The following is a 57,671-nucleotide window of genomic DNA, read 5'->3' as shown; positions in this document are numbered from 1 at the left end:
GGATCTCGGCGCTGTCGGAAACCCGCACGTCCCTGGCCGGGCTCATCTCCGCCACCCAGGCCCGCGAAGAGACCCTCGTTTAGGGCGACCTCCGTTAGGGCCACCTGCGCCGGGCGAAGGGCCGTCTTCGAAGACGGCCCAGCGGGCCCGGACGGCTGGGCGGAGAGCTCCGCGAACGGGAGCCAACCTCGACTTCCGTTGCCGTCGGGCCGTGCCCGGCGGGGTTCAGCGGGCGCGGCCGAGGTGGATGACGCTGACCCGTACGTGCCGGTCGTTGATCTCGTACTGCACCCGGTAGGGACCGACGTGGACACGCACCGCGTCCGTGCTGCCGAACGCCCCCTCGGGACGGGGGTTTCCGCCCAGCCGGTCCACGGCCGAGAACACCAGGCGCACGCCCTCGGGGTCATCGGCGGCCAGCCGTTCGGCTTGGGCGAGGGCCTCGGGCTCCCAGATGACCTCGTACCTCACGCGCCGTCCTCGCCGAACACCCGGCGCAGCGCGGCGGCATGGGGGATGCCCGCGTCCTCGCCGCGGGCGCGGCGGTCGCGGTAGGCGGCGAGTGCGCGCAGCTCCTGGAGCTCCAGGGCGTCGGCGGGGCTCACCAGGACCGCGATGGTGTGGCCGTGGTCGGTGATGGCGGCGGGCTCGCGGCGGGCGCTGACCTCGCGGGCGATCGCGCCCAGCCGGGCGCGGGCTTCCGCGAGCGAGTACGTCCTGGGCGTCATGCCCTTCAGCGTACGCACGGGCGGGCCACCGCGGCCGGCGGTCGGGCCGCAGGCCAGCGGGTGTGCGCGGTGGCGTACGGGTGCGTCATCCTGGGGCCGGGGACCACGGTGCGGGCCGCGGCCGTGCCGGATCCTCGTCCTGCCAGCGCTCGTTGAACGGGAGCGATGTTGAACCACGACCTGAGCATGTGCTCGCGGTGCCAGTCCCGCCGCTACGTCACCTCCACCCGCGACGAGCGGCTGTGCGGCCCGTGCGCGTCGTGCTGCACCGCGTGCGGACGCCCGCCGGCCGCCGCCGTCGAGGGCCTGCACGGCGGCATGTGCGCCCAGTGCCAGGGCCTTTGCGAGCTCTGCCTCAAGCCGGTCCCGCCCGATGGCCGGCCCTGCCCCTGCCTGGAATGGCGCCGCGGGCCGGGCGGCGACCCGGTCCACTTCGTCTGCCAGGGCTATCCCGCCGCCCTGCGCAACGCACTGCACGGACGCTTCCCCGTCGCCGTACGGGAGCAGATCCTGCAGCAGCTCGACGAGCGGCACTACGCCCACCGCTCCGCCTCCCAGCTCCTGACCCGCATCCGGCGCCGCTGGTACGAGCGCTGGGAGAAGATCTTCCACTCGCGCGCCGACCTCGACGACATCCGCTGGGGCCCCGACGACATCGCCGTCCAGCTCGTCGCCCCCGGACCCTGCCACATCGCCCAGTGCGAGGACGGCGCCCTGCTGTACGACCAGAGCGTGTGCACCACCTGCACCCGGCCCGAGTACCGCTTCGCACCCGCCGCCGTCCCACTCGCCGACCCCGACCGCGCGCGCAGCGCCGCGGCCGCCATCCGCAGCCAGCTCCTGCAGGGCACCAACCGCACCGGCGCCGCACGCGCGTCCCTCCGCCGCCGCGACCCGCTCGGCGGGCCTCGGCCCGACCAGGACCGCGCCTTGGACCGGGCCCGCGCCCACTACGACGACCCGGCCCGGCCGGACCGCCTGCAGGCGCCGCCTCCGCCCCCCGAGCCCGGTGCGGAGGAGAGCCCGATCCTGCGCCTGCGAGAGGATCGCCAGGGTGCCGATGCCCAGGACGCCGTGCGGCAGGCGGCGCTGGCCAGGGCCCGCGCCGAACGCGGCCGTGGCCGCGGCGGTCAGCGGGGCTGACAGGCACTGGCGCCGGCTGGCGCGGACTCGGTCTATCGCTTCGCGGCCTCGCGAGGGGTGGTTAGGTTCGTACGACCGACCGCACGGCCCACCGCGTTGCGCACCGCGAGGCCCGGCCGGGTGCGGGGCACCATGAGCCTGGAGAGCAGGCCGACGCGTCGCTGTCGCGGACCCACCTCGCGGCGGAGCCGCGTCTCGTAGGCGGCGAAGGCCCGCGCGTGATCACCAGGGTGGGCGGCGAGCTCTTCCGCGAGGGCGTACGCGCCCGCCATCGCCATGCTGGACCCGTCCCCCAGCAGGGCTGTCGCGGCCGCCGCGTCCCCGAGCAGCACGACCCGCCCGCGGGACCAGGAGGGCACCCGGATCGTGGTCAGGGGGTCGAAGAACGGAGCCGGGTGGTCGACGAACGCCGCCACCAGCTCCGATGCCCGCCACCGTACGTCGGCGTAGGCGTCGGCCACGAACTGCTTGTGGCGGGCGATGTCCTTGCGGTCGTGCGGCGCCGGCCGCGCGGCCCGGAAAGTGAAGATCGCGAGCGGGGTGGTCCGCGAGGGGTGGACGACCAGCATCCGGTTCGGCACGGTCAGCATCGTCATCTCGGTCGGGTCCTCGATGGCGTCGGGTTCCAGCGGCACGGTCGCGCCGTACAGGCCCGCGTCGCTCGCGAACTGCCGCTCGGGCCCGAACACCAGGCGCCGTACGGTGGAGTGGATCCCGTCGGCACCGACGACCAGGTCGAAGCGCCGTGGCGCGGACCGCCGGAAGGTGACGTCGACCCCGTCTCCGTCCTGGTCGAGAGCGGTGACCGTGTCGTCGTACACGAACTCGGCTTCGGTCCGCGCCGACCGGTGGAGCACCTCGGACAGGTCGGCTCGGGTCACCTCGACCGACGGCGCCCCGTCCGAGGCGAGCGGGAGCCGCAGGAGGGGCCGGCCGCCGGGGTCGAGCAGGGTCAGTGACCGGTTGCGGGTGGCGAGTTCGCGGAGCTCGGGGAGGATGCCCATGCGGTCGGCGACCGGGATGGCGGGCCCCTTCACGACGATCGCGCTGCCGCCGGAGCGCAGGTACCGGGCCTGTTCGACGACCGTCGGGCGGTAGCCGTTGCGGGAGGAGGTGCCGCGTGGCCGGGAAGAACCTGGTCGGCCCGGAGGTCGATGCGCTCGACCTGGGTGCGGTGTTCCGCGCCCTCGCCGACGAGCACCGCCGTTCGGTGATGGCGCAGTTGGCCGCCGACCGCGGAGACGGCGAGCGGGGCTGCAACTCCTTCGATCTCCCGATCTCGAAGCAGACCCAGACCCACCACTTCCGCGTCCTGCGCGAGGCGGGCCTCATCGACGAGGTCGACTACGGCAACCGCGAGGGCGTCCGTCTGCGCCGCGCGGACATCGAGAAGAGATTCCCCGGGCTGCTCGCCCTCCTGGAAACGGAACCTCCGGGCGCCACCGCTTCCCACGGCTGAATCCCCTGCTTCGGCCGCCCGGCGCCCGGGCCGCGCGCCGCGAGGCATGCGTGACGAACGCGTGTGCTGGGCGCGGGAGTTCGCCTGTACGCTCCGGGGCTGATCCGGACCGGTACGGCGCCGTGGCGGACGGCCGGCCCGCGTGGGAGCACCCGGGCCGGGCCCGATCCCGCGGTGCCCGGATCAGCCCTGCGGCGGCGTGGCGTCGGGCAGTTGCTCGACGAAGCCGTGCCACTGCTCGATGGTCCACACGGCCATGACGGACCGGTCGGTGGACATCCGCAGCCACACCTCCTCACCGCCCGGCATGAGCGCGATCTCCAGGTGCGGCTCGTCCCACGTACCCATCGCGTACATCCACTGGATGCCGTCGGACCAGGTACGCATCGCCGCCGTGCGCACGCTCAGCGCAGCGGCGAAGGCATCCAGAGCGGCCTTCGGGATCCGCACCTCCGCGGGCTTCCGTTCGAACTCCTCCACCGTGCCCTCCCTCCCCGGGCCGTACGACGTCAGCGGCCCTCATCGCCCATGCTCTTGAATGTGTCACACATCAACTGGTCGATGGCACCGGGCGATTGGACCAGGGAGTCGAAGAGATCAGCGAGCAGCCACAGTACGAAGCCGTGAACCGTCGCCTCCTTCGGCGGGATGCGCCCGAACCGGTCACGCCAGACCACGGTGTCCATGCCCATCGCGGCGGCCATGAGGACACCCGTGACCATCGGCACCTGCTCCGGATCGGCCAGCTCGAAGGACGGCAGCCGGCGGATCACGCCGGGGATCAGGTCGCTGAGCGGATCGAGCCGGTCCCCGCTGCCCAGCGGGTCGCTCATCAGGTACCCGGTCAGGACCCCGACCAGGAACACCGTGCCCCGGGAAACCTCCTCATGCCCCAAGGAATCCACCGCGGTCCGCACGCGCTCCCGCGCCTGCTGACGCTCCTCGTCCGGCGTCCGCTTCTCCAGGACCCGGTAGGCGTCCCACGCCGCACGGACCGCCTCGTCCACCACTACACCGTCGCTGTTCATGGGAGCGACGGTAGGCGAGACGGCACGCACTTTCAGAATCCTCAGACACCTCAGGCACCTCAGGCGGTCGGCGGTCAATGGGTCACGTTCGGCGTATCGGCGCCGTCGTCGTTGCCGAGGAGGCAGGGATCATGCGTCCCGGACCGGACCGGGCCGGCCGGGCCCAAGAGGTTTTCCTCCCTGGTGAGGCCTGCCCCCGGCAGCCGGTGATCCTTCCGTGACCCGGATCAGGGCAACCACCGGGCTGTCCACCTGGTCTGTTCTGTGTGATCAACCGTTCAGCCCGTACCGCCGTGGCCCTCCTGACCAGTTGCCTGTTGCTGTCCGCCTGCGGGGCGGACGGGGCGGACAGGGGTACGCGGGCGCGGCCCGCCCCCTCGCCGACACCGCTGTTCGCCGAACCTGCGGCCCGCCAGCCGCAGCTCGCGGTCGAGGCCACCCAGCACTCCCGCACCGCGGCCTTCCGTCAGACCATCACCTTCGGCTCGCGCCGGGGCGCGGCGACGCAGACCACGCAGGGCTTCCTCGACTTCGGCGGAGATCGTGCCCGGGCGGCCAGGGTGTGGAACGTGCCGCCGAGTCTTCCCGACAACGCGGGGGAGACGTTCCTGGGAAAGCTCCTTCACGGTCGCGCCCGGGTCTCGGTGCAAGAGGCGTACGTGGACCGGGCCACGGTCGCCGTGCAACCGGGTCGCGCGGACTACTGGCTGCGTTTCACGACCGCGGTCTCCGACAGCACCGGAGCGAACGCCATCTCGGAGCTACGAGGAATCGTCGCCCCGTTCGGCGGGACGCTCCTCGAAGCGGTGGCCGGCGCGCGTTCGGTCACCGCCCGCCCGGCCCCGGGCGGCGGCCGCGTCTACACCATGAGGCTGGGTCTGAAGGCCGTGGCCGACGTCGTGCCCGGTTTCCTGCACGCTGAACTGCGCGAGGTCCCGAAGGAGTACACGACGGACGCGCCGGTACCGATGACCCTGACCGTGGACGCGCGCGGACGCATCACCCGCGCGGACGCCGACCTCACGGTGCTGCTGGGCCGCAAGGGCAGTGCCCTCGCCTGGACGACCTCGCTGAAGGCCTCCCTGGTCCTGACGGGTCACGGCAGCTCGACGCCGCCCGCGCTGTCCGCGGGGGAGCGCGTCCTGGACGCCGCCACGGCGTACGCGCGCCTCGCCGACGTACGCCCCGGTTCCTGCGCGGACCTCGACAGCGGCACGCATCAGTGGGACTGGGTCGTCATCGTGCCCTGCGGCACCTCCCACGACGCGCGCATCTACGCGCAGTTGAAGCTGGGCGGCGACTATCCGGGCGACGGCGCGGTGCGCGAGGGGATCGACGACGCGTGCCGCGAGGCGAGGGCGAAGGCACCGGAGGCATGGGCGGGCAGTGCGGGGGCGATGTACGGGCACGTCTCTCCGCCCGCGTCGTCCTGGGAGGTGGAGAAGGGCGCGACCACCTGCTACGCGATCGAACCCTGACGGCTGTCCCGGTGCGGCTCACCACAGGTCAGAGCGCCACTGTCGATGACGGGCGAACGGATCGGGCAAGGTACGCCCGAGGTACACGGCGTCCAGGACCGCCACGCGGCGTTTCAGCTCCAGGCGAGCTCGGGGAGGCAGCTCGGTGGACAGGGTCTCCCAGGTACGCGGGCCACTCGTTCGGCGCGCAGGGCGCCCGGCCGTCTACGCGGCATCGGCCTTTCGGTATGCAGTCATGGAGGTCATCATGACAGCCGCCACACGCGGAAGACTTTCTGTACGGCCTGTGCCTGGACGGGGAGACCGGAAGGCTGTGGTCCTGGAGCGAGTGGGGGCCACACGGCACGGGGGGAAGCGGTGGCGCCGGTTCGGCCCACCTGACCGTGTAGCAGGCCCGTCTCGTCGCGCAGGCATCCGGCGCCGGTACGGTCAAAGCTCCGCGCCCGCGTCGTACGGCCACGACGGCGCTACGGGCCGGCTCCTGACGGTGGTGGCGGTGGTCATCGCCTCACGCATCTGTGCGCTCAGGCTTGGTCGTTGGTGGAACCTGGTCGTTGGTGGTGTCGACGACAGCCCACACCTGCTTGCCACCGGGAACGGGCTTCACGCCGTGGTCGACGGCGACGGCGTCCACCAGGTGCAGGCCGCGGCCGCGCTCGTCGTCGGGGTCCGGGGCTCGGGGTGCCGGCGGGTGCGCTTCGTCCCCGTCGGTGACGGTGACGTACACCCGGCCGTGCTCCACACGGGCTTCCACGGTGATGGCCCCCTGGGTGTGCAGGACGGCATTGGTGACCAGCTCGGAGACGACGAGCGCAACCTCGTCACGGCCCTGCGGCCGGATACCAGCGAGGGCGAGCCGCCGGTCGATCGCCCTGCGCACGGTGCTCGGCCAACTCCTTTCCCGTGGAGAGGCGTTGCCGGGAGTTCGTGCTCGCGCGGCGAGCGCCGCCCGGAATGCGCCCGGTAAGGGGCTCGCCGGTTCCTGGCCGAGCCGGGTGGGGACGGGGATGAGGGCAAAGGGGAACATGGGTGGTCCTTCGCGGAGGGATTGTGGGAGGGCTTGGTGTGCAGGCCAACAGGCGCTCCTGGCTTCGGAGTTGGCCTCGGCCTGCGACTCACGGCAGGTCGCACGACAGGTCACGGCGACCACTCCCCGAACGCGGCAGCGGCGGCACCGGTACAGCCGCTGCGGGTACGGCAGGGTCACGGCGAGAGGGCGCGGTACAGCCGATGCCGCCTACGCAGAGTCGCCGTCTGAACTCAGCATGGCAGCAGATTGGTTGCCGTGAAAGCCATCTCGCAGAATTCTGCGAGCGCTTCTTCCTTGAACTCCCCTAAGATGAGGGCGAATTCACGCGACGACGCAAACGTTCCCCGAATTGCGTGAAGTTTCGTTGCTCCACCAGAACGTTCGGGGTCAGACTGTCAGTCGAGAAGTAGGAGAGGGTGGGGATGACCGACCACGCTGCGCCGGAGGCGCCCGCCATTGAATCGGCGACACCGGCACTGTGTCGCCTGATGCTCGGCGTGGAGCTCCGCAAGCTCCGTGAGAGTGCCGCCCTGAAGGCCGCCGAAGTCGCCCGGCGCCTGACGTGGGCCCAGTCCAAGATCACGCGACTGGAGACCGCAGAGAACGGCGTCGCCGAGCCCTCGGACGTGTTGGCGCTGTGCACCGTCTACGGTGCCTCAAGCGATACGACCGAGGTCCTCATGAGCTACGCCTCGGTCACCAAGACCAGACGCGACTGGTGGCAGAAGCCCGACGTGCGGGACGTCATCACCCCGAGCTTCAAGGCGTACCTCGGCCTCGAAGCCGTCGCCGCCCGACTGGAGAGCTACCAGAACGAGTTCGTCCCCGGCCTGCTCCAGACGGAGGACTACGTCCGGACCATCCTGGAACGCGCGCACACCGGCCTGCCCCGCGAACAGATCGAGAAGCGGATCGCGGTGCGCATGACCCGCCAGGAGGCACTTCTGCGTCCTGGATCACCCCTGGAGTTCACGGCCGTCATCAGCGAGTCCGTGCTGCGCCGGCCGGTGGGCGGCTCCGCCGTCATGCGCGCCCAGCTGACCCACATCACGGAACTCGCGGGGGCGCGCCCGAACGTGAACGTACAGGTCGTCCCGTTCTCCGTCGGCAGGCATCCCGGGATGAATGGGCCCTTCACGTTCCTGACGTTCCCGGGCTCGCTGCGGCCCATCGTCTACCTGGAGAACCTCACGGGCGCGGGAGTGTCCCGTCGCGAACAGGACCTGCACCTGTACGAGTCGACGTTCCGGGAACTCCAGGCCGTCGCTCCGGGATACGAGAAGTCCCTGAGCATGATCGAACAAGCAAGCAAGGAGATCCGATGACCCGAGCCGGTGACCTGTCCGTGGACTGGTTCTCATCGAGCTACAGCAACGACCAGGGCGGTGAGTGCGTCCAGGGCGGGCACTGCGCGAACGGCGACATGGCCGTACGGGACTCCAAGGACCCCCACGGTCCCGCCTTCCGGTTCACACCGGCCGCCTGGACCACCTTCATCGACCACGTGAAGGCCGACCAGTAATGAACGGCCGGTAATGAACGGCCGGTAACGAGCGGCCGGTGGCCAACGGCCCGTGGCCAACGGCCGGTAGCGATGGACTGGTTGTCATCCACACGGCCATGAGCAGCCACCTGCCCCCGGCCGGGCCGGCACCTCCCGTACCGGCCCGGCCTTTGCCGGCGGCGACCACCACCCCATCTCGCCGCGCCTGGGCGAAGGCCTCCTGAAGGCTTCCTGAAGGTCTCTTGGGCGAGGGGCAGGGCATGTGCCGGGAACGGCCGAACCCGGCCGCGTGGTGGCTGCGGCCGGGTTCGGAGCGTGGGTCTTGCCGCGGGTCACCGCCGGCTGCCGGGCTTGGGCAGCGGCCGGGGGCTGGGGAGCGAGCGGGGGCGGGGCGGCTGGAAGGTCTTGCGGTTGAGGTGCGCGAACGAGGTGCCGCGCTGGGGGTTGTGGCGGGGAACGCGCATACCGGAACTCCTTGTCAGCGGTTCGTCGTGCAGTGCTGCAAGCGTAGTACTTCAAGCGCAGTGGTTCAAGGGGTGGGTGCGGGATCGCGCGCAGGATCCCCGGATGCCGGGCCGGGGGTGGTTGCTCGCCCGCCGCGACGGACGCGCCGCGCCGCGCCCGCGGAGCCGGAAGCATGCTGGTACCGGGTGCGGTCCTCGGCCCTGTCGGGCCCGCGCAAGCGGATAGCGGATGAGCGGGTAAGGGTGCCGGCCCCGCTACCCCGGGGGGGGAGGGGTAACGGGGCCGGACCGCCGGGAAGGTGGTCACCGGCTGTCCGCCATGCTCCCCCACTGAGGCAGCCGCCCGGCCGCGCCTCGCCGTAGGACTTGCCGGGATCCCGCCGGATGGACCTGCGGCGTACGGGTGTAAGGGTGGACGGGCCTGCGGCGTACGGGTGTGAGGCCGGGCGGACCTGCGGCGTACGGGCGCAACAGCGGGCCCGTTGCCCCTTCCGGTTCCTGACCGACCCGGGATCCGCGGGAGGGAGCCCTGGGAAGATGGCAACCGTCGAACCCGGACGTGAACAGCAGGAGGAAGTGCCGACGTGGCCCGCCTGAACGAAGTCGAGGAGGCCCTGTGCTCCCTGGGCCCGGTGACGGTGACCGTCTTCGTCGTCGGCGCCGGACACCGACCGCTGCCACCCGAGGCGTTCCACCTCGCGGGCCTCGTGCCCGACGAGGTCTTCCCGTTCGAGCCGGCTGAGCAGCCACCGCGCATCGCGCCCCGGGGCTTGCTCTCGTACGACCTCTCCTTCACCGACACCTCCCTGGACCTGCGCACCTACACACGTGAAGCGCTGCGCCGGGTCTGCGCCGACGGCCCGGCTGTCGCGTGGGCCGCGTTCGAGGGGACGTTCCACTACGACCGCCTCCTCACCGCTGACGTGGCCTCCTCCGTCTACGGGTACTGCGTCAGCGGCGCCGAACCCGTCGTCACCTTCGAGGCCGCCACGCTGCGCGGCGAATCCTGGAAGGCACTGATCGCGCAAGCCCGCTCGGCGCTCGACGCGCTGCTGGACGACGAGCAGGAAAACGAAGAAGAAGAAGTCGAGGTCGAGGTCGAAGAAGAAGACGAGGAGGAGCTGTGGCTGGCACGCCACGGGCTGCGCCCCGACGCGCGCGGTCTCGGGGAGGTGCGGGCGCTGCTGGCCGAGCGGACCCGCCGTGAACGCGACAGCCAGGGCGAGGGCAACACGCTCCTGATGAGGCTCTGCTGCGTGCAGCTGTGCCATGCCGGCGACCTCGGCGACATCGAACTGATCTGGAACGCGAAGAGTGCCAGCTTCGACGCCTCCCACTCCATCGACGTCCAGTTGCTGTGCGGTGCGGGCCTGCAAGCGACCAAGGAGTTCCTCGCGAGCCAGACCTCACCGCAGAGCAGCGCGGCCCTGGAGCGGATCCTGCACAGCGAGGCGACCGGCGATTTCGACGGCTTCTCACCGGCCCGACGCTTCGCCTACGACGCAGCGTGCTACCTGTGAGCGCGGCGCAGCGGTCGGGCGTGCCGCATACGAACGTGTCGGCGACCTCGCCGCTGCGTAAGGGCACTAACACCTGCCATGCCCATCTGCCCAACGACCAGCACGACGTCCGCATGGAGGCAGGGTGCCCACGCGCTTCTCCGCCCGCGTGGAGGTCAGGGCATCGTCGCAGGCGCCACCATGTGGCCCTGACGGGAATGCCATGCCCCCAGCGCGCCGAGGAATCTACTGGCGTGCGGCGGCGTGAGCGCGGGCGCCGACGGCGCGCAGTGCGGCCGCCAGGACAGTGGCGGTCTCCTCCGGCACGTTCGTGAGGATGCTTGTCGGCAGGTCGCTGATGGGGCACTTGCAGTGCCACAGGCTCGCCCCGGTGTGCCGGCGCAGGAACTTGATGACATCGAGGGGCCGGGGCCCGGCGTCGTCCAGGACAACGGTGTGGGGCACGTCGTCGCAGACCAGCAAATAGGTCCCGTGTTCTTCCCCAGCCATGCATCCAGCGTACGTACCAGAGGCGTCAGCCCAGAGTGCTGGGGTGAAGGGCGTGGGGAGCGCGGGGACCCCCAAGGGGTCCCGTCCCCGGCACTGACGTCACGTACCGGCAAGAACGTCCCGTCCCCGGCAAGACCTCAAGCCTCCGCCACATCGGGCATCGGAGCTGCAGCGCGCAGGGCGTTCACGGGGTGACGTCCCACGCCGTGGCGGCGTCCTTCAGCCAACTCTGGTCGAGGTCCTCGTTCTTCCAGTGGCCGGCGAGCCTCACCCGGCTGCCGGACCCGGTAAGCCGTTCCAGGACCATCAGGCTGACCGGGGACGCGTACAGCTCGCACCGTCCCGGCTCAGCGTCGACTGCGCCGGCCGAGCCGGTCCCGTACTGGCTGAACAGCCGCTTCAGGCGCTCCTCATGCCGCACCAGGAACGTCTCCAGCACCGCGGGGTAGCCGGGCCGCTCGCCGGGTGCGACGCACGCCCACACCACCGGCAGCACCCGCTCGCCCAACCCGCCCTGAACTCCGCCTCGTTCCTGCCGCGCCGCCACCGGCGCGGCCAGGTCCGCGTGTGCGGCCGTGGCGACTTCCCACGCAGCCCAGGCCGCCCCGGTACGCACCTCCAGCCGCGCCCGCGTCACCACGTCCTCGACGCCGTCCTGATCCACCACGATGCTCACTGGTTCCTTTCCTCTCGCCGCAGGCCTCGGCGCGCTCGCCCCGCGTGCCGCTGCTCTCCGGCGTTGCCGCCCCCGTGTTGATTGTGGCCGACCGGCTGACCTTGGGGAATACCGCGTTCCGGAGGCGCACGAGAGTGTCGTATCCGGTCAATTTGCCAGGAAGCGGACCTCAGGGCGTGGAGGATTCACCTGGTGGAGCAGTCGTCGATGACCGCGCACAGGCGCCGGACCGTGTCGAGGAAGGGGGCGGTGGAGGGGGCGCCGTGCATGTGGGGCGCGTCGTGGAACCACGTCGTCCACAGGCCGTCTTCGCGCACGAGCGGACCGGTCCGGTCGGCGCCGAGGAGGACGTCGGTGTGCGCGAGCGCGCCGATGGCGGTGGGCTGGTCGTAGCAGAGGTCGGGGCGGCGCAGGTAGCGTTCGAGGTAGGCGGTGAGCAGGTCGGCGTCCCGGCCGGTCGCGAAGCTGGCCAGTGCCACACAGTAGGCGGGGCCCGCGCAGCAGACCTCGCTCTGCAGCAGCAGTGCGCCCAGGTGCTCACGCAGGTGCTCTCGGCGTGAGACGGCGGCGAGCCAGGCGGCGGTGCGCCGTTCACGCCAGCTTCCTTCCAGCAGGACGGCGAGGTCGTCGTCGCTGATGCTGCGGGCGTCGTCGGCCAGGGCACGCAGAAACGGCTCGTACTCTTCGCGTGGCGCGCTCAGCAGCGCGCCGCCGAGTTTCATGTAGCGGCGGCCGGGAGCGGCGTAGCGCTGGAACAGTGCCTGCGTCGCGGCGTCGTGGCGGATCACCGCCCCATCTTCCCTTCCGTGCGCGACTGTTGTCTGACTGGGTGCCGCGGCGGGGGAGGTCACCGCACGGGGCGGCCGGTCGGCATCGTCGTGACCACCCGGCTCTCGCGGGTGTCGCCTTCTCCGGCCCGGGGTGGTGCCGGGCTCAGGGCCGCTCCCGCAGGCGGGTGGGTGCTGGGCGGTGTATCTGAGGGATGATCTCGTCGTGGACAGTGTTGTTGATCTTGATGAAGCGGCCGCGCTGTTGCTGGAGCGTGTCGCGCGCTGGAGGTCGGCTGGTCTTGAGGTGGGGGAGCCGACCTGGCGCGATGGGGAGGCGCCGTGGCCCCAGACGCTGGAGACCGACAGGGCACGGGTGAGGGATCCCGACTCCCTCGGGGTGGTGATCAGGGGAGCGGCTGAGGCTGAGCTGCAGGTGGTCTTGTGGCGCGGTGGCTGGGCTGATGTGGACTTCCTCATGGCCCGCCTTGAGGACGGAGGCGTTCTTCCGGCCCCGGACATCGTCTCGGCCTCGGACTTCGCAGCGCGGATGGATCAGTGGGTGGTGCGGGTCTTCGGGACCTCTGGGGCCGCTCAATAGGGCATGTGAACCTTGGAGTTGAGCTGGGCGGACTTCAGTACCGGACCGGCACTGCGTGGGGCCCGCGGAGGCGTGGGCCTGAGACGGCCGGGTTCGCGAAGCGCATGAGGGTCGTGATGGGCGAGGGAGGGCCATGGCAAGGTGGAGCACGAGGTGAACCGGTGGATCTCCTGGCGGCCGTGGGGACGGGGACGCCTGACGGGAGGACCGGTCGACGAAGTCCTCGCCCGAGTGCATCAGGCCGTCCCGGGGGTGGCCGTCGCACGCCTGGCGGTCATTCACGAGGCTGACGATGACAACGTCTACCTGCTGGGGGACGTCCTCGACCCGGACCAGGTCCAGTTGGACACGGGCCCCGGTGGGCAGTGGCCGTTCCTGGTGGAGGCCGATGGCCTCCGCCTTGAGACGACGGATGTCGCCGAGGCGACCCGGAGCATCATCGAGCGGCTGCGGTCCGGGGTGGGCGGCGGTCCAGAGCCGGCTGTCGTGGACCGGGACTGACCGCGTCCCGTGTCCCGCGTTCGGTGGACCCCGTGGCGGGCGTGCGGGGCGGCGTGAGGAGAACGGCCTCCTGATGCCCCGGCCCGCTCGTGACGCCGACCACCTCGATGCGTGCCGGGCCCGCCGTGGGCCTGGAGAGCGAGGTGCTGACCCGCGCGCCCGGATCGCGCGCCGCCCCGGCCGTCGGGCGTGCTGGTCAGAGGCCGCCCGGGTATGCCGAGAGCCAGTCGTGGTGGCGGATGCGCAGGTGGTCGCGTTCCGCTGGAGTGGTGAGGATGACGTCCGCGCCGCCGTCGTACGGGTGGTGGATGCGCGCCAAGTCCGTGTCCGTGACGAAGACGTCGGCGAGTTCGTCGCCCGCGACCGCGCGGAGGACGGGGTCGAGACTGCCCCGCTGCCAGAGGCGGCGGTCGGCGTAGAGGTGGGTGTACGTGTGGAAGTCCGGGTCGGGATCGTCCGCGTGCGGCTCCGTCCACCAGCGTTCGCCCTCCGGGTGGAGTTCCCAGCGCAGCGGGTAATGGGCGGGGCCCGTCGGCGTGGACGACCAGTCCACCGTCACCACGAAGACCTCGCCGCCTGCGAAGAGTTCGTCCAGCACGGTGTTGTAGCGGTCGAGTACCGTCGCGTACTCCGCTGCCGTCTCGGGGTGGCGCTTCGACTCGGGCAGGCTGTGGAAACGGACCCAGCGGTCCGCGTACACCGTGCGGAACGTGTGCGCGACGGGCAGGACCGAGGCGTGCCGTGCCCGCCACAGGGCGGCCAGGTCGGCAGGTTCAGTGCGGGAGTGCACAGGTGTCCTCCGTCAGGTGCAGGGCGCGCAGGGCTTCCAGCTCGGCCGTGGGGAAGGGGTGCTTGTGCCACTTCTCCTGGTAGCCGGTCTCACCGTGGGTGCGGAGCACCTGCTCCGTCGCCCGCACGACCGCGTGGGCGAGGAGAGTACGGGGCGCGGTGCAGGTCCAGACGAGCTTGCCCTTCTCGTCCGGATCGCCCGTCAACGTGTCAGGGAAGTGCAGGATCTCGATGTGTACGTGTCCGTCCCGCGGGCGAAGGACCCACCGGGACTCCACCGGCTCCAGGTCGAACGAGACGCGCCGGACGCTGCCGGGAGGGCCGGAGTAGAGGCCCGCCACCGCGCCGAGCAGGTCGGCGAGCGCGTTCGTCAGGTAGCTGACGACGTCCCGGTGCTTCGCCTCGCCGTCCCAGATCCGGCACACCGCCCAGCCCGCCCCGCGCAGCTCCCAGCTGAAGTGCAGGCTTTCCGTAGCCACTATTGCGTTCCCCCTTGTGTTCCCCGACGGACCGTACAGCGAGGGACCTGGTCGTGCGACGGCCGGGTGCTCGTCCTGCGTGCACACCCGGCGCGCAATGTCCGACAACGCTGAGCCGCCCCCGCCTCCCTGTTCAGACGGGCTTCAGAGGGGCCGCGGCGCGACCGGACATCTTTGTCCGGTCGTCTGACCTGTGCTTTTCCGCCGGTGCGCTCCTAGGTTCCAGTCGTCCGGTCCGCGGTGATCTCCGCGTCCGGACCCCAGAGGAACGACAGGAACGACATTGACCCAGCACAGGAAGCGGTTATGACAGGACCCATCAGACGGGCCACGAGGTTCATGCTCTCGTCGGTCGTCGCCCTGACCCTCTTCGCACCGGTCTTGACGGCTTCGCCGGCGAGCGCCGCCCAATCCAACACGTACACGTTCGTCAACACGGACGGGACGCTCAACGCGACCGGGAACGTCGACGGGAACCAGATCTCCGTCACTCCCGACGGGACGAACTACAAGGAGTGGCGACTGATCAAACTGGGCGCGCCCGGCCAGTTCAACATCGCCAGCACCACCTCCGGCAAGTGCATCTACGCCACCCAGCCCGCCACCCAGCGCTCCTGCGGGCAGGAGGGCCAGCAGTGGCACTTCCGTCCCGTCGACGGCAAGCCGAACGCCTTCGGCATCATCCGCCGTGACGAGAGCACCGGCTCCGAGTGGTGCATGGACAACCGCGGCGGCCTGCACCTCTGGGGCATCCTGGCCCAGCCCAACGTCTGCAACGGCAGCGCGAGCCAGGAGTGGACCGTACCGGCCGCGAAGGCGGCCGAGGCCAGGAGCCTGGCGCTCGACTACTACGCCGACCTGTGCGCGAGGAAGACCAACACCTGCTCCTGGACGCAGAGGTCCGAGGGCCAGCCCGAGGTCCTGCCCCGCCAGCCCGCCTCGTCCGTCTGGTACAACGACACCGCCGACAAGGCGACGCAGGTCTTCACCACGATCTACCACTCGGGCTGGTCGCAGTCGTTCGGGGTGGGCCTGTCGTCCTCGGTCGGGGTGTCCGTCCCGATCCAGACGATGATCTCCGCGCAGCTCCAGACGACCACGACCTACGAGTCGGACGAGTCCACCGTCAACGGCATCGCCGTGACCGTCCCCGCCAAGCAGTACGGATGGGTCGACTTCGCGGCCGTCGGCAAGAAGGTGACGGGAACGTGGACCTTCGACACGGACAACCAGCCCTGGACGAGCGACGCGACCGTGACCGTCCCCGTCATCAACTCCTCGGTCGGCTCGACGATGTACGTCGCCCACACCAGCCCGGACCAGCCCGGCACCACCAACGTGACGAGCGCTGACGCACCCGCGCTGACCTTCGCCACGACGGCGTCGTTCACCCCGGACCTCCCCGAGGGCACCACCGCGTCGCAGGACGGCCCGAACACGGTGAAGCTCACCGACACCGCCACCGGGGCCAAGATCGGCACCATCAGGCCGAGCACGGTCGTGGACACCCAGGGGACCACCCACCGCGTCAGCCTGAAGGTGTCCGGGAACGTCATCACGCAGACCATCGAGAACGCTCCCGGCGACACCATCGACGGCTCCATGACCATGCCCGCCGTCACGTACCTCCCGACCGCGACCCCGACCCAGGCCGCGACCTCGACCGGTGCCACCGCCGGCGCCGGGAGCCTCGCGCGCAGCGCCGCTGCCGCCAAGAACGCGAAGAGCACGGCCGTACGCCCCGCGGCCGTACGCCTCCCCGGCCGCGAGCACCCGAAGAACTCCGACGAGTGGAACAAGTGCATGGCCAAGGAACTGGGCGCAGGCATGGTGAAGGGCGCTGTGCAGGCCGCACTGATGGGCGCCTGGAGGGGCGGCGCGCTCGGCGCTGCCGCAGGACCTGAAGGAGCGGCAGCGGGTGCCGCTCTGGGCATGCTGACCGGCACTGTCTCGGGGCTGGGCAAGGCGTACTACGTCTGCGGTTCGGACCCCGGCTGATCCGCACCGGAGAGGCGCCGCGCGCGGCACACCGGCGGGCGGCGCCTCGCGTGAACACGTGAACAGGAGACGAAAGACGAGGGTGCCGGCCACACATCGTGCGCTCGCGGGGCGCAGGGCGGCCGCGAGCAAATCGGGTGGCCTGAAAGCCCTCTGACGGTGAGAATGGGCTGGTGAACAGCCTTACGCCGCCGCGCGAACCGCTCTCCACGCCGGCCCAGGACCCGCGTGTCCGCGACGTCGTTCTCGACTATGCGGACATGCGGGCCCTGGTCGTCGACCTGGTTCTGCCGGAGGGCGCTTCGATGTACGTGATGAGTGCGCTGGAAACCTCCCGCGAGCTCATCCGGCACTCCTACTACCGGTACGAATTCGCCACCGTCGCCGTCACCCACTCCCTGGTCGCCTTGGAGATCGCCCTCACCGAGCGCCTGGCCACGAACGAACCACTCCACGACCTGATCCGTCGGGCTTCCGGCGAAGGGCTCATCCCGGCCGCACTCGCCGCCGAACTCGACCGCAGCCGACTGCTCCGCGACCAGCTCACCCAAGGTGCCGAGTCGAGCGCCGCCCTCCGCCCGGTCCGGGCCGTCACCATGGTGCGCGCCGTCTTCGATGCCGTCGCTCTGCTCCTCCGCCCACCGTCCACGGCGGGGACGGACGCCGTCGACGCGGGCGGAGCACAGCCTGAAGACGGACTCGCCCGGCTGTGGGAGGACCACCTGCGCGCCCCGTACCCCGACGGCTTCCGCGGCGTGGAACTCGACGGCGTGGAGCTGATCCTCCTGGACGCCGACGTCGCCGGGCTCGTGCAAAGCGAGCTGCACCGCGGACTCGACGACAGCGGCGTCGCCACCCTGTGGGACTGCATCAACGACCTCGACAAGATCGTGCCCTTGATCAACGAGGAGTACTGCGCCTCCTACTTCACGAGACTCCGCACGATGGCGCAGACGGCAGCAGCGCCGTACGTTCCTGCCGCGACCTGACCTGACCTGACCTGTCCCGCCGCCCTCGCCGACCCGCGGGCCGTGGGGTGGGTGCGGGCCATCTGGGGGAGGGTGGTGGGGAGGGGGCATCGTGGCACCCGGGGGTGTCCTTTCGGGCACGCCTACCGCACCGCGGCGCGAAAGGGGTCTTTGGTCACGACGTGACGGGACCTTCGGCCGCGAGGCGACCAAGATCATCTGACTCATAATCATTTCCCGGGCAGTCGCCATTCGTTGGCCCCACCGCTTGCGACCCCGCCCCCGGCCCCCGCCCTAGACAACGATGTCAGGCGTCGAGGGCTGCGTCACCCGAACGTCGGCAGGAGTGGGTCCGCCACGACCGGCCCCGCCCCGGCTCCCCCATCCACCCCCACTCGCAGGAGAACCCGTGCGCATCTCGTACGCGCTGTCCCTCTCACTCGCGGCGCTCACCGCCGTAGCCGCCTATGCGGCCCCGTCGCATCCCGCCCAAGCGGCGTCCGCCCCGCCGGCGGCGGCGCCGTTCGCCGGGCTGCCCGACACCGAACCCGACGACCCCTTCTACCGCCACGAGGGTCCCTTCACCGGCCGGCACGGCGCACTGCTCGACTCCCGGAAGCTGGAGGGCCCCGCGGCCCTGTCCCACGCCTCCCGCAATGACCTCGTCCTGTACGAGTCCAAGGGGGTGCGTGCCGACGAGGAGATCGCGGTCTCCGGGATCGTGGCCCTGCCCGACCGCACCAAGCACCCCGTCCCCGAAGGGGGTTACCCGGTCGTCTCCTGGGCGCACGGAACGGTGGGCGTGGCCGACAAGTGCGCGCCGTCCATGGACTCCGAGCAACTGGCCGACCCTGCGCGGCCGGACGATCCGATGCACACGCACCGCAAGATCAACCTGGCTCCGCAGCCGATGCTCAACGCCTTCCTGGACAAGGGCTGGGCCGTGGTCATGACGGACTACCAGGGTTCCGGGACCAAGGGGCCGCACCCCTACCTCAACGGCAAGGCCGAGGGGCGCGGCGTGCTCGACATCGTGCGTGCCGCCCGCGAACTGCACAACTCCGAAGAGCGCCTGCTCTCCGACGAGTTCACGATCGTGGGCCACTCCCAGGGTGGTCACGCCGCACTGTTCGCGGGCTCGTACGCGCCCACGTGGACACCGGAGCTGAAGCTGCGCGGTGTGGCGCCCATCGCGCCCGCCTCCTACCAGGGCGGCAAGGCGTTCCAGTTCCCGGGGCTCTGGGCGTTGCGCGCGCTGACCGGTGACCTGGCGTCCAACACGCCGTTCCTCGCCATGGCCGTCGCCGGTGCCGCTGCCGAGCATCCCGAACTGGACGTGGACGGCATCTTCACCGCGCGGGGCCGCGAGCTGTACGCCCAGGACGTCGCTTCCAAGTGCCGGGCCGAGCTGAGCGCGAAGGACTCGTTCGGCGGCAACGGCGCGTTCGGCACGCGCAAGGCGCTGTTCGCGGGCAGCGCGCTCACCAGGGCGCCCGAGGTGCTGAGGAAGCACTTCGCCGACTCCCACCCGGACCTGCCCATCGCGGCGCCGGTCCGGATGTCGCAGGCGAAGGGTGACACGCGCGTGGAGTCGGGGAAGACCGACTCGCTCGTGACGGAGCTGAAGAAGCGCAACGGCACGTCCCGGATGACCTACGTCACGTACGAGAAGGGTGAGGTCGCCACGCCTGACCCGGCCGAACTCGGCGAGCACTTCGGCATCCTCACCACGGACATCGCGCCGCTCACGGCGTGGCTGGCGGAGCGCCTGGCCAAGTGACGGGCGCGCCCGGGCCCCTGAGGCTGTTGGTGGGCCTGAAGCCGTGGCGCCCGCTCCCACGCCAGGCTGCGGCGAAGCGATCGCGGTGGGGATGGGTGGCCGCCCGGTCGGACCGGGTAGCCACCCAGCCGGTCGCGGGCGGCAGGTGCCGCCAGAGATCCGGGGCGTGGCGTCAGGGCTGGCGCGGTGTGCGGGCGAGCTCTTGCCGTACTGCTTTCTCGTCCTGGCCGAGCAGTGTCTCCTCCAGGCTTCGTGCGTCTTTGCGGGAGAACTTCTCGCCCTCGGCGAATTCCTCGGGGGTGTAGGTCTGGCCGCACCATTCGCCGTTGCCGACGGTGTGGTTGTCGAAGGGGACGACGGCTCCTTCGCCGAGCGGGAGCCACTGGGCGCCGGTCCAGCGCAGCGCCAGCAGGTAGGTGTGGCCGGTTTCCAGGCGGGGGCGGGCTCCGTCGGTGTCGTCGATGCGCTGCTGCGTGGTGCGGGACGTGCGCCATCCCGGTGCCTCGACGCTGATGTCCGTGCCGAGGGTGTGGCGGGGCTTGGGCGCGGACCACAGTGTGGTGTCGACGCGGAGGCCGACAGTGCGCTGTGTCGTGGCGGACCACGGACCGCTCTCGTGGCGGAGTTCGGTCGAGGGCTGTTCGCGGGTGGGGGTCGCGACGATGACGTGGTCGGCGCCTGCCCGCCAGTCCTGTGCGGTCAGGGACGGGTAGGCGCTCTCGGTGGTCCCGCATCCGGGAATGGTGCTGAGGCTCTCGAAACCGACCAGAAGTCCCGCGCCGAGGCCCAGTACGGCGAGCACGGTGACGACGGCGCGGCCGGTGGATCCACCAAGATCGATTCTTCGCATCGGGTGAGTCCAGCAGCGCCACGCCGGCGGGGCCGTGGCGGAGGCCACACTTCCCGTAACAGCCCTGTCCCAGAAGCGAACTCGCTCGGATTCACGGCCCGGCAGCCCGGCAGCGTCTTGCTGGATGGGGCAGTCCTCGACGCCTCAGTTCCCACAGCAGTTCGTGCCGCCCGCCGTGCCGCCCGCCGTGCCGCCCGCCGTGCCGCCCGCTGTGCCGGGCGCCGTGCCGGGCGTGAGCGGCGCCGTGGCGCCCTGGTTCTTGTCGGTTCCCGTGGTGCGGGGCTTGGTGGCCTTGATGATGGCGGAGTGCATGCCGTCGGCGACCGCGTGGGTCGGGGTGATGCCGATGTTCGTGAAGCCGGCCGCTTCGAGTCCGGCCCGGTACTCGGTGAAGGACAGGGCACCTGCGATGCAGCCGACGTAGTCGCCGCGTTCGGCCCGTTGGGCGGGCGTGAGGACGTCGTCGGCGACGACGTCGGAGATGCCGATCCGGCCGCCGGGGACCAGGACGCGGAAGGTCTCGGCGAAGACCGCGGGCTTGTCGGTGGAGAGGTTGATGACGCAGTTGGAGATGACCACGTCGATCGTCGCGGCGGGGAGCGGGATTGCTTCGATGGTGCCCTTGAGGAACTCGACGTTGGTGGCACCGGCCTTTGCCGCGTTGGCGAGGGCGAGGGCGAGCATCTCCTCGGTCATGTCCAGGCCGTAGGCCTTGCCGGTGGGTCCGACGCGGCGGGCGGAGAGCAGTACGTCGATGCCGCCGCCGGAGCCGAGGTCCAGGACGCGGTCACCCTCGTTCAGGTCGGCGACCGCGGTGGGGTTGCCGCAGCCGAGGGAGGCGGCGACGGCTTCGGCGGGCACGGTCTCGTGCTCGGTACCGGTGTAGAGGGCGGAACCGAAGTTGTCGTCGATCTCGATGGCGTCCGGTCCGCAGCAGGCGCTGCCGCCTCCGGTGACCTGGACGGCGGCCGCGGCGTAACGCTGGCGGACGGTCTCGCGCAGGTCGGTGGGCTGCTCGGTGGACTGCTCGGGCATGGCTGGCTCCCTTGAAAGCAGGACCTGGAGGGTCCCTCACCGGTGTGTATTCGCGTTCTTCGATGCAACCTTGCGCGCTGCATCGAAGAACGTCAACATAGAAGAATGTCGAAACAAGAGCTCGTGGTCCTGGGTCAGGACGAGGCGGACGCCTGCTGCCCCACGCTGCTGACCGCACCCCTGGACGAGGACCAGGCCGCCGACCTGGCCAAGGTCTTCAAGGCGCTCGGTGATCCGGTCCGGCTGCGGCTGCTGTCGATGATCGCCACCCGCGACGGCGGGGAGATCTGCGTGTGCGACCTCACGCCGGCCTTCGACCTGTCCCAGCCGACGATCTCGCACCACCTGAAGCTGCTGAAGCAGGCCGGGCTCATCGACTCCGAACGCCGCGGCACCTGGGTGTACTACCGGCTGCTGCCCGCCGCGACCGACCGCCTCGCCGCTGTCCTGACCCGCCCCGGCCCCCCGGCCGAACCCGCCGGGAACGGCGTGTGAGCGATTCTGCCGTCACGGAGTCCGGGCCGGTCGCGACCCGGCTCTCGTTCCTGGACCGGTTCCTCACCGTGTGGATCCTTGCCGCGATGGCCGCAGGCCTGTGCGTGGGCCGTCTCGTTCCCGGCCTCGGGGCGGCGCTCGCGAAGGCCACCGTCACCGGCGTCTCCCTGCCGATCGCGCTCGGCCTGCTGGTGATGATGTACCCGGTCCTGGCCAAGGTCCGCTACGACCGCCTGGGCACGGTCACCCGCGACCGCCGCCTGCTCATCCCCTCCCTGGTGCTCAACTGGGTGGTCGGCCCGGCGCTGATGTTCACGCTCGCCTGGACCTTCCTGCCGGACCTGCCCGAGTACCGCACCGGCCTGATCATCGTCGGGCTCGCCCGCTGCATCGCCATGGTCATCATCTGGAACGACCTGGCCCGCGGAGACCGCGAAGCTGCCGCGGTCCTCGTCGCCCTCGCCGCCCGCCGCCACTTCCCCCAACCCCCACCGGCGGTCCCGACGGTCGCCGCCCCGGAAGGCCGAGCCCGTGTCTGATCCCCTGCCGAAGCCGTCGGTACTGTTCGTCTGCGTCCACAACGCGGGCCGCTCGCAGATGGCCGCCGCCTTCCTCACCCACCTCTCCCAGGGACGCGTCGAGGTCCGCTCCGCAGGGTCCGCACCCGCCGGCACCGTCAACCCCACAGCCGTCGCCGCGATGGCGGAGGCAGGTGTCGACATGTCCGCCGAGACCCCCAAGGTCCTGACCATGGAAGCCGTGCGGGCATCCGACATCGTGATCACGATGGGCTGCGGCGACACCTGCCCCGTCTTCCCCGGCAAGCGCTACCTGGACTGGCCCCTCGACGACCCTGCCGGGCAGGGCATCGACGGCGTCCGCCTGATCCGCGACGAGATCGAACGCCGCGTCCGTGACCTGCTCGCCGAACTGCTGCGCGAGCAACCCTGATCGCGATCCGGCCGGCGTGTGGGCTCCCGGCGATGGCCTGCGGACAGGGGCGGTCAGGTGCCCGTCGTCGACACACGCACAGGCGTGGACGCGCTTGGACTCTACGCTCAGCTCCTGGACGGGGCGGCCGTATGTGACTGCCGAACGGCAGACGTGTTTGGAGTACGCCTCGAATCGTGAACGTATGAGTCCGAGTCGTGGCCCAAGAGGTGGGTACGCTTACGCAGCCAACCCGCGAGCCGGGCTTCCAGCCGGGCACGGCCCGCGACATCCAAGGGGGACCCCAATGAGCACCACCCACACGCCGTCAAGCCGGGCCGCGTCCGCGCCCGCGCGCCCGCCCGCCGTGGGTTTCAGCCACGACGCACCGCCGGTCACCGGGATCCCGTCCCGCCCGGCACAGACCCTGAACCCGCTCGACACGCTGACCTGGCAAGAGCCGCCCGCCCTGGAGACCGACACCTCCGAGTGACACGGCGCCCGCGAGCAGCTCCCGAGGTGAGTACGGCGTAGCGACCTGAAGATGAGGCAGGGACCGCAGAAGAGGATCTTCTGCGGTCCCTGCCCTGTCCGAGGGCCCGGATGTTTCAGCTGCTCCGCGGCTGGCGGGAGCGAGCGGCCCGCCGCCGGGGCCAGGTCCTCTCCCAGCTGGAAGTCGCCTCGATGATGGGCAGGAGCGAGCGCTGGTACCGCGAGCTGGAGCGGGGCCACCTCCAGCGCTTCGACGCCCGTCTCTTCGCCTCCCTGGCCGACGCCCTCCACCTGACCGCCGACGAGCGCCTGGTCCTGCACTTCCCCGTCACCGGCGGTACCCCGTGGTGCGTGGAGTCCCCGGGCCTGGAGGAGGTGTCCGGCTGGCTGCGGTCGTTCCTGCGCGAGCGGTGAACCGACCACGGCTCCCGCCGCTGCCGGCCGGCCGTCAGCGGCGGGTCTCGATCCGCAGGCCGCCCGTGGTCACCTGGCGCATCTGGTCGCTCGCCAGCAGGTCGTGCGGCTGGCCGAGCTCGATCGCGCTCGCCGCCTCCAGACGGGCCAGCTGGGCGGCCGTGAACTCGACCTCCAGGGCGACCAGGTTCTCCTCCAGCTGGGCGGGAGTGCGGGCCCCGATCAGCGTGGTCGCCACGCCCGGGTTGCGCAGGGTCCAGGCCAGCGCGACCTGCGACGGGGTGCGGCCCAGGTCGGCGGCGACCTCCCGGACGACCTCGGCCACGGCCAGGCTGCGTTCGGTGAGCGTGCCCAGGACGAGGTTGTGCCCCCTGCGGGTGCTGTCGCCGGAGTTGGCGCTCGTACCGGCCACGTCGTCGCGGCTGTACTTGCCGCTGAGCACCCCGCCGCCCAGCGGTGAGTACGGGACCACGCCCAGGCCCAGTTCCCGGGCCATCGGGATCAGGTCGCGCTCCGCGGTGCGTTCGATCAGGCTGTACTCGAGCTGCAGCGCGACCAGCGGCGACCAGCCGCGCAGGTCGGCGATCGTCTGCATCCGGGACACCTGCCAGGCCGGGGTGTTGGAGATCGCCACGTACAGCACCTTGCCCTGCCGCACCAGGTCGTCCAGGCCGCGCAGGACCTCCTCGACGGGCGTGCGGAAGTCCCAGACGTGCAGGTACAGCAGGTCGATGTAGTCGGTGCCCAGCCGGCGCAGGCTGCCCTCCACCGAGCCGAACAGGGCCTTGCGGTGACCGCCCCCGGAGTTGGGGTCGCCGGGGCGGCGCAGCGTGGAGTACTTGGTCGCCAGCACGAGGCGTTCGCGCTGCTCGCGGGCGAACTCGCCCAGCAGGCGCTCGGAGCTGCCGTCGGTGTAGGTGTCGGCGGTGTCGAGGAGGTTGCCGCCGAGCTCGACGTAGTGGTCGAACAGCTTGCGGGCCTCGGCCCGCTCGGCACCCCAGCCCCACTCGGTGCCGAAGGTCGCGGTACCCAGGGCCAGCGGTGAGACCCGCAGTCCCGAGCGGCCCAGCAGCCGGTAGGTGTCGAGGGTCAGTGCCATCAGGTCCTCCTGTGCTCGTGCTTCTCTTGCCGGGTCCGAGTCTGTGACGGCGGCGGCCGGGCGGTAAGGGAGGGCACTTCCTGGGAAGACCGGTCCCACCCTGGTGGTTGGACCCGTCATGACGACCCTGACCATGGACACCGCCCAGGAGCTGGCCGCCTTCCTGCGGAACAGGCGCGAAGGCCTCGACCCCGGGCGCCTGGGCCTGCCCTCGCGCCGGCAGGCCCGGCGGACGCCGGGGCTGCGCCGGGAGGAGGTCGCCGAACTGGCAGGGGTCAGCACCGACTACGTGGTCCGGCTGGAGCAGGGGCGCGGGCTGCGGCCCTCGGCGGAGGTGCTGACGGCGCTGGCCCGCGCCCTGCGCCTGGATCCGAGTGAACGCGACTACCTGTTCGACCTGGCCGGACACCGCCGCCCCGGCCCCGCCGACGGACCGGCCGCCGGTGCGACGCCGTCGCTGGCCCGCCTGGTCGGTGACCTCTCCCCGCTGCCGGCCATGCTGCTGGACCACCGCTACGACATCCTCGCCTACAACCCCGAAATGGCCCGGCTGCTACCGGGTTTCGAGACCGTGCCGCAGGCACGGCGCAACGCGATGTGGCTGTGCCTGCTGCACCCGGAGATGCGCGACTTCTACGCCGACCGCGAGCAGGTACTGCGGGACGGGATCGCCCACCTGCGCGCGGCATGGGCCGCACACCCCGAAGACCAGGAACTGTCCGCCCTCATCACCGAATTCGCCACACAGGACGAGGACTTCGCCCGCATGTGGTCGGAGCGGGAAGTCAGCGTCAACGGACGCGGCCGGAAACTGCTGCGACACCCGGTCGCCGGTGCGATCACCGTCGACTTCGAAGTCCTCCTACCGCTCCAGGACCCGGGGTTGCGCCTGCTCGTCTACCGCCCCGCGGACGAGGAGAGCCGCGCGTCCCTGGACCGGCTGTGCGCGCCATGAACGGGCCCCCACTCACGGCCGTCCGGGGCCGGTTCGGGTGGGTTCGGGTGCACGGGGCCTGTCCACCGGAGGCCGCGCACCCGCGTACCGCGTAGCCGGGCCCGGCGTACGTCCGCGTCGCCGACGACTGTACGGACGTGCCGCCCGGGTCGGCGGTCGAGCCGTGGGGGACGGTGCGCACGCCGACCCGCCACGTCCGTCCGCCGCGGACCTGGACGTGCGGCGCCTCTTCGCGGCAGGACCGGGTGCGGTGGAGACGGTGTGCCCGTCTCCAGGCACGGAGTGCGTGCTCGGTCTTGCGCCCCTACGCGGCGGACCCGGTCGACCGCCCCATGGTCTCCGCACGCAGGAACGCCGCCAGCCTCTCCACTCCCGTCTCGATCTGCTCCGGGTCCAGATAGCTGCACGACAGCCGGAGCCTGTGGGTGCCCGTGCCGTCGACGTAGAACGGTGCCATCGGTGTCCACAGCACTCCGTAGCGCTCCGCGGACCTCTCCAGGAGTGCGAGGTCCGCCGGGACCGGGAGGTCCATGCGAAGGAAGAAACCGCCCTCGGGCCGGTTCCAGGTCACGCCCGCGCGCCGCACGTCCTCGAGGTGCCGGTCCAGGGCGTGGGCCAGGTGGGACAGGTTGTGCTGGTACAGCTCCGCCTTGCGACGGCTGAGCTCCACCAGGGATCCGCCGTGCTCGAGCAGCATCCCGCCGACGACCGCCTGGCCCAGTGGCGACGTGTTCACCGTGGTCATGGTCTTGAGCGCGGCGAGCTCGTCCGCGAGCAACCCGGGCCCGCCGGGCCCGTCGACGCTCTGGTCGGCCACGACGTAGCCGACGCGGGCGCCGGGGAAGGCGACCTTGGCGAAGGTACCGACGTGGATCACCCGGCCCCGTGCGTCCAGCGCCTTGAGCGGCGGCAGTTCCCGGCCGGGGCGGGCGGTGAATCCGTACGCGTTGTCCTCGACGAGGAAGAAGTCCTCTTCCTCGGCCAGGTCCAGCAGTCGGCGCCGACCTGCGAGCGGCATGGTGACGCCACCGGGGTTGGAGAAGTCCGGTGCCACGTAACAGGCCCGGATCCGCCGGCCGTCGGCGCGTGCCGCGCGGCACGCGCGGCGCAGCCCGTCCAGGTCCACGCCCTGCTCGGTCTCGTGCACGGGAGTGATGCCGATCCCCAGGAGGCGGGCCGCGCCCGTGGCCCCGACGAAGCAGGGTGTGACCACCGCCAACAGGTCGTCCGGGGAGGCGAAGAGGGCCCGCAGGGTCAGCAGGATTCCCTCCTGGGCCCCGGCCGTGACGACCACCGCGCGTGCGGGGACGTCGATCGCGTGGTCGCGGCGCAGGGCGGCGGCGACGATGTCGCCGATGAGCCCTCGGCTGGGACCGTACTCCAGCAGGCTCCGGCGGGCCCGGCCGGGATCCCAGCCCCGTTCCATGACCAGGTGTTCGAGGAAGACACGCGTGTGGTGCTCGGGGTCGACGTCCTCGAGGAGGTCGGGGTGGGGGGCGCCGGGAGCGAAGGAGATCGCGTCGGGATACCGGCCCATCACCTCGTTGAGGAAGCCGATCGACCCGAGGGCCGGCTCGCCCAGCGAAGCGTGCAGGGACGAGCGGTCCAGCCGCGGAGCGTCGTACGTCATGCCCGTTCCGCCCGGGTCCGGGACTGCTGCCAGCGGCGCTCGACCTTGGCCATGACGTCGTCGCTGTACGCGCGGGCCACCTGCACCTCGGCGAACTCGGCGAGGTAGCCGCGGAAGAGGTCCAGCGGCTCCTCGGTCAGCATGAGCATGCTGCGGTTCGCGGCGACGGCCGGGGAGCCCAGCTCCCGTACCGCCCGCTCGACCGCCTCGTCCATGTCCGCGGCGGGAACGACCTCGTCGCAGAGCAGACCGGCCTCGGGGTCCGTCATCCGCACGCGCCGCCCGCCCAGCAGGATCTGCCGTGCCAGGGTCGCTCCCGTGCGCCGGGTGAGCCGCAGGTTTCCGAGGCCCGGGACGATGCCCTCCTCGGCGGCCGGCAGGCTGACGTACGCGTCGGTCTCGGCGATCACCCGGTCGAGCACGAGCAGGATCTGCATGCCGCCGCCGATCGCGAACGTGTCGACGGCGCCCACCCAGGGCTTCTGGACGGTGCGTTCGGCCCACACCTGGCGTTCGGGCCGGGTGAGCACGCCCCGGGCGAGCTTGTTGATGAAGCCGAGTTCGCGGCCCAGGAGGAAGTCCACGAACGAGATCCGCCCGTTGCGCAGGTCCTTGAGGTTGATGCCCGCGCTGAACACGCGCCGGCCCGCGTAGCGGGGGTGCTCGACGGGCGCGCCGCGCAGGACGCCCACCCGGACGCGGTCGTCCAGGAGCGCCAGGTCCGCGGCGGTCTCCAGGTCCGCCATCAGCCGGTTGTCCTCGGCGTTGAGGCAGTGCGCGTTGCGGATCGTCACATGGGCGCCGTGTCCCCTGCGCTCCACCAGGACGGAGCCCAGGTCCACGCGGTCGGCGCGCCGGAACTCCTCCAGCAGGTCCAGGGCGCGGCTCGTGGGGAGCAGCATGGTGTCGATGAGGTGGGTGCCTGCCGCGGGGGAGCGGAGGACCGCTCCGCAGAAGACCGCCTGATCGACCTCGCGCCCGTCGCGCGCGGCCTGGATCCGCGCGTGCTCCGCGCGCATCTGTTCCTCGGTGGGCACGAGACCGGGGAAGCGGTCGGCGGCCTCTCGCAGCAACTCGGGGAGTCTCAGCCGTACGGAACCGGCGTCGGTCAGGAGCCCGTACACCTCGTCCACGTGCCGGGCCAGGAAGGCGCGCCGGACCTCGCGTGCGGTGACCAGCGCGGCCTCGGCCGTCCGCTGCTGTTCCGCGGTGCGGTCCGCCCGGCCCGGCAGCCCGGCCAGCAGGGCGTCGGTCGCGGCGGCGCACTCCGCCAGGACCCGGGCGTCCGCGCTGATCTCGCCCGTCAGCCGTGGCGCGGGGTCCGGCGGAGGCTGTGTCGACGGGGTGGTGCCCGGGATCACGCGGCGGCCTCCGTACCGGAGTCCGGCAGGGCCGCGACGGGGTCCCCGGCGGAGTCCCGCGCCGCCGCGCGGCGACGCAGCTCGCGGTCGCAGGCGGCGAGGTGCACGCCCAGCGCCTCCTCGTACTCCGCGGACGGTGCCTCCAGGAGCAGCTGGCGAACGACGGCGAAGTCCTCGTGCGCGGTGCCGTGGAAGCGGGCCGACAGGGCCCGCGCCGCGGCCTCCTGGTCGTCGGTGATCTCGTCGACCAGGCCCAGCCGCAGTGCCTGCTCGGCCGTTACGGGCTCGCCGCGCAGGGCGAGTCGGCGGGTCTCCGTCACCCCCGCCTGCCGGACCAGCCGGTAGAGCGACATGCCCGGCCACAGCCGTCCGTCGTGCCGGGGCGGCTGGAGGGACAGGTCCGGCGCGGCCACCCGGTAGTCGGAGGCGAGCAGCAGGTCCAGTGCCGTTCCGGTGCAACTCCCGGCCACCATAAGACACTTGATGACGGCGGTCCGCTCGAACCGGCGCACCACGCGCTCCCACCGGTTCACGTCCTGGACGGTCACGGCGTCCGGTGTGCCGGGCGAGGTCTCGGGGCCGGGTCCGACGACGCGTACGACCGCGACCGGCGGGTGTTCCTCCTCCAGGACATCGCACAAGGCGCCCAGGGCGCGGGTGAGTTCGCGCAGCGGCAGGGTGGTGTCGACGGTGTGGGCGGACGCGTCCGCGGCGGAGGCCGCACGCGCGTCGCCGGGCAGTGCCGTGCTGTGGTTGTTCATCGGGAGTCCTCTTCCTCGTCCTTCGCTACCAGCTCGCAAGGGCCATCTCGATCGTCGAACCGGGCCCCATGGTCATGAAAACGCCGTGATCGCCCGGGCGTGCCACGTCCTCCGCGGCCAGCCGGGCGTAGGAGAACAGGAACGAGCCGCTGGACAGGTTCCCGTGGTCGCGCAGCACCCCGCTGGTGTGGCGCACGTCGTGCCGGCTCAGCCCCAGGTTGACGCGCACCGAGTCGATGACCTTCTTGCCGCCCGAGTGCACGACCCAGTGGGCTATGTCGGAACGGCGCAGCCCGGTCCCCTCCAGCAGGTTGCCGAGCGCCTCTTCGGCGTGCGCCCCGACCACGTACGGAACCTCGGGGTCGAGGTAGAAGCTGAACTTGCCGTGGTCGTCGTCCCAGTCGTAGCGCATCGCGTCGACGGCCTCGGGGATGATCCGGCTGGAGAAGCGACGCAGGACAGGGCCGCGGTCCGCCGGGGAGGGGCCGTCCGCCGCGGAGCGCACGGCGACGGCCGCCGAGCCGTCCCCGAACAGGCTGTTGACCACTGCGGAGCGCATCGTGCCGTCGAAGACGTACGCGGCCGAACAGGCCTCGACGCACACCATGAGGGCCAGCTGCCCGGGGTGCGCCTCCGCCCAACCCGACACCGCCGTCAGGGCGTTCAGACCGGCGTTGCAGCCCATCCCGACGACGTCCAGGCGGGAGCAGGTCGTGGCGATCCCGAGCTCCTTGATGAGCAACGCCGAGAATCCGGGCGTGAGCAGTCCGGTGGAGGTGACGCAGCACAGGTAGCGCACGTCCTCCAGGCGGGCGCCGGATTCCTTGAGGCAGTTCAGCACCGCCTCGCGGCCCATGGCGACTCCACTGCCCGCGTGCTTGCGCAGCAGGTCGCCCTGGCTCTCGGTGCCCCGGGTCCCGTCCGGGAGCAGGGGCGGCAGGACCAGGTTGCGGCGCTCGATGGCGCTGTTGAGGAACACCGAGCGGACGCGCTGGTCGGAGATGTCGAAGGCGTCGAGTATCTCCCGCTGCGTGTAGGAGTTGTCGGGAACGGCGGTGCCGACTCCCAGGACCTCGACTCCGGTCGGAAGGAAGGGCGATGTCTCGCCGGGGACTCCCACGGATGTGCTCCTTAGGTGGTGCGTCGGTCGGTACACGTCGGGTCGTCGCGCCTCATGCCGTCGGACCCTGGGCCCGTACCAGGTGGGCGGCCAGCTCCCGCACCGTCTGGTGGACCAGGAGGTCGGGGAGCTCGACGGCGAGGCCCGTCTCCTGGGAGCGGCTGAGTACCGTGACGAGGCGGATGGAGTCCCCGCCGATCGTGAAGTAGTTGTCGTCCAGGCCGACATGGGGGAGTTCCAGGACCTCCGCCCACACGGCCGCCACCCGGGCCTCCATCTCGTCGTACCGCTCGGTGGGGCCCGACGGCGCGGGCGGCTGTCCGGGTGCGGGCAGCCTGGCCTTGTCGACCTTGCCGTTGGAGGTGAGCGGGAAGGAGTCCAGGAGGACCACGTGGTGGGGGACGAGGTGGGCGGGGACCGTGGCCGCCAGCGCGGCGCGGATCGCGTCGGCCGTGGCGCCGGGGCGCGCGGGCACGGCGTAGGCGACGAGTTCCCTGCCGCTGCCGGTGTCGCGTACGACGACGGTGGCGTCGCGGACGTCTGACTGCGCGACGAGGGCGGCGGCGATCTCACCGGGCTCGATGCGGAAGCCGCGGATCTTCACCTGGTCGTCGGAGCGGCCGCGGTACTCGAGGGCTCCGTCGGCGCGCCGACGGACGACGTCGCCCGTGCGGTAGACGCGGACCCGGGGGTCCGCGGGATGCGTCAGGAAGCGCTCCGCCTGGAGGTCGGGGCGCTTGAGGTAGCCGCGTGCCACCCCCGCGCCACTCACGTACAGCTCTCCCGGCACCCCCTCCGGGACCGGCTGGCCCTGGGCGTCCAGGACCGAGAGGGACAGGTCGGGGATCGCCTCGCCGATGACGGCGGGCCCCGGGGCACCGAGGTCGTCCTCGGTGAGGACGTGGTACGTGACGTGGACCGTGGTCTCCGTGATGCCGTACATGTTGACCAGGCGCGGCCGGTCCAGGCCGTGGCGTTCCACCCACGGCCGCAAGGCCCGCGGGTCCAGCGCCTCGCCGCCGAAGACGACCTGGCGCAGGCGCAGCCCGGCCGCGCCGTCCGGCGCGCCGTCGGCCCACTCGCGGTCGGCGTGCATCAGCAGGGAGAAGGCCGACGGCGTCTGGTTGAGCACCGTCACCCCCTCCTCCCGCAGCAGCCGGTGGAACTCGCCGGGGGCGCGGGCCGTGTCCCCGGGGACCACCACCAGCCGTCCGCCGTGGCGCAGCGCGCCCCACAGCTCCCACACGGAGAAGTCGAAGGCGTACGAGTGGAAGAGCGTCCACACGTCCTCCGGGCCGAACGAGAACCAGGTCGCGGTGCTCGTGAACAGCCGGGAGAGGTTGCGGTGGTCGACCAGGGTGCCCTTGGGGCGCCCGGTGGAGCCCGAGGTGTGGATGACGTAGGCGAGGTCGTCCTGGGTGGCCACCGGCGGGGGCGCGACCGGGGGCCGGGCGGCGATCAGCTCGCGGTCCGGCTCCAGCGCCACGACGGTCCCGATGGCGTCGCGGTGGCGGGCGGCCTCCGCCTCGTCCCGTACCACCGCGAAGGCCAGGCCGGTGTCCTCGACGATGTAGGCCAGCCGCGAGTCCGGGTAGGCCGGGTCGAGCGGGACGTACGCGCCGCCGGCCTTGTGCACGGCCAGCACTCCGACGACCAGGTCGAAGGAGCGCGGCAGGCCCAGGCCCACCAGGGTGCCGCGGCCGACGCCGGCGGCGCGCAGGTGCTGTGCCAGACGGTTGGCGCGCTCCTCCAGCTCGCCGTAGGTCAGGTGCTCGCCGCGGAACGTCACGGCGATCCGGTCCGGCCGCCGTGCCGCGTGCCGGGCGAACAGCTCGTGGGCCGGGGGGCCGGAGTCCGCCGGGCCGGGTACCCGCGGCAGCGGCTGGAGGCGCGCGGACTCGGCGGGCGTGTGCACGCGCAGTGCGGCGACGGGCCTGTCCGGGTCGGCCGCGAGGTCGGAGAGGAGCGTCGCGTAGTGACCGAGGAAACGGGTGCGCCACGCGTACGAGAGGGGACCGTCGAGCACCGCGACCGGCCCGTCCGTGCCCCTCCGCACCGTCAGCCACACACCGCTGGCAGGCACCGTGGGCGTCGGGTACGGGTCGGCGCCGGGCACCTGTCCGGTCGCGAGGCGCTCCCGGATCCCGGAGTCCGTCTCGGCCGCGCCGTGCCGCTCGTCCAGGTCCGGGACGGCGGTGAAGGAGACCGGCAGGACGGCGTCCTGGTCCCCGGGCCATACGAGCCCGGCCTCGCGCAGGACGCACGGGACGGGCAGCGTCGCGTGACGGGCGGTGCTCCGCAGTCCCGATCCGATCCGCCGGAGCAGCTGGGGGAAGGTCTCCCCGGCGGTCAGGCCGGTACGCACGAGACGCTCGGGCTCGGGCGCGCAGGGCAGGTCCTCGCGGGGACGCACGTGCACCAGCACGTCGTCGGTGGCCGAGTACCTGTTGACCAGCACGGTGTACGCGGCCAGCAGGCCCGCGCCGAGGGTGACCCCTTCGCGTGCGCAGACGGCCGCCAGCCGTTCCAGGTCCGGGGCGGGCAGCGAGGCGGAGACGGTCCGGGGCAGGCCCGGTCCGGTGTGGCGGTCCGCCTCCTCGCGGGCGAGTGCGTGCCGCGGCAGGTCCCCCGCCAGCTCGGCGGTCCAGAAGGCGCGGTCCGCGGCCTCGTCGCCCGCCGCGGACCCGGTGGTGGCGCCGGGGACGTCGTCGAGGGGGTGCGTGGCCGGGTCCGCCCCCAGGGCGACGGCCACGGCCCGGCGGGCCACGGTGTCCAGGGCGTGCCGGTCGGTGACCGCGCGGTGCGCCGTCAGGGCCAGGACGCAACGGGCGTCGTCGGTACGGAGCAGCGCGGCGCGCACGAGCGGACCGTCGTGCAGGTCGAACTCCCGGGCGCGCTGGGCGAACAGCCAGTCGGCGACCGCTTCGTCGTCCGCGCCGGGGTGGTCCCGCACCTGCCAGTCGCACGCTCCCTCCTGGTCCGTGAGCTGGACCAGACCGGTGCCGCGGAAGGCGAAGCGGGTGCGCAGGGAGGGCAGGCCGCCGATGAGGGTCGTCGTGGCGGCCCGCAGGTCCTGCGGGCTGACAGGGACGGTCAGGACGTACGCCGCCTGCACGGTCCCGGCCGGGCCGTCGCCGGTCAGCTCGTGGCGGACGTAGTGGTGTTCCTGTACGGGGGTGGCCGCCGCGGCCTGGAGGAGGGCTGTGGTGGAGGGATCGGTTCCCACGGATCTCGGTCCTTCTGTTCGGTGGTCAGCGGGAGCGGTCGGGCCGGCGGTTCCAGCTCCTGAGGGCCCGGGCGCGGTCGGCGCCGCGCGAGCGGTCGTCAGCGGCCCGCGCGACAGCGGGGGAGTGCGCGGCGGCGCGGGAGACGTCGTCCAGGTGCGAGGCCAGTGCGCGCACCGTCGTGTGGCGGAACAGGTCGGCGACGCGCAGCGAGGGGTACCGGGTGTTCAGCACCGCCAGGAGGCGCACCAGGTCGGCGGAGCTGCCGCCCAGTTCGAAGAAGCCCGCGTCGAGGTCCGTGACCGGGCGTGACAGGACCCGCTCCCAGGCCTCGCGGACCTGTTCGTGTGCCGCCCCCGCCGGGACGGGACCGGCGGGCGCGGGGACGGTGGCGCCGCGCGCGGCCCACTGCGCGACCGCTGCCCGGTCCCGCTTGCCGTTGGGCAGCTGGGGCAGGCGGGGGGCGACGAGCCAGACGGCCGGCACCATCGCGCCGGTGAGCCAGGTCCGTGCGAACGAGCCGAGTTCCTCGGCCAGTTCCTCCGTCGCGGCCGCGACGGAGTCACCGGGGGACGGGTCGCGGAGGACGACGCAGACCGCCACGGCGGTGGCGTCGGCCGTGGCCGTGGCCACCGCGTCGCTCACCCGGGGGTGTCTGCGCAGGGCGGTCTCGACCTCCTCCAGCTCGATGCGCTGGCCGAGGACCTTCACCTGGGCGTCGGCGCGGCCGAGGCAGCGCAGCCCGTCGGTCAGGGTGAGGACGGCGAGGTCCCCGGTGTCGTACGCCGGTCCGGCGGAGCCGTCCTGTGCGACGAAGCGCTCCGCCGTCAGCTCCGGACGCCGCCAGTAGCCGTCGCCGACTCCGGCGCCGCTGATGAACAGGCGTCCGGGGCACCCCGCGGGCAGGCGGCGCCCGTCGTCGTCCACGACCTGGCACTCCTCACCGGCCAACGGGCTCCCGATGTGGACCGGTTGGCCGGGCACGACGCGCCAGGCGGTGGACCAGATGGTGGTCTCCGTCGGTCCGTAGCAGTTCAGCACGGGCCCGGGAACCAGGTCGCACAGCTCCGCCGCGAGGTCGGCGGGCAGCGGTTCGCCGCCGACCAGCAGCACCCCGAGCCGCTCCAGCAGCGCGCGTCCGGCAGGGGTTCCGGTCAGGATGCGTGCCACGGAGGGCGTGCACTGGTAGAGGGCACCCGCCGGCACCGGCTCGACCGCCACGGAGCGGTGATCGGTCAGGAACAGCGTCCGGCCGCGGGCGAGTGGCCAGTGGATCTCCAGGCCGCTGATGTCGAAGGACACGCTGGTGCCGGCCATGACGACGTCCGGGACCCCGTGCGTCTCGTGCTCCATCGCGGCGAGCAGCGCCGTCAGGTTCTCGTGCCGGATCACCACGCCCTTGGGGCGGCCCGTGGTGCCGGACGTGTAGATGAGGTACGCGGGGGCGCTCGGGTCGGTCACGGGCCAGGAGCGCGGCGCGGACGCCCGTGCGGAGGGGGCGAGCAGCGGGAGTCCGGGCTCGAGCTCGCGGGTGCCCACGATCGCGGTGAGGTCCGCGTCCCGCACCATGTAGCGCAGGCGCTCGTGGGGGTAGTCGGGATCCAGCGGCACGTACGCGGCGCCCGCCTTCCAGACCGCCAGCATCGCCACCACCAGTTCGGGGGTGCGCGGCAGGCTGATGCCGACGCGGTCGCCGGGGCGGACGCCGGCCGCGATGAGCGCGGCTCCCAGGCCCGCGACCCGCTCGTCCAGCTCGGCGTAGCCGAGTGCGTCGGACCCGGTACGCACGGCGGTGGCGTCGGGAGTGCGGCGCGCGTGGTCGGCGAGGGCGATGTGGACCGGCGGGTGCGGGGCGGTCGTCGCCGCGGGCCCGGCCGCCGCGGCGGTCTCCTCCGGCGTGAGCAGGCGGAGTTGGTCCAGGGGGAGGGGGGCCGACTCGGTGAGCGCCCCCAGCGCGCCCAGCAGGTGTGCCCCGAACAGGCGCGCCTGGGGCGCCGGCATGCGCGTCGCGTCGTGACCCAGTTCCAGGACCATCGAGCCGTCGGCCCGGTGATGCAGCGTCACGCTCAGCGGGTGCGCGGGGTCGGCGCCCTGCCGGGTGGCCAGCCGCCAGCGCAGGCCGCCCTCGTCGTGCGGGGGCTGGTGGGCGGTCTGTGCGCACAGGACCTCGGTGAGGGCGGTGCGGCCCGGCCGTCGCTCGGCGCCGGTCACGCGCAGGATCTCCTCGATGGGGAGGTCGGCGTGCTCCACCGCGTCGAACAGGGCGTCCATCGTGTGGTCGAGCAGGCTCGCCGTGTCGTGCCCGGTGAGTGCGATGCGTACGGGGAGGGTGTTCTGGTGGCAGCCGATGGCGGCCGGTCCGGTACCGGACCGGGTGCCGGTGACGGTGGCCAGCACCACGTCCCGCGAACTGCCGTACCACCCGGTGACGGTGGCGACGGCGGCGAGCACCAGGGCGAAGGGAGTGGCCCCCGAACCCATCGCCGTGTCGCGCACGGCGCCGCAGAGTTCGTCGCCCAGCTCCAGGGTGGTCACGCCGAACCGCTCCGCTCCGTCGTCCACCGGGGGCGGCGGCGGGGCGAAGTGCGGCAGCGTGGTGTCGGCGGACCGCCCGTCGAGCGTCGTGGTCCAGAACGTTCGCAGCAGCGCGGTTCGCCCGGGGTCGTCGGCGAGGTCCTGAACCCGCCGGGCCGTTCCCGTGGACGACGCGGGCTCCGCGTAGGCGCGGGCCAGGGAGCGCAGCAGGATGCCGGCCGACTCGTCGTCGAAGACGGCGTGGTGCACGCCGAGCAGGCAGTGCGTCCGGCCCGGGGCGTGCACGACGCGGATCCGGCACAGGGGGCCCGTGGCGTGCGTGAAGGGTTCGGCGACGAGCGCCGTCTGCCGCGCCAGCACGCCCTCGACCTCGCCGGGCTCGGGTGAGAGGACCTGGACATCGATGTCCGCCGGCGGGTGCGTGCGCTGGGCCAGGCCCTCCGGGCCCGGGTGCAGTGAGGTGCGCAGGGCGGGGTGCTCGGCGACGACGGTGCGTACGGCGCGCAGGAAGCGGTCCCGGTCGACCGGGCCCTCGGCGGTGAGGTGGTGGACGACGGTGGCCCGGCCACCCTGCTGGTCCAGGAGGTAGAAGCGCAGTTGCGCGGCGGAGGCCGGTCTCGGGCCGTCCTCGGCTGCCTCCGGAAGGTCCGCGGATCCAATATCCGCAGGCTGATCGATAGAATGCACGCTTCCTCAACCCCCGTTAGGACTGTCGTGTCGGTGAGTGGGCGGACAAAGGCGCCGAACCGGTCGGAGAAGCAGGCATCACGAACCGTGTCACAGGTGGCGCCGGGCCGCTTCGGAACCTAGGACGAGATTGCCGATCTCGTCAACCGAGTATTTTTTGCATTCCCGGGAAGGGGCTGATGAATAGTCCGATTTAGCCTTCATGTCGGCACCCCGGCGACGCGTGGCGTGGCTCACATTGCCCTCTGGCCTGCGGATATGTAGCGTACGGCGAGCGTCTTGACGGCTTGGAGCCGACGTGTGCGCACTGCCAACGGGGGTCGGCGGGAGTTTTTCCTACTTCCTTTTGCCTCTGCTGCGCAAAATTCCTCAGGTGTATTCACGAGAGGTCAGGGAGGCGTGGAATGTCTGTATCCGACGAAGTTCTTGCCGATGGAGTTTCACCTTTCGGTGAATTCATGAAGAGTCTCTGGATCGAGATTCTTGGTGCGGAAATCGATCCGGCACGCAGTTTTCTGGACAATGGCGGAGACTCCTTCCGGGCCGTGCAGATCGTGAATCGCGTGTTCGAGGAGACGGGGAGAGAGCTCGATTACCTCGACGTCCTGGAGGCGCGGAGCCCGGACGCCCTGGGCCGGCTGGTCGCGGCCTCCCCGTCGGAGCGCTGAGCCCGTGTCGGTACCCACCACGAGCGCCGTGCGCACGCCCGTTCGGCAGGGCGGACGGGAGCCGTCCGCGGTCCGGTGGCGCCTCGCGCCGAACCAGGCCGATCTGTACGTCGCCGACCGGATAGCGGACGCCGCGGGCACCTATACGGTGTGCTTCGCCTTCCGAATGGAGCGCGCCGGAGACCCGGTGGAGTTGCAGTCGAATCTCGAACGACTGCTGGAAATGCATCCGGTTCTGGGGTGCCGGGTGGGCGAGGACTCCCAGGGCTGGTTCCTGGAGCCCAGCCCGACCCGACCCCGCATCACACACTTGACCACGCCTTTGCCTGCCGATGGGCCCCACGCGCAGCGCCGGATAAGGCATCTGAGTGAGCGTCCGCTGGACCCGCGACAGGGCCCCATGATCCGCGTGGCGTTGCTGCCGCACACGGACGGAACCGCCGACCTCCTCGTCGTCGCGCACCACCTGGCCGTCGACGAGGGCTCCACCGCGCTGCTGGGCGCGCACCTCCTGGGGCTCACCCCGCCCGAGCCCCGCGAGTCGTACGCCACCTGGACGGAGCGCGCCCACGGGGCGCGGAGCGCGGCGGCGGACCGGGCCCTGGAACTCAGGGCCGGCCTCGCGGGGGCGGACTGGGAGCCGGACCTCACCTGGGCCCGCCACACCCGCGGACCCGTACGGCCCGCCCGCGGCGTCGAGGGCGCGACCGTCGAGGTGACCCTCGACGCCACCGCCTGGGGCCGGGTCCGCGCAGCGGCCGCGGGACAGCGCCTCACCCCCTACTCCTTCGCCCTGGCGGCGGCCGCGCTGGTGCTGGCCCGCAACAGCGGCGCCGAAAGCCCCGTCCTGGGCGCGACCGTCTCCCGCCGCTCGCCCCGGCACCACGCGACCATCGGCTACTTCAACACGACCGTCGCCATCCCGGTCGACACCGGCGGCTCCCCGACGGTCGGCGCGTTCCTGGCCCGTACGCACCAGCGCAGCCTGAGCGCCTACCGCGACGCCGACGTGCCGCTCTCCGCCGTCCTGCCCGAAGGATCCACCGGCCCGCGCCTGGTCGTCGTCCCCGTACCGCAGCTGCCCACTCTCGTCGACGGCGACCGGGACTACCCCGCCCGCCCCGCCGCACGAGCACTCACCGCGCAGTTCCCGCTGGCCCTCTACCTCCACGAAGAGGCCGACGGCTCCCTGCGGGCCGTCCTGCGCCACCAGCTCGCGGCCGTCGACGCCGGGGCCGCGGCGCTGTACGCGCGACAGTTCCGGCACACCCTGGAAGCCCTCGCCGCCCATGACGCCGACGACGCGCTCGACAACGTCGTCACGCTCGCCGACGCCGACCGGCGACAGGCCGCGCGGCTCGGTCTGGGCGAGCGCGCCGACGCCACGGCGACGGCCGCCCACACGCTGCCCGCGCTGTTCGACGCCCAGGTCAGGCGCGCACCCGAACGCACCGCCGTCACCTGCGGACCGGCGGGCGTCGACTACGCCGAACTGGACGCCCGCACCACCGGGCTCGCCCGCGCCCTGGTCGAGCGGGGCGTCGTCCCCGGTGACCGCGTCGGCGTGTGCCTGCCGCGCGGCATCGACCAGGTCACCGCGCTGCTCGCCGTCCTGAAGTCCGGCGCGGCCTACGTGCCGCTGGACCCCGACTACCCCGCCGAACGCCTCGCCTTCATCGCCGAGGACACCAGCCTCAAGGCCGTGATCGGCGACGCGCCGCTCTCCGGGGCGCGCACCGTCCCCGTCACGGCGCGCGGCGCCGCCTCCGTCCCGCTCCCCGTGGTGTCGCCCGACTCCCTGGCGTACGTCATCCACACCTCGGGCTCCACCGGACACCCCAAGGGGGTCCAGGTCACCCACCGCAACGTGGTGTCCCTCCTCGCCGCCACGGCAGGGGAGTTCGGCCTGGGCCCGCAGGACGTGTGGACCCACTTCCACTCCTTCGCGTTCGACTTCTCCGTCTGGGAGATCTGGGGCTGCCTGCTCACCGGCGGCCGCCTCGTCGTCGTCCCCTACGAGGTCTCGCGGGACCCCGAGGAACTGCTCCGGCTGCTGGGCGAGGAAGCGGTCACCGTCCTCAACCAGACGCCCTCCGCCTTCACCCAGCTGGTGGCCGCCGAACGCTTCGCGGCGGGCGACCTCGCCGTCCGGCTGCTGGTCTTCGGGGGAGAGGCACTCGACCCCGCCGTGCTGCTGCCCTGGTTCGACCGCTACCCCGAGAGCCGCTGCCGCCCGGTGAACATGTACGGCATCACCGAGACGACCGTGCACTGCACCTGGCACGACCTCACCCGGGCCGACGCCCTGCGCGGCAGCTGCCCCGTCGGACGACCCCTGCCGGGCTGGCAGTTGCACGTCCTCGACCCGCGGGGCAGGCCCACCCCGGTGGGCGTTCCCGGCGAGATCCACGTGGGCGGCGCAGGGGTCAGCGCCGGCTACCTGGACCGCCCCGAACTGGACGCGGAACGCTTCGTCACCGGCCTCCTGGACGAGGACCCCACGCTGCGCCTGTACCGCAGCGGTGACCGCGGCCGCTACCTGCCCGACGGCAGCCTGGAACACCTGGGGCGGCTCGACGACCAGGTGAAGATCCGCGGCCACCGCATCGAACTCGGAGAGATCCGCGGCCAGTTGCTCGCTGACCCGCACGTCGCTGCCGCGGCGGTACTGGTGCGGCGCCCCGGGGACGCCGCGACCGCGCGGATCGACGCCTACGTCGTGCTCACCGACCCCGCCCACCCGGGGGAGGAGGTCCACCGGCGGCTGGCCGAGAGGCTGCCCGCCCACCTGCTCCCGGCCGCGGTGACCGCCGTACCCGCACTGCCGCTCACCGCGAACGGCAAGCTCGACCTGGCCCGCCTGCCCGAGCCCGCCCCCCGCGGCGCGCCGCCGTCCCCCGGCCCGGCCGGGCCGCGGGTACCCGGCGCCGACGCCGCACCCGGCACCGGCGAGAACCTCGCCGTGCGCCTCGCCGGGGTCTGGCAGGACGTCCTGGAGGTCCCCGTCGGCGTCGACGACAACTTCTTCGAGCTCGGGGGCAACTCGCTCCTCGCCGTCCGGCTGAGCTCCGCCCTGAAGGACCAGGGCTTCGCAGGAATCCAGCTGCGGAGCATCTTCCGCCACTCCACCCCGCGTCGCCTCGCCGACGCCCTCACCGACCACAGGAGCACCCGATGACGACGGCCCCCGACCGGCAGCCCGGCGGAGCCGGCACACCCGAGAACGCCGTTGCCGTGGTCGGCATGGCCCTGCGCGTGGCCGGAGCGGACCACCCCGACGCCTTCTGGGCCAACCTGCTCGCCGGGAAGGTGACCCTGCCCGCCGGCCTGGCCGACGGCCCGCTCGAAGGACGGCTCGAAGCCGGACGCATCGACCGCTTCCGGGAGTTCGACGCCGAGCTGTTCGGCATGCTCCCCGCCCAGGCGGCCGCGACCGACCCCCAGCACCGCGTCCTCACCGAGCTCGCCTGGGAGGCGCTGGAGGCCGCCGGGCTCGACACGCTCCGCTCGACGGACAAGGTCGGCGTCTTCGTGGGCAGCGGCCCCGACGCCTACCTCCACGACCACGTGCTGCGCGACCCCGCCGTCGTACGGGCCCTGGGCGAGGACCAGCTCAGGCTCGGCAACTCCCGCGACTACCTGGCGGCAGCGCTCTCGTACCGCCTCGGCCTGACCGGCCCGAGCCTCACCGTGCAGAGTGCCTGCTCCACGTCCCTGGTGGCCGTGCACCAGGCGGTGCGCAGCCTGCTCACCTACGAGTGCGACATCGCCCTCGCGGGCGCCTGCACCGTGCACCCGGCGGACGAACCCGGCTACTCGTACGTCGAGGGCGGCATCGTCTCGCCCGACGGCCGCTGCCGCAGCTTCACCGAGGGCAGCAACGGCACCGTGCCCGCCAGCGGCGCGGGCCTCGTGGTGCTGCGCCGTGCCGAGGACGCCGCCGCGGACGGAACCGGCCGGGCCCGGGCCCTCGTCCTGGGCAGCGCGGTCAACAACGACGGCGCCCAGCGCATGAGCCTGACCTCCCCCAGCCCCGTGGGCCAGGCCGAGGTCATCCGCGAAGCCCTGGACTCCGCCGGCCTCCGGCCGCGGGACATCGGCTACGTCGAGACCCACGGCACCGGGACCGCCCTCGGCGACCAAGTCGAACTGTCCGCGCTGGCCGAGGTGTACGGCGAGAGCACCGCCCCCCGCCTCGCCCTGGGCAGCGTCAAGCCGAACGTGGGCCACTGCGACACCGCCGCCGGCGTGGTCGGCCTCATCAAGACGGTCCTGGCCGTGGAGCGCGGCACGCTGCCGCCGACGCCCTCCCAGCCGGGCGACGGCCCGGACGCCCCCCTGGGCTCCCCCCGCTTCCGCCTGCCCCGCGCTCCCGAGCCCTGGGACGGCGACGTCCCGCGGGTGGCGGCCGTCAGCTCCTTCGGCCTGGGCGGGACCAACGCCCACCTGGTCGTCGGCCCCGCCGCCGCGGACCCGGCGCCCGACCCGGCCGAGGGCGACCCCGGCCACCGGGTGGCCGTGCTCTCGGCGGCCACGCCGCAGGCCCTGCGGGACAAGCGCCTGCACCTGGCCGACTGGCTCGAAGGCCCCGGAGCGCACACCGCCCTGACCGACGTCCTCGGCACCCTGTGGCACGGCCGCCGCGCGCTCGGGCACCGTACGACCGCCGTACTGAGCGGGGACGACGCCCTGGCGCGCGCCGAGCTCGTCCGGGCACTGCGGGAGAGCGGGACCGCTCCCGCGGCCGCCGCGGACCCGCGGATCGCCGTCGTGCTCCCCGGCCAGGGCACCCGGATCGCCGGTGCCGGACGCGAACTCGCCTCCACGGACCCGCTGTTCGCCGACGACCTCGTCGCCCTGGCGGGCGCGGTCCTCGACGCGGACGGTCCGGATCTGCGGGACGCGGCGCACTGGGACCCCGAGGACCCCAGGTTCCTCGACACCGCCGTGGTCCAGCCACTGCTGTTCGTCCTGGGCCTGGCGGCCCTGCGCCTGCTGGAGCGGAGCGGTGCCGACCTGGGCCCGCTGCTGGGCCACAGCGTCGGAGAGCTCACCGCTGCCACCCACGCGGGCGTGTTCAGCGTCGCCGACGGCGCCGCCGCCGTGGTCCGCCGTGGCGCCCTGATGGGGCGGGCCCCCCGCGGCGCGATGCTCGCCGTCGGCACTGGCGAGGACGCGGCCCGGAGCCTGATCGCGGACCTGCCCGCCGACGTCTGCGTCCTCAACGCCCCCGACAGCACGGTGATCGGCGCGGACGAGGACACCGTCGAGGAGGTGGCACGCCGGTGCGCGGCCGCGGGCGTGAGCTCCCGGCGCCTGGCCACCGCGCACGCCTTCCACAGCCGGGCGATGGAGGAGGCGGCCACCGGGTTCGAGAAGTTCCTCACCGGCCTGTCGCTGTCCGCCCCCCGGCTCACGGTCCTGTCCAACCTGACCGGCGGCGTGCTCAGCGCCGAGGACGCGTGCGACCCCGGCTACTGGGGCCGCCAGCTGCGCGGCACCGTCCGCTTCGACGACGCCGTCCGTACCCTGGCCGCCGTCGCCCCGCACCTCGTGATCGGCACCCACCGGGGACCCGCCACCACCGACCCCGTACGCCAGGAACTGCGCCGGGCGGGCGTGGCCGCACCGGTCGTGGACCTGCTCGGCTCCCGGTCACGACCGGAGGCGCTGGGGCACCAGGACGTGCTGGCCGCGCTGTGGAGCGCGGGCTGCCGCGTCGACCTCGGCGTCCCCCGGCCGCGGCGCACCGCCGCCCTGCCCGCCTACCCGTTCGCACCGACCCGCCACTGGATCGACGCGCCCCCCGCCGGGGAGCCGGCTCCGGCCGCGGCCCGCGCCGTCCCCGTGTCCGCGCCCCCGGCCGCGGACACCACCGACTCCGCTCCTGGCGAGGCCGAGACGCCCGTCGAGGAGAGCGGTGACGTGGCACGCACCGTCAGGGAGATCTGGCAGGCCGCCTTCGGAGGCCCCGCCCTGCGACCGGAGGACAACTTCTTCACGCTCGGCGGCACGTCGCTCCAGGCCGCGCACCTGCTGACCCAGGTGAACGAGGCCCTGCTCGTCAACGCCAGCCTGTCCGACCTGTACGGCAACTCCGAACTGGGCACCTTCACCGCCCGGATCCAGGAACTGCTGACGGTGCGCGACGACGACGAACTGCTGCAACTTCTCCGTGAGATCGAGGCCGACCAGTGACCGACCTTTCCGAGCGCCTCGCCGCGCTCTCCCCCGAACAGCGCCGCCTGCTGAACTCCCGGATGCGGCAGCGGACCGCCGAGGACGCGACGGCCGACAGCGCGCCCGTGGCGCTGCGCCACAGCCTGTACTTCTTCGCCAGCGCCCGGGCCATGCGGCCCGACGCCTACTACCGGTTCGTGTGCGAGGCGTCGGCCCTCGCGGACCGTGCCGGGCTGCACGCCGTCTGGCTGCCCGAGCGGCACTTCGTCGACTTCGGAGGCCTCACCCCCAACCCGGCCGTCCTGGCCTCCGCGGTGGCCGCGGGGACCGAGCGCATCGGCATCCGGGCGGGAAGCGTCGCGGCCCCCCTGCACCACCCCGTGCGCATCGCCGAGGACTGGTCCATGGTCGACCAGATCTCCGGCGGCCGGGCGGGCCTGTCGTTCGCAAGCGGCTGGCACCCCGACGACTTCGTGCTCGCGCGCACCCCGCACGCCGAGCGCCGCGACACCACGCTGCGGGCCATCGACCAGGTACGCGCCCACTGGCGCGGCACGCCGGTCTCCTACCCGACCACCGCGGGCGGCGACGTCGAGGTCCGTACCCGCCCCGAGCCCGTCCAGCCCGAACTGCCGGTCTGGCTCACCGCCGCCGGGTCCCCCACCACCTTCGAGGCGGCGGGCCGTGCGGGCGTCGGCGTCATGACGGGCCTGCTGGGCGGACCGCTGGAGGTGCTCAGCGAGAACATCCGCCACTACCGCGCGGCCTGGCGGGAGGCCGGACACCCCGGCGAGGGCGACGTGGTGGTGATGGTGCACTCCCACGTCAGCGCGCGCGAGGACCTGGAGGGCTTCCTGCGCCCCGCCATGCACGGCTACCTGAGGGACTTCCGCAGGCAGACCGGCACCACGGAGGAGGACGGCGACGTGCTGCTGGAGAGCGCGTACCTGAACTTCCTCGGCGGCAGCTCACTGCTCGGCACCCCGGCCAAGGCGCGATCCGTCCTGCGCCGTCTCGCCGACGCGGGCGCGGACGAGGTCGGCCACCTGATCGACTTCGGCCTCCCCGCCCCCGACGTGCTGGCCGCACTGCCCGAACTGTTCGCCCTCTCCGCCGAGGAGCAGGACCGATGACCGCACCGGAGAGCACCGACCTGCGCGCCAGGCTGGCGAGCCTGGACCCCGCGCAGCGCGCCGCCCTCGCGGCACGGCTGGCCGCCCGCCGCGAGGGGAAGACCAGCCTGGGCCGCAGGCCCGGACCGCGGGACACCTTCCCGCTCGGCATGGACCAGGAACGGCTGTGGGTGCTGGACCAGCTGTACCCGGGCACCACCACGTACACCCTCGGCTTCGGCCTGCGCTTCCTCGGCGAGCTCGACCAGGAGGCCTTCACCCGCGCCGCGAACGCCGTGGTCGCGCGGCACGAACTGCTGCACAGCTCCGTCGAGGTGCTGCGCGGGCGTCCGGTGCTGCGCCTGCACCCCGGACGCGGCGCGGACCTGACCTTCACCGACCGGTCCGACGGGCCGGACGAGGAGCGGGAGGAGCGGCGCAAGCGGTTCATCAAGGAGCAGGTGGCCCGCCCGTTCGACCTGGGCCGCGACCCGGTGCTGCGGATCGCGGTGGCGGACCTGGGCGGCGACCACCAGGTCGTCCAGACCATGCCGCACTCCTTCACCGACCAGTGGTCCTACGTGCGGATCAACAAGGAGCTCCTGGAGTTCTACCGGGCCTTCAAGGAAGGCGACGAGCCGGACGTACCCGAACTGCCCGTGCAGTTCGGCGACTGGGCGCAGTGGCAGCGCGACCTCTTCGACGGACCGCAGGGCGAGCGGCACCGGGCGTTCTGGCGCGACTACCTGGCCGGTGTGCCCGAGCGGCTCGCACTGCCGTACGACCACCCCCAGGACACCACCGACCACGACGGACGCCAGTACAACTTCGTCCTGGACCCCGAGGTGGCCGCGGCCTTCGCCGCGCGCGCCCGCCAGTCCCGCAGCACCGTCGCCAACGCCATGGCAGCGGTCTACGCCACGCTGCTGTACGAGGAGACGGGCGAGCGCGACGTCATCGTCGGCGTCCCCAGCGTGACCCGCTCGGAGCCGGCCGTCCAGGACATCGCCGGCTTCCTGCTGACCAACCTGCCCCTGCGCGTGCGCATCCCCGAACACCCCACCCCCGCGGGCGTGCTGGCCGCCGCACAGGCAGCGGGTTCGGCGATCGCCGGACACCACGAGGTCCCCTTCGGCGAGATCGTGAAGGCGGCCGCGCCCGAGCGCTCCCACCTGGGCTACCCCCTCCTGCAGACCATGCTGGTCCACCTGGACCTGGCGGACTCCGTCTTCTACACGGTGCCCGGCGCCCGGGTGTACGCCAACGCGGTCAACGAGGGCATCTCGTCGATGGACATGACCATCGCCTGGTGGCAGGTCAGCGACGTGATGTTCGGGCGGATCGAGTACCGGACCGCCCTCTTCGAGGAGTCCACGGTCGCCCGGCTCTCGCGGCGCCTGCTGCAACTGGTCGAGCTGTTCGCCCACCAGCCCGACGCCCCCCTCGCCCCGCGCGGCGCCGTCGGCGTCCGCCAGCGGGCGGCCGACCTGTGGCGCGAGGCCCTGGGCGTGGACCGGGCCGACCCCCAGGACGCCTTCGCGGACCGGGGCGGGACCCCGCTGGCGGCGGCCCGGCTCACCCGTGCGCTGCGAGAAGCAGGAGCGGCGCCCACCGTCGGGATCCGCCCCGCGACGACGCTCGGCGAGCTGGCCGAGCACCTCGCCACGGCCACCGGCCGGCGGCCCGGCGCCGCGGCGGACGACCACGTCCCCGGGCGCCTGAACGTGTCCGCGGACTACTTGGAACGCCTCTTCTCTCAGGGCAGCGGCGTGGGACAGGAGAACCTGTGACGACCACCGAACAGGGCGGCGTCGCGCCGCCCGCGGCCACCCTGCGACGACGCCCCCTCGTCCTGATGCTGGTGGCCCACTACCTGTCCGCGTTCGGCAACGCCGTGACCGTGGTGACCGTACCCCTCTACGTGTTCGGCCAGACCGGCAGCTCCGTCTCCACCGGCCTGGCCGGATTCGCCAACGCCCTGCCGCTCGTCTTCGCCGGAGCGGTCGGCGGCGTCTGGATCGACCGGATCGGCGGACAGCGCATGAGCGTCGTCTCCGACCTGCTGGCCGGCGCCCTCATCGGCCTCGTCCCCCTGCTCAACGACACCGTCGGGCTTCCCCTGCCCGCGCTGATGCTGCTGCTCTTCGGCCGCAGCATGGTCGCGACCCCCGCCTCGGCGGCCCGCATGACGCTGGTCAAGCCGCTCGCGGACGAGGCGGGCGTGCGCCTGGAGAACGCCAACTCCTGGATCCAGGGCGCCCCCCGGCTCGGCCTCCTCGTCGGTGCCCCGCTCGCCGGCCTGCTGATCGCCACCACCGGGCCGGTCGTCGGCATGTACGTCGACTGCGCGTCGTTCTTCGCCGCCGCCCTGCTCATGTCGCTCGGCGTCCCGCGCCGCGCACCCCAGCCCGCCGCCGAACGCCCCCCGTTCTTCCGGCAGCTGTCCGACGGCCTCACGGCGACCCGGAAGATCCCCGTCATCGCGGCCATGACCGGTTTCGTGGTCGTCACCAACTTCCTCGACGACGCCTTCACCCCGGTCCTGCTCCCGGTCTACAGCGAAGAGGTCCTCGGCGGCGGCCAGTACCTGGGCTGGCTGCTGGCCGCGTCGGGCTGCGGAGCCGTCGCGGGCACGTTCCTGTACGGACCCGCCAGCAAGCGGCTGCTCACCAGCCGCCGCTGGACCCTGCTGGGCTGCTTCGCCGTCATCGGCGTACTGCGCCTCTGCGTGGCCGCCGAGCCCGGCCCGGTGCTCACGATCGTCATCTCCTTCCTCCTCGGCCTCGCCGCCGGACCGCTCAACCCCGTGCTCATGACCGTCATGTTCGAGCGGGTGCCCCCGGAGCTGACCGGCCGCATCTTCGCCCTCAGCGGCGCGGCGGCCATGAGCGCCGCCCCGCTCGGCATCCTCGTGGCCGGCTGGTCGGTGGACCTCGCGGGCCTGCGCACCACCCTGATCGCCTTCGGCTGCGCCTACCTGGTCCTGATCGCCGTCTCCTCGCGCCTGAGCGCACTCAAGGACATGGACAAGGGCCCGGACGCCGCGGACGCCGCCCCGGCACCGGCGAAGGAGACGGCCCCGTGACCGAGACCCTCAGAGAAGGCCGGCTGGAAGGACGCATCGCCCTGGTCACCGGCGCGGCGCGCGGCGTGGGCCGCGCCTGCGCCCGGCGGCTGGCGGCCGAAGGGGCGGACCTGGTACTCGTCGACGCCCCCGGCGACGTCCCCGGAGTGCCCTACCCGCTGGGCAACGAGAGCCAGCTGCTGCACACCGCGCGAGAGGCCCGCGCCCAGGGGGCGGACGTGATCACCGCGTGCGCCGACGTACGCGACCTGACCGCCCTCACCGACGTACGCGACCAGGCCCTGGAGCGCTTCGGCCGGGTCGACGTCGTCGTGAACAACGCGGGCGTGGTGGCGCCGTCCGGGCAGCCCGCGCACCGCACCACGGAGCAGGAGTGGCTCACGATGCTCGACATCGACCTGAGCGGAGCCTGGCGCACGACGCACCTGTTCGCGCCCTCGATGGTGGAGCGCCGCAGCGGCAGCATCATCAACATCGCCTCCACCGCGGGCCTGGTCGGCTACCGCAACTTCGCGGGGTACGTCGCCGCCAAGCACGGCCTGATCGGCCTCACCCGCGCCACCGCCCTCGACTACGCCTCCCTGGGCGTGCGGGTCAACGCCGTCTGCCCCGGCAACGTGCGCGACGAACCGGACGTCGAGGGACGCATGCTCTCCGAGGTCGCCCGAGCCCTGGACGTGCCCGCCCAGGAACACCAGGCCCTGTTCACGGCGGAACAGCCGATGAACACCCTGGTCGACCCCGCCGACGTGGCGTCCGCGGTCCTCTGGCTCGCCTCCGACGAGGCCCGGCACGTCACCGGCAGCACCCTGACCGTCGACGCCGGATACACGGTCCGCTGATGGCCGGGACGACACGCGAACAGCACGGCGTGCCCACCGCACGGCACACCGGCCACCGTCCGGCCTCGCCCGGCGAACGACAGTTCTGGTTCGCCGAGCAGATCGCCCCGGGCGCCGTCGCCCTGCGGGCCGTGGGACACCTGCGCATCGAGGGCCCGGTCGACCACGCGGTCCTGTGCCGCGCGCTCACCGCCGTCCACCACCGCCACGAGGCGCTGCGGACCGCCTACGTCCTGCGCGACGGAGAGGTCGTACGACAGGTCCTGGACGGCCCGGAGCGGACCGAGCCGATGGAGCTGCCGCCCGGCACGACCTTCACCGAGGCAGCCGGACGCCTGCTGACCCCCGACGCCTTCGACATCGCCGCCGGCCGCGTCCACCGCGTCGCCGTCGCCACCGGTCCCGCCGGCGCGGACCTGTACCTGGGCGTCCACCACATCTCCTTCGACGGCCTGTCCCTGGAGGCCTTCGCCACCGAACTGGCGGCCGCGTACGCCCGGGCCGCCGACGGCACCGCACCGGAGCCCGCACCCGTGCGCCGGGCCGACCCCGACGTGCTCCCCGGCCCCCAGCGCGAGGAACTGGTCGCCTACTGGCGCACCGCGCTCGACGGCGCACCCGACCTGCCCGCCCGGGGACCGGCCCCGACCCATCGCGACGTCATCCGGGCACCGGCCGCCGAGCACCGCGCGACCTGGCCCGCCGCCCTGTGGTCGGCCACCCGCGACCGGGCGCGCCGGCACGCCTGCTCCCCGTACGCGCTCCTGCTCACCGCCTACGGGCGGGCGCTCGCCGAGGAGACGGGCGCCGACGACTTCTGCGTGGGCACCGCCATCGCCCAGCGCTCCGCGTCCAACGCCGAAGAGATCGGCTGCCTGATCAACACCGTGCCCCTGCGGCTGAGGGACCCGCACGGGCCCGACGCGGTCGACCGGTTCTGGAACACCGCGATCGACGCCATGGCCCATGCCGGGCTGCCCACCGACGAGATCGTCCGCGAGTGCCGCGGGCGCCCCGGACGCCGGATGCCGCTGTTCCAGACGCTGTTCGGCTTCCAGAACTGGCAGCGCACCGAACACGCCGCCGGGCCCGTCCGGATGTGGACCGTGCCGGTGCGGCCGGTGGGCTGCGCGGCGGAACTCCAGGTGCAGGTCGCCGAGAACGCCGCACAGGAACTCGAAGTGACGCTGCAGGCACCCGCCGACGGCGCGTGGGCCCCGCACCTCGAGCGCCTGCTGGCCGGCTACCGGCACCAGCTCGACACACTCGCCACCCGCGAAGGAACGCCATGACGACACGACTGCTGACCCTGCCCCACGCCGGTGCCGGCGCCGGGACCTACCGCCCCTGGCAACGCTTCGCGACCGCGGACCTCACCCTGCACCCCGTCCAGCTCCCCGGCCGGGAGGACGAGTTCAACTCCCCCCGCTACGCCACGTTCGCCGACGCGGCGGCGGGCACCGCCGAGCGCGTCCGCGCAGCGGCCGGGACGGACCCGTACGTCCTGTTCGGCCACAGCTTCGGCGCCGTGCTCGCCTACGAGACCGTGCACCACCTGCGGGCCACCGGCGGGCCCCTGCCGCGCCACCTCGTCCTCAGCGGCTCCGTCAGCCCGCGCCACCGGGGCCCGCAGTGGATCAGCGACGACGACGAACAGGCCGTCGCCGACCTCAAGCGTGGCTCCGACGGCGGGCTGGAGGCCCTGGACCACCCGCAGCTGCGCGCCCTGCTCCTGCCCACCATCCGGGCCGACATCCGGCTGCTCAGCGACTACCGGCCCAGCACGCTGGAACCCCTGCCCATCCCCATGACCGTGCTCCGCGGCACCGACGACGCCACCGTCCCCCCGGACGAGTGGCTGGCCTGGGCCGAGTTCACCACGGAGAAGTTCGACCCCGTCGAGCTGCCCGGCGGGCACATGTACCTCACCGCACGGGCCGCCGAGGTGTGGCGGATCATCGAGGGAGTGCTGTGAGCGCGGCACAGGCGGGCGCCCAGGCCCTGCTCCTCGACCGGGCCTCGGCCCAACTGCACCAGGAGGACCCCGAACTCGTCGCCCTGCTCGACGGCGACGTGACCGCGCAGAACTCCACCCTGGCCATGGTCGCCTCGGCCAGCGTGGCCGACCCCTCGGTGCTCGCCGCCGGCGCCGCGGCCCTGTCCAACGTGACGGCCGAGGGCTACCCGGGCAAGCGCTACCACCCCGGCGCGCACTGGTTCGACGCGGTCGAGCGCCTCGCCGTCGAACGGGCCACGGCGCTCTTCCACGCCCGCTACGCCAACGTGCAACCGCACTCCTGCTCCTCGGCCAACGTCGCCGTACTGGGCGCGCTCCTGCCGCCCGGCGGCACCCTGCTCGCCCTCGACCTGGACGCCGGCGGCCACCTCACCCACGGCTCCGCCGCCTCGCTGACCGGACGGCACTACCGAGCGGTCCACTACGGCCTCACCCCCGGCGGCCGCGTCGACCTCGACGAGGTCGCCGCACTCGCGGACCACCACCGGCCCGGGGTCATCATCGCGGGAGCCAGCGCCCACCCCCGCACACTGGACTTCGCCCGCTTCCGGCGCATAGCCGACCAGGTCGGCGCCTACCTCGTCGCGGACATCTCCCACATCGCCGGCCTCGTGGCCACCGGCGAGCACCCCAGCCCGATCGACCTCGCCCACGTGACCACCACCAGCACCTACAAGCAGCTCGGCGGGCCGCGCGGCGGACTGATCCTGATGGGCCGGGACCACGCGACCCCCGGCCCCGACGGCCGGACCCCGCTGTCCCGCCTCATGCAGCGCGCCGTCTTCCCCCTTGCCCAGGGCACCCCCAACCCCGCCGCCATCGCCGCCAAGGCCCGGGCCTTCCAGCTGGCCGCCACTCCCGCCTTCAAGGAGACGGCCCGGCTGATCGTCGGCAACGCCCGCGCACTCGCCGAGGAACTCGCCGACCTGGGGCACCACGTCCTGGCCGGCGGCACCGACACCCACATGGTCCTGCTGGACCTGCGGGCGCACGGCCTGAGCGGAGTGGTGGCCGAACGCGCCCTGGAGGAGTGCGGGATCCTCGCCAACCGCAACCGCATCGACGGGGACCCGCGCCCCCCGCTGGTCGCCAGCGGCCTGCGCCTGGGGACCAACATCCTGGCCCAGCGGGGCATGGGCGCGCAGGAGACGCGCGCCTGCGCCCGGCTGATGCACACCGTCCTGACGGCCACCACCGCCGTGGACGACACCACGTACGCCCTCGCCCCCGACGTGCGCGACCGCGTACGCGCCGAGGTGGCGCGACTGTGCGCACGCTTCCCGCTGCCCCACTACCTCGGCGACGACGACCTCCACGACAGGGGAGTACGGCCTTGACCACGAACACCGCCCAGCTTCCGACCGACCGGCCCCGCGGAACGTCCGCCCCGAAGTGCTCCGCGACGGCGACCAGGACCCTGCCGGCCGCCACCGCCGGGTCCGACGCCCTCGTCCTGGCCGGCTTCGCGTTCCTGCTGCACCGCTTCGGCGGACAGGACGAACTGGTCCTGCCCGTACGCGAAGGCGCCGGAGCGACCCGCGCACTCGGCTTCACCTGCACCGGCGAGGAAACGCTGGCCGAGCTGGCCGCCGCCCCCGTGCCCGCCGCGATCGTCCCCGAGGGCGGAGCCGCCGTGTGCCTCGCCGGGACCGAGGGCCCCGGCGAGCCCCCGTCCCGCGAGGCCGAACTCGTCGTGCACCCGGCCACGCCGGAAGGCCGCCGCGTCGAACTGCGCCACGACCCGCGGCTGTTCGACCCGGCCACCGCCGAACTCCTCCTGCGTTCACTGCACGCCCTGCTCGACGACGCCACGGCTTCCCCGCACTGCCCGGTGTCCCGCCTGAGGCTGCTGTCCGACGACGACGCCCACCGCACGCTCGTGGAGTGGAACGACACCGCGACCGAACTGCCGCACGGCGACGCCCTCCTGCACCAGCCCTTCGAACAGCAGGCCGCACAGCGCCCCGACGCCCTCGCCGTCATCGAGGACGGCGGACAGAGCCTGACCTACGCCCAGGTCGAACAGCGGGCCAACCGGTTCGCCCACCACCTGCGCGCCTCGGGCGTCGACCGCGGCGCACGAGTCGGCCTGTGCCTGGAACGCTCGGCCGACCTGCTCATCGCCGCGCTCGCCGTCCTGAAGGCGGGCGGCGCTTACGTACCGCTCGATCCGGCCTACCCCGCCGAGCGACTGGCGGCCATGGTCGGCGGAGCCCACTGCGCCGCCCTGGTCAGCCGCACGCACCTGACCGCCAACCTCCCGGCCCCCACCGAAGGCACCCGGCTCGTCCTGCTCGACCGGGACGCGCCGGCCGTCGCCGAACAGCCCGCGCACCCGCCGGCCCGCGACAACGACCCCGAAGACCTCTGCTACGTCATCTACACCTCGGGATCCACCGGCGCGCCCAAGCCGATCGCCCTGCGCCACCGGGGCGTGCTCAACAACCTGATGGACCTCGCCACCCGGTACGGAACGGGCCACGGGGACACGGTGCTCGCCCTGTCCTCGCCCAGCTTCGACATGTCCGTGGTGGAGTTCCTCGGCACCACCGCCACCGGTGGCACCGTGGTCGTCCCCGCGCCCGACCGGGTCAGGGACCCCCGCCACTGGGCCGAACTGGCGGCACGCCACGGCATCACCGTGTGGAACTCCGCCCCCGCCCTGCTCGAACTCCTCATGGACCACCTGGAGCGCGACGGCGACGACGGCGCCCTCGCCCGGCTGCGCCTGGTCATGCTCGGCGGCGACTGGGTGCCGCTCTCCCTGCCCGGCCGGGTCAGGGCCCTCACACCGGGACTCCGGTTCATCGTGCTCGGCGGCGCCACCGAGGCGTCCGTCCACTCCACCGTGTACGAGGTCGGCGACGTCGCCGACGACTGGACCAGCATCCCCTACGGCCGTCCCATGGCCAACCAGCGCACCTACGTCCTCGACCACAACCTCCAGCCGGTCCCGCCCGGCGTCACCGGGGAGCTCTACCTGGCCGGTACGGGACTGGCGCGCGGCTACCTCGACCAGCCCGAGCGGACCTCCGAGCGCTTCCTCCGCTGGTCCCACGGCCCGGTCGCCGACGAACGCCTCTACCGCACCGGCGACCTGGCACGCCTGGGACACGACGGCCTGATCGAACTCATCGGCCGCGCCGACTTCCAGGTGAAGATTCACGGACTGCGGGTCGAACTGGGCGAGATCGAGGCCGCGTTGCGCGAGGCCGAGGACGTCAAGGACGCCGTGGTGGCAGCCCACCCCGACTCCACGGGCGACCCGCGCCTGGTCGGATACGTCGTCACCGCCCCCGGCGCCGACGTCGACGCCCGCGCCCTGCGCACCCGGCTGGCCGACAAGCTCCCCGCCTACATGGTGCCGACGGCGATCCTCGCCCTGCCTGCCCTTCCGCTGACCCCCAACGGCAAGGTGGACCGCAAGAACCTCCCCGCGCCCGACCCGGCCGGAGCGCAGGACGCCCCGGCCACGGACCCGGCCGACCACGCGCCGGGCTCCTGGGAGGAACACGTCGCCGCCGTCTGGTCGGACGTGCTCGGCCTGCCCCGCATCGGGCCCGACGACGACTTCTTCGCGCTGGGCGGCGACTCCATGAAGGCGCTGCGCGGCATGATGCGCATCCACCCCGCGCTGAAGTGGGCCGACATGTACCGCAAGTCGACGCTCCGCGGTCTGTCCGATCACCTGAGGCAGACCGTCGCCCCCGCGCCCGGGTCCGCGGCACCCGGCGCCTGAGCCTGGCCGGCATCCGCGAACACCCCACCCCGCAGCACCAGAGACACCGAGGAAGAGGACGGCACCATGCGCTGGTCCGACATGTACGTCGCGGGCACCGGCCTGCACCTGCCCGCCCGGGAACAGACCCGCACGGCGGTCGACGAAGGCCGCTACGACGCCGACGAATGCGAGGTCAACGGCTACACGGCCGTGGCGGTCTCCGACGGCACCGCCCCGGCCGACATGGCCGTGCGCGCCGCCCGCGACGCGCTGAAGGCCTCCGGGCACGCCGTGGGGGACGTGGCGATGTCCGTGCACTCCAGCGTGCACCACCAGGGCGTCGACCACTGGACCCCGGCCACGTACATCCAGGGGCAGGTCCTCGGCCCACAGGCCCGCGGTCCCGCCTTCCACATCGACCAGGCCTCCGTCGGCGGACTCTCCGGGCTCACCCTCGCCCTCTCCCACCTGCACACCCAGCCCGGAGCCAGGGCCGCGCTCGTCACCACCGCGGACGCCTTCACCGAGCCGGTCTACGACCGCTACCGCAGCGAGAAGTGGTTCGTCCTCGGCGACGGCGGCACCGCCGTCGTCGCCTCCCGCACCCACGGCTTCGCCCGGGTGCTCTCCACCGCCCTGGTCACCGACCCGTCGCTGGAACCCCTGTACCGCGGATCCGAGGGGCTCCACGAACGCCCCCACCACCGGCTGCCCCTCGACCTGCGCGCGCGCAAGCGCGGCTACGTCGCCGAGGCAGGCGTCGAGGACATCGCGCAGCGGGAGAACGCCGGCCTGCGCGACGTCGTCAAGGAGGCCCTGGACGACGCGGGCGTCAGCCTCGACCGCGTCGCCCACTGCGTCCTGCCCAACGTCGGGCGTGCCCTGCTCCAGTGGCAGTACCTCGACGTCCTCGGCGTCGACACCGACCGCACCACCCTCGCGTGGGGCGCGACGGTGGGGCACATCGGTGGCGGAGACCAGTTCGGCGGGCTCCACCACCTGGTCGAGAGCGGCACGCTCACATCGGGGGACCACGTACTGCTCGTCGGCAGCGCCATCGGCTTCCACTGGGCCTGCGCCGTACTGGAGATCATCTGACATGGCCGAGGAACCCACCGTGCCCGCGCAGCCCCGTACGCTCTACGCCTGGTTCGAGGCCTCAGCCCTGCGCCGCCCCGACCACATCGCGCTCGACCTGCCGGGGCGGGCCGTCAGCTACGCCCGGCTCCGCGCGGCCGCGCTGACGGCGGCGGCCCGCATCAGCGCCTTGGGCGGCGGCCCGCCGCGCCGCGTCGCGCTCGTCGGAGGGCGCACCGCCGAGGTCTTCGCCGCCTACCTGGGGGTCCTGGCCCTGGGCGCCGCCGTCGTCCCGCTCAGTGCCGAGCACCCCCTGCGGCGCAGCGCCGACGTGTGTCGCCTGGCGGAGGCGGACCTCGTCCTCGCCGCGGACGCGCCCGGAGCCGCGGCGCTCACCGGTGCGGGCGTGACCGCGCCGGTCGTGGCCCTGGACGTCCTCGGCGACCTCTACGCGGACCTGGACGCGGATGCGCAGGCCGAGCCGCTCCCCGCGGACCCCGATGACGTCGCGTACGTCATGTTCACCTCGGGCTCGACCGGGACGCCCAAGGGCGTACCGATCAAGAACCGGCACATCTCTCCGTTCCTCGCGTCCTGGATCGACCTGCACGAGGTGACTCCCGACAGCCGTCTGTCCCACGTCATCGGGATGACCTTCGACGCGTCCGTGTGTGACATGTTCTGCGCCTGGGGCGCCGGAGCGACCCTCGTCGTGCCCGCGCGCTCGGAGATCAACCGCGTGGTCGACTACATCGTGGACCGCGGACTCACCCACTGGAACTCGGTCCCCTCGGTCCTCGCCCTCGCCCAGGGCCTGGGACAGCTGACCGAAGGGCGCGCGCCGGGACTGCGTCACAGCGTGCTGGGAGGTGAGCGCGTCCCCGCCGCGCTCGTCGAGGCGTGGACGCGCGTGGCGCCGAACACCCGGGTCCACGCCACGTACGGTCCCACCGAAGTGGCGATCATGTGCACCACCCACCACCTTCCCGCCGACCGGGCCGACTGGATCGCGACTCCGCACGACGGCACCCCCATCGGCGTCCCCTACCCGGGCGTGGAAACCCTCGTCCTGGACGACGAGGGACGTCCGGCTCCGCAAGGAGAGCTGTGCCTGCGCGGACCGCAGCGCTTCGACGGCTACCTGGACCCGGCCCAGAACGCGGGCCGGTTCGTGAGCACGCCCGTGGACCAGGGGCCGGCGGAGCCGCTCCGCGGCACGGACGTCACACCGGCCCACTGGTACCGCACCGGCGACCAGGTGCGCTGGACCGACGGGCAGCTCGTGCACCTGGGGCGCCTCGACGACCAGGTGAAGATCGCCGGGCACCGCATGGAGCTGGGTGAGATCGAGGCGGCCCTGACGCGGCTGCCCGGCATCGACCAGGCCGTGGTCCTGGCGGATCGCCGCGCCGCGGAAGTGGAGTTGGTGGCCGTCTACCGGGGCACACCACTGCCCGCCCAGGACCTGGCCGCGCGCCTGAGGGAGAGCCTGCCGCGCCAGATGGTCCCGCGGCACTACCGGCACGTCACGCGGATCCCGCTGAACACCAACGGCAAGACCGACCGCAAGCGCCTGCTGGACGAGCTGTCCTGACGCATCATGGGCCCGCGCCGATCGGGTGCGGGCCCATGGTGGTGGTGGGGTCTCAGCTCCGTGCGTCCCAGGTGGCGAGGACGGTGTCGTGCTTGTCCTGGTCCAGGCCGACGGGGATCTTGCCCTGGAGGTACTTCGGCGCCGGGTAGTCCCCGCCCTGGAGGGCCTTCCAGGTGTCGGCGACGGTTTCGGCGACGGGTCGGCAGTGCATTCCGGCGGTGAGGGCCTTGGCGGAGGTGGCGGTCCAGGTGCCGGCGACTTCGGGGATGTCGGGGGCCCACAGGGGGAGTTCGGTCCAGGGGGAGACGTCGTGGTCCTGGAGGAACTGTTCGTCGGCCCAGACGAGTTGGGTGTCGGCGCCGGTGGCTTCGATGCAGGCGGTGAG

The 57,671-nt window shown here is 72.8% G+C and carries 50 protein-coding genes and 3 pseudogenes (1 of these 53 running past the window's edge); 31 read left to right on the top strand and 22 right to left on the bottom strand.

Annotation, left to right across the window (positions count from 1 at the left end):
- Nucleotides 1-83: the 3' end of a MerR family transcriptional regulator gene (locus ABT160_RS07615; RefSeq protein WP_351644809.1), read on the top strand. 277 nt of this gene lie to the left of the window's left edge; only the last 83 of its 360 coding nucleotides appear in the window; its start codon lies beyond the left edge, outside the window; the stop codon is at nt 81-83.
- A gap of 142 nt (nt 84-225) precedes the next feature.
- Here ABT160_RS07615 and ABT160_RS07610 read toward each other — a convergent pair whose 3' ends face one another.
- Together ABT160_RS07610 and ABT160_RS07605 are read right to left on the bottom strand one after the other, a co-directional pair.
- Nucleotides 226-471, bottom strand: a complete 246-nt coding sequence (locus ABT160_RS07610; protein ID WP_351644807.1) for a type II toxin-antitoxin system RelE family toxin — start codon at nt 469-471, stop codon at nt 226-228.
- Nucleotides 468-728 carry a type II toxin-antitoxin system Phd/YefM family antitoxin gene (locus ABT160_RS07605; RefSeq protein WP_351644805.1) on the bottom strand — a complete coding sequence of 87 codons (261 nt, stop codon included), beginning with the start codon at nt 726-728 and terminating at the stop codon, nt 468-470. Before ABT160_RS07605 ends, ABT160_RS07610 begins: the two co-directional genes overlap by 4 nt.
- Before the next feature lie 165 nt (nt 729-893).
- Here ABT160_RS07605 and ABT160_RS07600 point away from each other — a divergent pair, with 165 nt between their 5' ends.
- Nucleotides 894-1,871: a hypothetical protein gene (locus ABT160_RS07600; RefSeq protein ID WP_351644803.1), complete on the top strand. Its 978-nt coding sequence runs from the start codon at nt 894-896 to the stop codon at nt 1,869-1,871.
- A 32-nt stretch (nt 1,872-1,903) separates the two neighbouring features.
- On the opposite strand, the pseudogene ABT160_RS07595 reads toward ABT160_RS07600, so the two are convergent.
- A pseudogene (locus tag ABT160_RS07595) lies at nt 1,904-2,965 on the bottom strand (FAD-dependent monooxygenase); the annotation flags it as partial.
- Between the two features lie 26 nt (nt 2,966-2,991).
- Between ABT160_RS07595 and ABT160_RS07590 the strand changes: the two are divergent.
- Nucleotides 2,992-3,330: an ArsR/SmtB family transcription factor gene (locus ABT160_RS07590; protein ID WP_351644802.1), complete on the top strand. Its 339-nt coding sequence runs from the start codon at nt 2,992-2,994 to the stop codon at nt 3,328-3,330.
- Between the two features lie 183 nt (nt 3,331-3,513).
- Here the strand turns inward: ABT160_RS07590 and ABT160_RS07585 are convergent, their stop codons facing one another.
- Together ABT160_RS07585 and ABT160_RS07580 are read right to left on the bottom strand one after the other, a co-directional pair.
- On the bottom strand, nt 3,514-3,810 hold the full coding sequence (locus ABT160_RS07585; protein WP_351644800.1) for a hypothetical protein: 297 nt from the start codon (nt 3,808-3,810) through the stop codon (nt 3,514-3,516).
- Between the two features lie 29 nt (nt 3,811-3,839).
- Nucleotides 3,840-4,358, bottom strand: a complete 519-nt coding sequence (locus tag ABT160_RS07580; RefSeq protein ID WP_351644798.1) for a hypothetical protein — start codon at nt 4,356-4,358, stop codon at nt 3,840-3,842.
- Nucleotides 4,359-4,624: 266 nt separating this feature from the next.
- Between ABT160_RS07580 and ABT160_RS07575 the strand changes: the two genes are divergently transcribed.
- Nucleotides 4,625-5,836, top strand: a complete 1,212-nt coding sequence (locus ABT160_RS07575; protein WP_351644796.1) for a hypothetical protein — start codon at nt 4,625-4,627, stop codon at nt 5,834-5,836.
- A gap of 508 nt (nt 5,837-6,344) precedes the next feature.
- Here the strand turns inward: ABT160_RS07575 and ABT160_RS07570 are convergent.
- Nucleotides 6,345-6,716, bottom strand: coding sequence for an ATP-binding protein (locus ABT160_RS07570; protein WP_351644793.1), 372 nt, complete (start codon nt 6,714-6,716; stop codon nt 6,345-6,347).
- A gap of 572 nt (nt 6,717-7,288) precedes the next feature.
- Here ABT160_RS07570 and ABT160_RS07565 point away from each other — a divergent pair.
- Both ABT160_RS07565 and ABT160_RS07560 read left to right on the top strand, forming a co-directional pair.
- On the top strand, nt 7,289-8,191 hold the full coding sequence (locus ABT160_RS07565) for a helix-turn-helix domain-containing protein (RefSeq protein ID WP_351644792.1): 903 nt from the start codon (nt 7,289-7,291) through the stop codon (nt 8,189-8,191).
- Nucleotides 8,188-8,388, top strand: a complete 201-nt coding sequence (locus ABT160_RS07560; RefSeq protein ID WP_351644790.1) for a DUF397 domain-containing protein — start codon at nt 8,188-8,190, stop codon at nt 8,386-8,388. The genes ABT160_RS07565 and ABT160_RS07560 overlap by 4 nt, the downstream gene beginning before the upstream one ends.
- Nucleotides 8,389-8,702: 314 nt before the next feature.
- Here the strand turns inward: ABT160_RS07560 and ABT160_RS07555 are convergent, their stop codons facing one another.
- On the bottom strand, nt 8,703-8,834 hold the full coding sequence (locus ABT160_RS07555; RefSeq protein ID WP_351644787.1) for a hypothetical protein: 132 nt from the start codon (nt 8,832-8,834) through the stop codon (nt 8,703-8,705).
- Between the two features lie 584 nt (nt 8,835-9,418).
- Here ABT160_RS07555 and ABT160_RS07550 point away from each other — a divergent pair.
- On the top strand, nt 9,419-10,354 hold the full coding sequence (locus tag ABT160_RS07550) for a hypothetical protein (protein ID WP_351644785.1): 936 nt from the start codon (nt 9,419-9,421) through the stop codon (nt 10,352-10,354).
- Nucleotides 10,355-10,579: 225 nt separating this feature from the next.
- On the opposite strand, the gene ABT160_RS07545 is transcribed toward ABT160_RS07550, so the two are convergent.
- From ABT160_RS07545 to ABT160_RS07535, 3 genes are all read right to left on the bottom strand, one after another.
- On the bottom strand, nt 10,580-10,843 hold the full coding sequence (locus ABT160_RS07545) for a ribosomal protein L7/L12 (protein ID WP_351644782.1): 264 nt from the start codon (nt 10,841-10,843) through the stop codon (nt 10,580-10,582).
- A 184-nt stretch (nt 10,844-11,027) separates the two neighbouring features.
- Nucleotides 11,028-11,519 (bottom strand): hypothetical protein, encoded by a 492-nt coding sequence (locus ABT160_RS07540; protein WP_351644780.1) that lies wholly within the window; start codon nt 11,517-11,519, stop codon nt 11,028-11,030.
- 185 nt (nt 11,520-11,704) lie between these two features.
- On the bottom strand, nt 11,705-12,307 hold the full coding sequence (locus ABT160_RS07535; protein ID WP_351644777.1) for a DUF6000 family protein: 603 nt from the start codon (nt 12,305-12,307) through the stop codon (nt 11,705-11,707).
- Nucleotides 12,308-12,488: 181 nt separating this feature from the next.
- Here ABT160_RS07535 and ABT160_RS07530 point away from each other — a divergent pair, with 181 nt between their 5' ends.
- The gene (locus ABT160_RS07530; RefSeq protein ID WP_351644775.1) at nt 12,489-12,887 is read left to right on the top strand and encodes a hypothetical protein; all 399 of its coding nucleotides are present in this window, start codon (nt 12,489-12,491) and stop codon (nt 12,885-12,887) included.
- A 141-nt stretch (nt 12,888-13,028) separates the two neighbouring features.
- Nucleotides 13,029-13,388: a hypothetical protein gene (locus ABT160_RS07525; protein ID WP_351644773.1), complete on the top strand. Its 360-nt coding sequence runs from the start codon at nt 13,029-13,031 to the stop codon at nt 13,386-13,388.
- Nucleotides 13,389-13,584: 196 nt separating this feature from the next.
- On the opposite strand, the gene ABT160_RS07520 is transcribed toward ABT160_RS07525, so the two are convergent.
- The gene (locus ABT160_RS07520) at nt 13,585-14,178 is read right to left on the bottom strand and encodes a DUF3885 domain-containing protein (protein ID WP_351644770.1); all 594 of its coding nucleotides are present in this window, start codon (nt 14,176-14,178) and stop codon (nt 13,585-13,587) included.
- Nucleotides 14,162-14,656, bottom strand: coding sequence for a hypothetical protein (locus ABT160_RS07515; protein WP_351644769.1), 495 nt, complete (start codon nt 14,654-14,656; stop codon nt 14,162-14,164). The genes ABT160_RS07520 and ABT160_RS07515 overlap by 17 nt, the downstream gene beginning before the upstream one ends.
- A 306-nt stretch (nt 14,657-14,962) precedes the next feature.
- Between ABT160_RS07515 and ABT160_RS07510 the strand changes: the two genes are divergently transcribed.
- The 3 genes from ABT160_RS07510 (at nt 14,963) to ABT160_RS07500 (ending at nt 19,402) form a co-directional block, all read left to right on the top strand.
- Nucleotides 14,963-16,654, top strand: a complete 1,692-nt coding sequence (locus ABT160_RS07510; RefSeq protein WP_351644767.1) for an RICIN domain-containing protein — start codon at nt 14,963-14,965, stop codon at nt 16,652-16,654.
- A 173-nt stretch (nt 16,655-16,827) separates the two neighbouring features.
- The gene (locus ABT160_RS07505) at nt 16,828-17,643 is read left to right on the top strand and encodes a hypothetical protein (RefSeq protein WP_351644765.1); all 816 of its coding nucleotides are present in this window, start codon (nt 16,828-16,830) and stop codon (nt 17,641-17,643) included.
- A gap of 388 nt (nt 17,644-18,031) precedes the next feature.
- Nucleotides 18,032-19,402, top strand: a complete 1,371-nt coding sequence (locus ABT160_RS07500; RefSeq protein WP_351644762.1) for a lipase family protein — start codon at nt 18,032-18,034, stop codon at nt 19,400-19,402.
- A 172-nt stretch (nt 19,403-19,574) separates the two neighbouring features.
- Here the strand turns inward: ABT160_RS07500 and ABT160_RS07495 are convergent, their stop codons facing one another.
- Entirely contained in the window at nt 19,575-20,252 is a 678-nt protein-coding gene (locus tag ABT160_RS07495) for a hypothetical protein (protein ID WP_351644760.1), read from the bottom strand.
- Nucleotides 20,253-20,396: 144 nt separating this feature from the next.
- On the bottom strand, nt 20,397-21,287 hold the full coding sequence (gene arsM, locus ABT160_RS07490) for an arsenite methyltransferase (RefSeq protein WP_351644758.1): 891 nt from the start codon (nt 21,285-21,287) through the stop codon (nt 20,397-20,399).
- A 105-nt stretch (nt 21,288-21,392) separates the two neighbouring features.
- On the opposite strand from arsM, the gene ABT160_RS07485 reads away from it, so the two are divergent.
- From ABT160_RS07485 to ABT160_RS07465, 5 genes and pseudogenes are all read left to right on the top strand, one after another.
- Nucleotides 21,393-21,782, top strand: coding sequence for an ArsR/SmtB family transcription factor (locus ABT160_RS07485; protein ID WP_351644756.1), 390 nt, complete (start codon nt 21,393-21,395; stop codon nt 21,780-21,782).
- Nucleotides 21,779-22,243: pseudogene (locus ABT160_RS07480) on the top strand (arsenic resistance protein); the annotation flags it as partial. The gene ABT160_RS07485 and the pseudogene ABT160_RS07480, both read left to right, overlap by 4 nt.
- 70 nt (nt 22,244-22,313) lie before the next feature.
- A complete protein-coding gene (locus ABT160_RS07475) occupies nt 22,314-22,733 on the top strand; it encodes an arsenate reductase ArsC (RefSeq protein WP_351644753.1) in 420 nt (139 codons plus the stop codon).
- 286 nt (nt 22,734-23,019) lie between these two features.
- Entirely contained in the window at nt 23,020-23,205 is a 186-nt protein-coding gene (locus tag ABT160_RS07470) for a hypothetical protein (RefSeq protein ID WP_351644752.1), read from the top strand.
- Nucleotides 23,206-23,315: 110 nt separating this feature from the next.
- Nucleotides 23,316-23,618, top strand: coding sequence for a helix-turn-helix transcriptional regulator (locus tag ABT160_RS07465; protein ID WP_351644750.1), 303 nt, complete (start codon nt 23,316-23,318; stop codon nt 23,616-23,618).
- Nucleotides 23,619-23,652: 34 nt separating this feature from the next.
- Here ABT160_RS07465 and ABT160_RS07460 read toward each other — a convergent pair whose 3' ends face one another.
- The gene (locus ABT160_RS07460) at nt 23,653-24,717 is read right to left on the bottom strand and encodes an aldo/keto reductase (protein ID WP_351644749.1); all 1,065 of its coding nucleotides are present in this window, start codon (nt 24,715-24,717) and stop codon (nt 23,653-23,655) included.
- A gap of 118 nt (nt 24,718-24,835) precedes the next feature.
- On the opposite strand from ABT160_RS07460, the gene ABT160_RS07455 reads away from it, so the two are divergent.
- A complete protein-coding gene (locus ABT160_RS07455) occupies nt 24,836-25,672 on the top strand; it encodes a helix-turn-helix domain-containing protein (protein ID WP_351644748.1) in 837 nt (278 codons plus the stop codon).
- Nucleotides 25,673-25,976: 304 nt separating this feature from the next.
- On the opposite strand, the gene ABT160_RS07450 is transcribed toward ABT160_RS07455, so the two are convergent.
- From ABT160_RS07450 to ABT160_RS07425, 6 genes are read right to left on the bottom strand one after another with little or no spacing between them, the layout of a single operon-like run.
- Complete coding sequence (locus ABT160_RS07450; protein ID WP_351644745.1) at nt 25,977-27,302, bottom strand: aminotransferase-like domain-containing protein; 1,326 nt, start codon at nt 27,300-27,302, stop codon at nt 25,977-25,979.
- A complete protein-coding gene (dpgC, locus tag ABT160_RS07445; RefSeq protein ID WP_351644744.1) occupies nt 27,299-28,663 on the bottom strand; it encodes a (3,5-dihydroxyphenyl)acetyl-CoA 1,2-dioxygenase DpgC in 1,365 nt (454 codons plus the stop codon). The genes ABT160_RS07450 and dpgC overlap by 4 nt, the downstream gene beginning before the upstream one ends.
- A complete protein-coding gene (dpgB, locus tag ABT160_RS07440) occupies nt 28,660-29,424 on the bottom strand; it encodes an enoyl-CoA-hydratase DpgB (protein ID WP_351644742.1) in 765 nt (254 codons plus the stop codon). The genes dpgC and dpgB overlap by 4 nt, the downstream gene beginning before the upstream one ends.
- Nucleotides 29,425-29,449: 25 nt before the next feature.
- Nucleotides 29,450-30,544 (bottom strand): 3,5-dihydroxyphenylacetyl-CoA synthase DpgA, encoded by a 1,095-nt coding sequence (dpgA, locus tag ABT160_RS07435; protein WP_351644739.1) that lies wholly within the window; start codon nt 30,542-30,544, stop codon nt 29,450-29,452.
- Between the two features lie 52 nt (nt 30,545-30,596).
- Nucleotides 30,597-33,770, bottom strand: coding sequence for a non-ribosomal peptide synthetase (locus ABT160_RS07430; protein ID WP_351644737.1), 3,174 nt, complete (start codon nt 33,768-33,770; stop codon nt 30,597-30,599).
- Between the two features lie 25 nt (nt 33,771-33,795).
- Nucleotides 33,796-36,990, bottom strand: a complete 3,195-nt coding sequence (locus ABT160_RS07425; RefSeq protein WP_351644734.1) for a non-ribosomal peptide synthetase — start codon at nt 36,988-36,990, stop codon at nt 33,796-33,798.
- 404 nt (nt 36,991-37,394) lie between these two features.
- On the opposite strand from ABT160_RS07425, the gene ABT160_RS07420 reads away from it, so the two are divergent.
- From ABT160_RS07420 to ABT160_RS07360, 13 genes are all read left to right on the top strand, one after another.
- The gene (locus ABT160_RS07420) at nt 37,395-37,658 is read left to right on the top strand and encodes an acyl carrier protein (RefSeq protein ID WP_351644732.1); all 264 of its coding nucleotides are present in this window, start codon (nt 37,395-37,397) and stop codon (nt 37,656-37,658) included.
- 4 nt (nt 37,659-37,662) lie between these two features.
- The gene (locus ABT160_RS07415) at nt 37,663-40,836 is read left to right on the top strand and encodes a non-ribosomal peptide synthetase (protein ID WP_351644730.1); all 3,174 of its coding nucleotides are present in this window, start codon (nt 37,663-37,665) and stop codon (nt 40,834-40,836) included.
- Complete coding sequence (locus tag ABT160_RS07410) at nt 40,833-43,856, top strand: type I polyketide synthase (protein WP_351644727.1); 3,024 nt, start codon at nt 40,833-40,835, stop codon at nt 43,854-43,856. The genes ABT160_RS07415 and ABT160_RS07410 overlap by 4 nt, the downstream gene beginning before the upstream one ends.
- Nucleotides 43,853-44,971, top strand: a complete 1,119-nt coding sequence (locus ABT160_RS07405) for a MupA/Atu3671 family FMN-dependent luciferase-like monooxygenase (RefSeq protein ID WP_351644725.1) — start codon at nt 43,853-43,855, stop codon at nt 44,969-44,971. The genes ABT160_RS07410 and ABT160_RS07405 overlap by 4 nt, the downstream gene beginning before the upstream one ends.
- The gene (locus tag ABT160_RS07400; RefSeq protein ID WP_351644723.1) at nt 44,968-46,740 is read left to right on the top strand and encodes a condensation domain-containing protein; all 1,773 of its coding nucleotides are present in this window, start codon (nt 44,968-44,970) and stop codon (nt 46,738-46,740) included. The genes ABT160_RS07405 and ABT160_RS07400 overlap by 4 nt, the downstream gene beginning before the upstream one ends.
- Nucleotides 46,737-48,035 (top strand): MFS transporter, encoded by a 1,299-nt coding sequence (locus ABT160_RS07395; RefSeq protein ID WP_351644721.1) that lies wholly within the window; start codon nt 46,737-46,739, stop codon nt 48,033-48,035. Before ABT160_RS07400 ends, ABT160_RS07395 begins: the two co-directional genes overlap by 4 nt.
- The gene (locus ABT160_RS07390; protein ID WP_351644719.1) at nt 48,032-48,877 is read left to right on the top strand and encodes an SDR family oxidoreductase; all 846 of its coding nucleotides are present in this window, start codon (nt 48,032-48,034) and stop codon (nt 48,875-48,877) included. The genes ABT160_RS07395 and ABT160_RS07390 overlap by 4 nt, the downstream gene beginning before the upstream one ends.
- Complete coding sequence (locus tag ABT160_RS07385) at nt 48,877-50,169, top strand: condensation domain-containing protein (RefSeq protein WP_351644718.1); 1,293 nt, start codon at nt 48,877-48,879, stop codon at nt 50,167-50,169. Before ABT160_RS07390 ends, ABT160_RS07385 begins: the two co-directional genes overlap by 1 nt.
- Nucleotides 50,166-50,852: a thioesterase II family protein gene (locus ABT160_RS07380; RefSeq protein ID WP_351644717.1), complete on the top strand. Its 687-nt coding sequence runs from the start codon at nt 50,166-50,168 to the stop codon at nt 50,850-50,852. The genes ABT160_RS07385 and ABT160_RS07380 overlap by 4 nt, the downstream gene beginning before the upstream one ends.
- Nucleotides 50,849-52,231: a serine hydroxymethyltransferase gene (glyA, locus tag ABT160_RS07375; RefSeq protein WP_351644715.1), complete on the top strand. Its 1,383-nt coding sequence runs from the start codon at nt 50,849-50,851 to the stop codon at nt 52,229-52,231. Before ABT160_RS07380 ends, glyA begins: the two co-directional genes overlap by 4 nt.
- Nucleotides 52,228-54,633, top strand: coding sequence for a non-ribosomal peptide synthetase (locus ABT160_RS07370; RefSeq protein ID WP_351644712.1), 2,406 nt, complete (start codon nt 52,228-52,230; stop codon nt 54,631-54,633). Before glyA ends, ABT160_RS07370 begins: the two co-directional genes overlap by 4 nt.
- A gap of 66 nt (nt 54,634-54,699) precedes the next feature.
- Entirely contained in the window at nt 54,700-55,713 is a 1,014-nt protein-coding gene (locus ABT160_RS07365; RefSeq protein WP_351644709.1) for a ketoacyl-ACP synthase III family protein, read from the top strand.
- 1 nt (nt 55,714) lies between these two features.
- Complete coding sequence (locus ABT160_RS07360) at nt 55,715-57,286, top strand: amino acid adenylation domain-containing protein (protein ID WP_351644706.1); 1,572 nt, start codon at nt 55,715-55,717, stop codon at nt 57,284-57,286.
- A 52-nt stretch (nt 57,287-57,338) separates the two neighbouring features.
- Here the strand turns inward: ABT160_RS07360 and ABT160_RS07355 are convergent.
- Nucleotides 57,339-57,671: pseudogene (locus ABT160_RS07355) on the bottom strand (NAD-dependent epimerase); the annotation flags it as partial.

Source organism: Streptomyces sp. NPDC001941 (genome assembly GCF_040296945.1).
Taxonomy (GTDB): domain Bacteria; phylum Actinomycetota; class Actinomycetes; order Streptomycetales; family Streptomycetaceae; genus Streptomyces.
This window is presented reverse-complemented; position numbering and strand designations above follow the sequence as displayed.

Coding starts and splice junctions, on each gene's coding strand:
- ABT160_RS07380 (WP_351644717.1), top strand. CDS start 50,166: ATGACGACACGACTGCTGACCCTGCCCCACGCCGGTGCCGGCGCCGGG.
- ABT160_RS07545 (WP_351644782.1), bottom strand. CDS start 10,843: ATGGCTGGGGAAGAACACGGGACCTATTTGCTGGTCTGCGACGACGTG.
- ABT160_RS07460 (WP_351644749.1), bottom strand. CDS start 24,717: ATGGCACTGACCCTCGACACCTACCGGCTGCTGGGCCGCTCGGGACTG.
- ABT160_RS07485 (WP_351644756.1), top strand. CDS start 21,393: ATGTCGAAACAAGAGCTCGTGGTCCTGGGTCAGGACGAGGCGGACGCC.
- ABT160_RS07455 (WP_351644748.1), top strand. CDS start 24,836: ATGACGACCCTGACCATGGACACCGCCCAGGAGCTGGCCGCCTTCCTG.
- ABT160_RS07495 (WP_351644760.1), bottom strand. CDS start 20,252: ATGCGAAGAATCGATCTTGGTGGATCCACCGGCCGCGCCGTCGTCACC.
- arsM (WP_351644758.1), bottom strand. CDS start 21,287: ATGCCCGAGCAGTCCACCGAGCAGCCCACCGACCTGCGCGAGACCGTC.
- ABT160_RS07470 (WP_351644752.1), top strand. CDS start 23,020: ATGAGCACCACCCACACGCCGTCAAGCCGGGCCGCGTCCGCGCCCGCG.
- ABT160_RS07555 (WP_351644787.1), bottom strand. CDS start 8,834: ATGCGCGTTCCCCGCCACAACCCCCAGCGCGGCACCTCGTTCGCGCAC.
- ABT160_RS07365 (WP_351644709.1), top strand. CDS start 54,700: ATGCGCTGGTCCGACATGTACGTCGCGGGCACCGGCCTGCACCTGCCC.
- dpgB (WP_351644742.1), bottom strand. CDS start 29,424: ATGAACAACCACAGCACGGCACTGCCCGGCGACGCGCGTGCGGCCTCC.
- ABT160_RS07420 (WP_351644732.1), top strand. CDS start 37,395: ATGTCTGTATCCGACGAAGTTCTTGCCGATGGAGTTTCACCTTTCGGT.
- ABT160_RS07600 (WP_351644803.1), top strand. CDS start 894: ATGTTGAACCACGACCTGAGCATGTGCTCGCGGTGCCAGTCCCGCCGC.
- ABT160_RS07560 (WP_351644790.1), top strand. CDS start 8,188: ATGACCCGAGCCGGTGACCTGTCCGTGGACTGGTTCTCATCGAGCTAC.
- ABT160_RS07510 (WP_351644767.1), top strand. CDS start 14,963: ATGACAGGACCCATCAGACGGGCCACGAGGTTCATGCTCTCGTCGGTC.
- ABT160_RS07465 (WP_351644750.1), top strand. CDS start 23,316: ATGTTTCAGCTGCTCCGCGGCTGGCGGGAGCGAGCGGCCCGCCGCCGG.
- ABT160_RS07565 (WP_351644792.1), top strand. CDS start 7,289: ATGACCGACCACGCTGCGCCGGAGGCGCCCGCCATTGAATCGGCGACA.
- ABT160_RS07580 (WP_351644798.1), bottom strand. CDS start 4,358: ATGAACAGCGACGGTGTAGTGGTGGACGAGGCGGTCCGTGCGGCGTGG.
- ABT160_RS07385 (WP_351644718.1), top strand. CDS start 48,877: ATGGCCGGGACGACACGCGAACAGCACGGCGTGCCCACCGCACGGCAC.
- ABT160_RS07410 (WP_351644727.1), top strand. CDS start 40,833: ATGACGACGGCCCCCGACCGGCAGCCCGGCGGAGCCGGCACACCCGAG.
- ABT160_RS07400 (WP_351644723.1), top strand. CDS start 44,968: ATGACCGCACCGGAGAGCACCGACCTGCGCGCCAGGCTGGCGAGCCTG.
- ABT160_RS07605 (WP_351644805.1), bottom strand. CDS start 728: ATGACGCCCAGGACGTACTCGCTCGCGGAAGCCCGCGCCCGGCTGGGC.
- ABT160_RS07450 (WP_351644745.1), bottom strand. CDS start 27,302: ATGACGTACGACGCTCCGCGGCTGGACCGCTCGTCCCTGCACGCTTCG.
- ABT160_RS07360 (WP_351644706.1), top strand. CDS start 55,715: ATGGCCGAGGAACCCACCGTGCCCGCGCAGCCCCGTACGCTCTACGCC.